Raw genomic sequence first — 57,268 nt, 5'->3', positions numbered from 1 at the left:
CTGCTCGCCACCGACGAGAAGGCATTGCGCCGCGTGCGCGGCAACAAGATCACTATGATCTTCCAGGAGCCGATGACCTCGCTCAACCCGTTGCACACGATCGAGCAGCAGATCGTCGAGGTGCTGACGCTGCACCAGGGGCTGGGCGACCGCCAAGCCAAGGCGCGCACGCTGGAACTGCTCAACGAGGTCGGCATCCGCGAGCCGGAGAAGCGGCTCGACGCCTATCCGCACCAGCTTTCCGGCGGCCAGCGCCAGCGCGTCATGATCGCCATGGCGCTGGCCAACGAACCGGAACTGCTGATCGCTGACGAGCCGACGACGGCACTCGACGTGACCGTGCAGGCGCAGATCCTCGAACTGCTTGCGGAGCTGAAGAGCCGCAAGGGCATGTCGATGCTGTTCATCACCCATGATCTCGGCATCGTCAGAAAGATTGCCGACCGGGTCTGCGTGATGACCAAGGGCAAGATCGTCGAGACCGGGCCGACGAAAGAGATCTTTGCCAACCCGCAGCACACCTATACGCGGCATCTTTTGGCCGCCGAGCCGAAGGGCAAGCCGCCCGCCGCCAACGCTGCCGCTAGGCCAGTGATGACCGGCCAGGACATAAAAGTCTGGTTTCCGATCAAGAAAGGCTTTTTCCGGCGCACCGTCGACAATGTGAAAGCCGTCGACGGCATCGACGTCACCGTGCGCGCCGGCCAGACGCTCGGCGTCGTCGGCGAATCCGGCTCTGGCAAGACGACGCTCGGCCTGGCGCTGGCCAGGATGATCTCGTCGACCGGGACCATTCAGTTCAACGGGCGTGACATCAACGAGCTGTCATTCAACGCCATGCGGCCGCTGCGGCGCGAGCTGCAGATCGTCTTCCAGGATCCGTTCGGGTCGTTGAGCCCGCGCATGTCGGTCTCCGAGATCATCGAGGAAGGGCTGAAGATCCACGAGCCGAAGCTGTCGCCCGATGAGCGCGACAAGCGCATCGTCGATGTGCTCGGGGAGGTCGGGCTCGATCCCGCCACGCGCAATCGCTATCCGCATGAGTTTTCCGGCGGCCAGCGCCAGCGTATCGCCATCGCCCGCGCCATGGTGCTCAACCCTCGCTTCGTCATGCTGGACGAGCCGACCTCCGCGCTCGACATGAGCGTGCAGGCCCAGGTGGTCGATCTTCTGCGCAGCCTGCAGGCGAAGCACGACCTCGCCTATCTGTTCATCAGCCACGATCTGAAGGTCATCCGCGCGCTTGCCAACGACGTCATCGTCATGCGCAATGGCAGGATCGTCGAGGCCGGCCCATCCGAACAGATTTTCGAACGGCCGCAGACCGACTATACCAAGGCGCTGATCTCGGCCGCATTCAGGATCGAAACCGCGCCGGTCGGCATCGTCAGCGAGTAGCCTGTACCGCATAAAGGAAATAGAATCCGCAATGGAAAAAGGCCGTGTCCTGCTTGCCCTTACCGGTATCCATCCAGGCCGTTGGCGCGAACTGTTGTCGGCCGAACGCGAAGTGGTGCTCGAGCCGGACGGCGCCAGCGATCCTTCAATCACCTATGCGGTGGTTTGGAAGCAACGGCCAAACCTTCTGTCGTCGCTGCCCAATCTGCGCGCTGTCTTTTCGATCGGCGCCGGCGTCGACCACATCTTCGCCGATCCCACTTTGCCCGACGTGCCGATCGTCAAGGTCGTTGCCGACAATCTGACCCAATACATGACCGAATATGTCGTCTGGCGGGTGCTCGATCACCATCGCCAGGGCATGCTCTACCGGTCGCAGCAGCAAAAGAAGATCTGGCACGAGCCGCCGCAGCGGCCGGCCGGCGACATCTCCGTCGGCATCATGGGGCTCGGCACGCTTGGCCGCGCGGCGGCGTCGGTGCTTTTGTCGCTCGGTTTTGCGGTCAATGGCTGGTCGCGCAGCGAGCGGCCGATGAACGGTGTTTCGGCCTATGCCGGCGAGGCCGGATTGATCCCGTTCCTCAACGCCACCGACATTCTGGTGGTGCTGTTGCCGCTCACGCCGCAGACGCAAGGCATCATCAATTACGGCGTGCTGAAGGAGCTGAGGAAACGCAACGGCCTCGGCGGCTCGGTGCTGATCAATGCCGGACGCGGCAAGTTGCAGAAAGACGCCGATGTTCTGCGTGCGCTGGAGGACGGCACGCTCAAGGAAGCGAGCCTCGACGTGTTCGAGGTCGAGCCGCTGCCGAAGACCAGCCGGCTATGGAACCACCCGAAAGTGTTCGTGACGCCGCACGCGGCGGCGACCTCCGACCCCGTGCATCTGGTGCCGATCATGCTGCGCCAGATGGCCGCCTTCGAGCGCGGCGGGAAGCTCCAGAATGTCGTGGATCGCAACGCGGGATATTAACCCGGCTTGCCACATTCGCGGCGGGCGATCGACCGGTTCATGGCGTCGATCCGGCCGCTTGCCTGTTCGATGTCGCGCTGGGCCTTGGAACGCACGTCCGGCGTGAACGGGCCAAGGCCCACCCCGGGATCGGAGAAGGACGGCTTGGCGTCCTGTGGAAGGCGGTATTGCTGCGCCAGCCGGTTGCGTTGCGCCAGCAATTGATTGCAGGGCACGCTGTCATATTGCAGCGAGGATTGGACGTTCGCGTCCTGTCGCTCGGCAATCGAGGTGCCGACGCAGCCGGCTATTGCCAGGCAAGATGCCAAGACCACCAAGTTCCAGCGCATGCAACGTCCTCCGTGTCGGTGTCCTGCCCGTTCGGGCATGCGTATCGGACTTGTTCGCAGCCGCCGCCACGCGTGGCGCAGGTGAACGAAAAGTGTCGCCGGACGAGACCTGATGCGGTTTTGTGATAAATATCCCGCCGGCAGTTGCCTGTATGCCGAGTCAGCAGTCACTTGCAACAGGCTTCCCGCGCCGGAATTAGCAACTATCTTGGAGCCATGCGCGCCAGCGACCTGCTTCACCCCCGGCCCGAGGGCCTCTATTGCCCACCCGGCGATTTCTTCATCGACCCGGTGCGGCCGGTCGACCGGGCGCTGATCACGCACGGCCATTCCGACCATGCCCGTTCCGGCCACCGCTCGGTGCTGGCCACACAACAGACGCTTGATATCATGGAGTTGCGCTACGGCGAGGGCTTTGCCGGGACGACGCAAGCGGCAGCACTTGGCGAGGCGATTGCGCTGAACGGCGTCACCGTAACCTTCCATCCGGCCGGTCATGTGCTTGGCTCGGTGCAGATCGAGGTCGTGCACCAGGGCTCATGCATCGTCGCTTCGGGCGATTACAAGCGCCAGCGGGACGCGACTTGCGAGCCGTTCGAACCCATCAAATGCGACGTGTTCATCACCGAGGCGACCTTCGGCCTGCCGGTGTTCCGTCATCCGTCCGATACCGAAGAGATCGCCCGCCTGCTGAAATCGACGGCGCAGTTTCCCGAACGCGCGCATCTGGTCGGCGCCTATGCGCTCGGCAAGGCGCAGCGCGTCATGCGGTTGCTGCGCGATGCCGGCTACGACAAGCCAATCTATATCCACGGCGCGCTGGCCAAGCTCAGCGGCTATTACCAGAGCCAGGGCATCGACCTCGGCACGCTGGAGCCGGCGACCGTCGAGAGCGGTGGCAGGGACGATTTCGCCGGGGCCATTGTCGTCGGCCCGCCCTCGGCCTTCGCCGACCGCTGGGCTCGGCGCTTTCCCGATCCGATCTCGTGCTTTGCGTCCGGCTGGATGCGCATCCGCCAACGTGCCAAGCAGGGCGGCGTCGAACTGCCGCTGATCATTTCCGACCACGCCGATTGGGACGAGCTGACCGCTACGATCAGGGAGACCGGCGCCGGGGAAATCTGGGTGACGCATGGCCGCGAGGAAGCCCTGGTGCGCTGGTGCGAGCTCGAAGGCATTGCCGCGCGGCCGCTGCATCTCGTCGGCTACGAGGACGAGGGCGATTGAGGATGGGACCAGCAACCGCCGGTGCAGCGCTCTACGGCGCCCCCCTCTGGCCTGCCGGCCATCTCCCCCACTTGGGGGGAGATCGGATGTCGCGCCGGCTTTCGCCAATCACTGACGTTGCAGGACGGGCGGCAAGAATGAAACTGCCAATCTCCCCCCTCGTGGGGGAGATGTCCGGCAGGACAGAGGGGGGCGCGAAGGATCACAAGCTTCCCCCATTGGCCGGGCTCATTTCACCATGAACCGCTTTGCCGAGCTCCTCGATCGCCTCGTTCTGACGCCGTCGCGCAACGGCAAGCTGACGCTGCTGAGCGATTATTTCCGCAGCGTCGAGGATCCGGATCGCGGCCTGGCGCTGGCTGCCATCACCGGCGACCTGACCATCGCGGCGGTCAAGCCTGCGATGCTGCGCATGCTGGTCATGGAACGCATGGACCCGGTGCTGTTCGGCTATTCCTACGACTATGTCGGCGACCTGGCCGAGACGGTGTCGCTGGTCTGGCCGCAATCGCCCGGGGATATCGCCAACCACGAGCCGACGCTCGCCGAGGTCGTCGCAAAGCTGCAGGCGGCGAGCCGTTCCGACGGGCCGAAGGTGCTGGCCAGACTGCTCGACAGCGCCAGCATCTCGGCGCGCTTCGCCATCATAAAGCTGGTCACCGGCGGTCTGCGCATCGGCGTCTCGGCGCGGCTGGCCAAGCAGGCGCTGGCCGATCTCGGCAAGGTCGACATCGCCGAGATCGAAGAGCTTTGGCATGGGCTGACGCCGCCCTATGCCGAGCTGTTCGCCTGGCTGGAAGGCAAGGCAGAAAAACCCAGAAGAACGGCGCTGGCGCTGTTCCGGCCGGTGATGCTGTCGAACCCGATCGGTGACGGCGATCTCGAAAAGCTCGACCCGGCCGACTACGCCGCCGAGTGGAAATGGGACGGTATCCGCGTCCAGGCCATATCGGAAGGCGGCATTCGCCGGCTCTATTCGCGCACCGGCGACGACGTCTCCGGGGCTTTTCCGGACCTCGCCGAGGCGATGGATTTTTCCGCCGCCCTCGACGGCGAGCTTCTGGTCGGCGATCCCCGGCAGGCGACCGGTACCTTCTCGGACCTGCAGCAACGGCTGAACCGCAAAAGCGTGACACCGAAGATACAGCAGCAATACCCGGCGTTCATGCGCTGCTACGACGTGCTTCAGATCGGCGACGAGGACTTGCGCGCGCGCTCTTTCCGCGAGCGGCGCGGCCGCCTCGAAGCCTTCGTGCAGACGCTCGATCCGAGCCGCTTCGACCTTTCGCCGCTGGTCGAATTCACCGACTGGCAGGCGCTGGAGGAATTGCGCCGCAAGCCGCTGCATCCGGTCATCGAAGGCGTGATGCTGAAGCGCTGGGATTCGCCCTATCTCACCGGCCGGCCGAAAGGCCCATGGTTCAAATGGAAGCGCGATCCGCACACTGTGGACGCCGTGCTGATGTATGCCCAGCGCGGCCACGGCAAGCGTTCGAGTTTTTATTCCGATTACACGTTCGGCGTCTGGTCCGGTCCGGAAGGATCGGAGGAACTGGTGCCGGTGGGGAAAGCCTATTTCGGCTTCACCGACGAGGAACTGAGGCAGATCGACAAATATGTCCGCGACAACACCATCGAGCGCTTTGGGCCGGTCCGCTCGGTACGGGCCGACCGCAGACAAGGTCTCGTGCTGGAGGTGGCGTTCGAAGGGCTCAACCGCTCGACACGGCACAAATCCGGCGTCGCCATGCGCTTTCCCCGGATTTCACGGCTGCGCTGGGACAAGCCGGCGGCCGAAGCCGACCGCATCGAGACGCTGCAGGCGCTGCTCGACAGTTAGACTTTTGTTTTGAGCATCGGATTTTCCCAAAAACCGGTTTCCACTCCCGGGTCAAGCCCGTGGGCATGCTTTTGGGTCCGATGCTCTACGGAATAATCGAGACGCGGATCTCGTAGATGTCGACCGACTTGCCCTGCTTGTCGAAGTCGGAATTGATGGCGATGGTGCCGGCAGCACCCGGACGTTTGTCGGGAAAGCGCACGTCGAACAGATATTCGTTGCGCTCGTGGCCGACCGCGTAGCGCTTGCGGCCGCAGTCGCCGAGTTCGCCGAAATTGCAGTCGACTGAAATCTGCGTCTCTTGGCCCTCCTCGGAGCGAGCGATGATGTCGAACGTGGCGTGCTTGCCGGCGAGTTTTTCCAGCACGCCTTGCCCGACGTCGAAGCTGATCGCCGAGCCGGAGGCGCCCGACCGGATGCGCAGGAAGGAACCGCTGTCGTCCTGCATGACTTCGGCCTTGGCATCCGAAGGCGCACTGACAAGCGTCGGGTCGCTCGGCGAAAACACATTGATCCAGTCGCGCTCCACATCGCCGGGAGCCAGCGGCGAGGCCGTGTCGCCTGGTGGCGTGAAATCATCGTCTTCCACCATCGGTGGCGTTTGCGGCGGGGCCGTGTCGAGTTCGTCCGCTGACTTGAAGACGCCGGTCTGCGCAGCGAAATAGAGGCCGATACCGACAGCTGCGAGCAGCGTCACGCCGAGGAAGATCGCGGTGAGAGGCAGGCGGGGGCCTCTCACCCGCCTGTCGTCGCGGTCGGGCATCACCTCTGCGTCGCCGTCTCCGGTTGATGGGGGGGACGACATGTCGATCTCCGGCACACCGGGAAAAACTGCGTCGGGCATGATATCGGGAACGACCGGCAAGACGCGCGAGCGCGGCGCGTCGGAAGCGGGGGGCACGTCGGAAGCGGGGGGCGCGTCGGAAGCAGGAGCCTTCGCCGGACCGTCGACAACGACGTCAGGCGGGGACGCGGATTCAGCATCTGCGGCGGCGTCCGGTTCGGCTTCGGCCTCGAGTTCGGCATCGGCTTCGGCTTCGGGTTCGCTATCAGCCGGCTGCTTCACCGCCGGTGCGTCGTCATCGATCGGCCGGCCGACGCCGGAAACCGCCGGCAGGAACTCGGATTCGATTTCGGTTATCTTGGCCTGCACCGCCTTGCGGCGCTTGATGGCGACTTCCACCGTCACGCCCGGGTTGGCCTCCAGGGCACGGTCAAGTGCGGCGAAGGCCGATCGGTAGACCCGCTCGCGAAACGCGCGGTCTTCGGCATTGCCTTTCTCGAAGGCATTCCGGATCGCTTTTTCGATCGCGTCCAAGCGGGACCCCTCTGCACGTACGGTCACATAGTCATGATCGTTAGCCGCAGGCGATCAATCAATCAACGGGCCAGCGGCCGCATTCTGCCTTCGTGACACATCCAAAGCTCATTTCGGCGGTTTTCGATAAAGGAATCAACATTTTTCGCCGACTTTGCGATGCCGCGCCAACGCGACCTCGCGCAACCTGCCGGTGCGGCATCGCGCAGCCGCATGGCGGGATCCGTGCTGTGGCCGCTTATAGGCCGGGCATGAGCCCGCACGAAATGCCAAGTCCCATCTTGAATTTGTGGCGGGTTGCGTCTATCACCCAACGCATCTTGGGAGCCTTGGTTTCCTGGGCCGCTTTAGCTCAGTTGGTAGAGCACATCATTCGTAATGATGGGGTCAGGTGTTCGAGTCACCTAAGCGGCACCAATATTTCTCAAGGCTTTGCGGGTTTCGAGGGTAGAGCGAAAAAACGCCTGGTAGCACGCTGGGTCTAGAGCGGTGACCGGAAAACGCGGCTGTCACTTTGAGCCAGGGGCGTGGCGCCGCCGCGCGGCATCACTGCGACGCTGCCGGCGACAGTCGCAATATCCTTCCCGCCGGCTCGTCGGTCAGCGCCATTACGGCGCCGTCGGGAGCCTGCACCACGTCTCGGATACGCCTGCCGAGAGCGAGGACTTCCTCGCCGGCGACCTGCTTTCCGTCGATCCTGACACGAACGATGCCTTCCGCCGATAGGCCGCCGATCAGGAGGTCGCCACGCCAATCGGCAAACATGTCGCCGGTGTAGAAGGTCATGCCGGAAGGCGAGATGACCGGCGTCCAGCTATGGATGGAGTCGGCAAACTCCGGACGAGTCGACGGATCTGGAATGCGTTCGCCCGAATAATGCCGGCCCCAGCTGACCGCGGGCCAGCCGTGATTCCTGCCTGCTTCCGGAATGTTCAGCTCATCGCCGCCGCGCGGTCCCATTTCCGCCGTCCAGAGCACGCGGGTTTCGGGATGGATCGCTGCGCTTTGCACATTGCGATGGCCGTAGGACCATATCTCGTCGGCGCCGTCCTTACCGACGAAAGGGTTGTCGTCAGGCACAGAACCATCGGGATTGATGCGGACGACCGTGCCGAGATGATTGTTCGCGTCCTGCGCCTGTTGCGCCTTGCCGCGATCGCCGAGCGTTACGAAGAGCTTGCCGTCCGGCGCGAATACCAGGCGGGAGCCGTAGTGGTGCCGGCTGGACACGGCTGGTTCCTGCCGGAAGATCACTTCGAAGTTCGAAAGCGCGCTGCCGTTCTTATCCAGACGTCCACGGCCGACGGAGGTGGCCGCGCCGCCGCCGCGTTCCTCCGAGTAGGAGAGATAAACCGTCCGGTTGTTGGCAAAGTCCGGATCGAGCGCCACATCCAGCAGGCCGCCTTGTCCGCTGGCGAGGACGTCCGGCACACCGTCGATCGGATCGGAAACGGCCCCCTCGGTCGAGACGAGCCGCAGGCGCCCCGGACGCTCGGTGACCAGCAACGCGCCGTCGGGCAGGTAGGTCGCGCCCCAGGGATGCTCGAGCCCTTCGGCAAAGGTCTCGACCGCGATGCGGCCGGTTTCGCTCTCGATGCTGCTGTCCTGCGCGAGCGTGGTCGAGGGCGCACCGAAGGCGAGAAGGAAAGACGAAGCAATGAATATCCGCAGCATGATTTCTCCATCCGAACCGGGGTATAGGGGAGGAGCCGTCGGCTCCCCGATATAATGACCGACTGCCGATGCGGTTCCAAGCCGGCGCGCGCGCCTAGATTTTCAACGATGACCATGTCCGGTGCCGACGGATGAGCCCGGCGCATGGGGCACCCTCAGCACGCCTCTACAGAAAAAGAAGCCAAATGAGCGCAAACTGAAAACCAATTGAGACACAACTGAAACACGCCTACGCGCAGGCGACATGCACGCGAAACGCTTTGGGGCGATGGTCACCCCAAGCCAGGAACGCAGGAGCGTCGCCGATGACACCCGACCAGATCAGACTTGTCCAGAACAGTTTTCGCCAGGTCGTCCCGATCCGCGTGGCCGCCGCCGCGCTGTTCTATGAACGCCTGTTCGCGATCGACACGGATCTTCGCGCGCTGTTTCCGGTGACGGACATGACCAAGCAAGGCGCCAAGCTGATGGCGAGCCTGGGCTTTGTTGTGCACGGATTGGACCGTGCCGACACCATCCTCCCGACGGTGCGCGTGCTCGCCAAGCGTCACGTGACCTACGGCGTCGAGGAGCGTCATTACCCGATCGTCGGGCAAGCGCTCATCGAGACGCTCGCGGCCGGCCTCGGCACGGCTTTTACGCCGCCGGTCCGCGAAGCTTGGGAGGCGGCCTACGGGTTGCTCGCGAGTGTGATGATCGTGGCTGCCCGCGAGGACCAGCTCGCAGCGTGACCTGATGGGATGCAGCCGAAGGCAAGCATCCACCCGAACAACAATTCTAATAATTCCAAATGGAGAGAAACATGATGTTCAGACACACAGTTCTTGCGGCGCTTTGCGTTGCGGCAAGTTCCGCTTCTGCCGGCGAACTCACGGCCCGTCAGGGAGGGAGCGTCGATCTCGGCAACTTCCACGGCGTCGTCTACTACACGGAGGCGGATGACGGCTACCGGGTGGTCACCACGATGGCGGCGGGCGAAGAAAACCTGCCAGTACGCTTCGTCGCGACCCTCACCGAGGGCCAGGCGTTCGTGATCTCGGTCCCGGGCGAGTCGGCAGGGGCCGGCCAGGCACTCGAAATCTCGCGCGCCCAAGGCAAGCTCGTTGTCGCCAAGGTGGAGTCCACCCAATAACGGGTGGAAAGTTGACGTTGCGACGCAACCGGGTAGTCTTGCGCTTGCTTTCCGCGCCCAACAACGCGAAGAGATAATCGGCACCGTCATTGGGATGGCTATCGTCCCAACCTCGGAGAACGAGATGCTCAAGGTGCAACGTGCAGTCATTCGATTTCGGCTTTTTGAGTGCGGACGATTTTTCCTTGTTCTGATAGGTGCTGGTGTACTTGCGTCGGCCGCTTTTGCCGATGTCGTCGAGCCCACGACCCTCGCCGTCGCGGATTTCGAGTTCAGGGATACTTCAGGCGAAGTCAGGGACCAGACCGCCGAACACGAAGCGCGACTGAAGGCGTTTGGCGTTGCATTGCGGGATGATCTTTCGGAGAAGATCGACCTCGTCGCATTACCCTGTCAGGCAGAACGGTGCACCATTAGGGATCCCGGCCTTGTCGATCTCTCGAAGCGGGCAAGAACAGCCAGCGCGAAATATCTCCTGATCGGCCAGATGCACAAGATGAGCACACTGGTTGGCTGGGTGAAGTTTGCAGTGCTGGATTTGAACGACAACAAACCTGTCTGCGATCGATACCTGACCTACCGGGGAGATACCGACGAAGCCTGGCGACGCGCAGCAGAGTTCACGGCGCGCGACATCGAGAAGTACTGCATTCCGTAGCTATCCACAGGACGCCCGGCGAGCCACGCAAGCGTCACGTGGATCTGCGGATCAGCTGGACGAAACGGCACCCCCGCCCAGCGACGCTACCGTCTTCAGCGCGCCGTCGAGCATGTCGCCCTTTTCGTCCTTAAACGCGGCTTCACGCAGGCGCCTGATCCAGTCGGCGGCGTCCGCGCGGCCCTTGAGCAGGTCGAGCGCCGACAGCACCCGATCGAATTTCGACTGGGCGCGGACGTGGGTGTCGCTGTAGCCCTTGATCAGCCGGCGGCAGTTGAGGATCTCGACGGCGAGCCCGTAGTCTTCCCTGACATGGCCGAGCGCCAGCGCGTACCAGCGCTCGAGATGCGCGGCCTCGACCTGGTGGCGCAGCAAGCGGCGGCGCCAGCGGCGCAGGCCGCCGATGAACCACAGCGCTGCAAAGCCGGCAAAGCTGTCGGTGCGGATGCGGCGGCCGCGATTGATGCGGCGGTCGAGGAAGGCGGCAAGCTTCGGCCGCGCCTCGATGTAGCCGCCCAGCCCCGCCGGCAGCGTGCCGCAGAATTCCTCGATGCGCGGATGGAAATATTCGGTCACCTGGAGGATCGAGCCGTCCTTGACGCTGACCTCGCGGCGCACCCGCTTGTCGCGCGTCGAGCGCGTCTTCAGGTCGGCGACGCGGATCATGTCGTCGTAGCACATGGCGTTGGCCAGATGCTTTGCCGCAGTGATCGACAGCGCGTAGTCGTGTCCGGCATCGTCCAGGACGACCGCCCGGTCTAGCCGGCCGAGATACTCGCCGCCATAGGAGATGTCCTGGTAGTCGACGACCTTTTTCAGACCGCGAAGCGCCATGTCGCGCACTGGGGCCGGTAGCGCATCGACGCGCGCTGCAAGGTCCTGCCAGCCCTGCAACAGGCCTTCCGGGCCGCTCACCTTTGCCGCCGCACCCGAGCCGGTTTCGGCAGCTTTCGGCTCCGCAGGTTTTTCGGCTGGGGATGGCGCACTCGCGATGCCGCGGGCGCGATCATAGGAAGCGCCGAAGGCGGCGAGACTGGCCTTCACACCGCGGCCGCCGGCACTGATCGCCTGCTCGTAGCTCTCGCGGGTGAACGGCAAGGCATCGGACCCCGCCAGCGCGCCGAGCAGGCTGGCCGAGATCATCGAGCCGTTATCGGCGGCGATCTTCTCCATGTCGAAGGCGATGAAGCGCTTGGCCGCGGCTTCGGCCGTGGCATGCACCTTTGAGGACGAGGCGCGGCCATCGCCAGGCTCGATCTTTTCCGAGACGGCGGCGATGCGGTGCGACGAGGCGATCAGCGTCGTGCGCTCGGGCGTGACGAAGCCGCGGATGATGGCGCGGCCGGCTTCCATCAGTTCGGCGGCGATCAGTATGTCGACGTCGCCCTGGGAGGGCGACAGCGCGAAGACCGGCAAGCGGCCGGTGTCGCGGCACATCTCGACGTAGTAGATGGTCGCGCCAGTGCGCTGGGCGACGCCGGCGACCGAGGTCGATTGCGCGACATAGCCATTGCGTTCGGCGACGTCGGTGATCCAGTCGGCGAGCACGCCGCCGCCCTGGCCGCCGACCGCCAGCACGGCAAGCTTGATGACACGCTCGTCTTCGGGAGCGTCGGCGTTCGAGCGCGATGAGGGGACGGCGTCAAGCATCGGCGAATGTCAGGCGCCGGCTTTCACGGCGCCGCTGCAGGAGGCCGATCGTGGCGCGACGCGCGGCTTCCAAGAGACGGTCCCAGCGGCTGGGATTATGCACCACGTCGGCGCGGTAGAAGGACGGGCACAGCACCGCCGCATCGGCGACCTCGCCGCAATTGCCGCAGCCGACACAGCTCTGGTCGATATGCGCCACCGGATCGTCGCGCAGCGGATCGTCCAGCGACTTCACCGACAGCGACGGGCAGCCGGACAGCCGCATGCAGGCGTGGTCGCCGGTGCAGATGTCCTCGTCGACGCCGAATTTAGGCTTGACGACGCGCTCACCGCCCCTGATCGCCCTGTCGACCAATGGCTTTTCGCGGCGCTGCCGGTTGAGCATGCATTCGGACGAGGCGACGATGACTTTCGGGCCCTTCTCGTCCGTCGTGAGCGCCTCGCGCAACGTGTCCTGCATCTTGGTGACGTCGTAGGTGCGATCGATGTGGCGCAGCCATTTGACGCCCATGCCCTTCACCGCCTCGGTGATCGGGTGCTTTGTCGATTTCGTCTTGTTGCCGGCGCGGGATGAAAGAATATCCTGCCCCCCCGTCGCCGCCGAATAGAAATTGTCGACGATGACAATGACGCCGTCGTTCTTGTTGAACACGGCATTGCCGATCGACGAGGTCAGGCCGTTGTGCCAGAAGCCACCGTCGCCGACGAAGGAGATCGACCGGCGCTTGGCATCGGGCGAATTGAATGCCGAGGCCGAGGCCGGCCCCAGCCCGTAGCCCATGGTGGTGGCGCCAAGTTCGAAAGGCGGCATGATCGAAAACAGATGACAGCCGATGTCGGAGGCGATGTGATGCTTGCCCAACTCCTGCTCGACCAGCTTGGTGGCGGCGAAAATCGGCCGTTCCGGACAGCCGACGCAGAAGCCAGGCGGGCGGCCCGGGACGACATTGATCAGGTCGGCGGTGTCGAGCCCGTCGCCGATCTTGTTCGGCGCGCGGACCTCGCTTGGCAGCAGATGCGGGATGGTGGCGCGAAGGAACGAGCCGATGCCGTCGAGCATCACCTGGCCGGTATATTCGCCGGCCATCGGCAGATGTTCCTTGCCGACGAGTTTCGTGCCGCGCCCGGCCTTGTGCAGCATCGCGGCAAAGGCCTGCTCGATATAATTGGGCTGGCCTTCCTCGACGACGAGGACGGCGTCCTTGCCCTCGCAGAAGGCCAGGAACTCGTCATCGACCAGCGGATAGACGGCGTTGAGCACATAGAGCGGCACGTCGGTGTCGCCATAGGTGTCGGCGAGGCCGAGGCGCTGAAGCGCGCGGATGACCGAATTGTACATGCCGCCCTGCATGACGATGCCGACCGAGCCGTGTTCCGGACCGAAGAACTCGTTGATCTTGTTTTTGCGGATGAAATCGATCGCCGCCGGCCAGCGTTTCTGCACCTTTTCCTTCTCATGCAGGAAGGAGGCGGGCGGCAAAACGATGCGGCCGGTGTCGCGGCGCGGCGCGTCGAGCGCATCGGCCACCGTCATCGCCGGCCGCTTGTTGTCCTTGGCGACGAAACGGCCATGGACGTGGCAGCAGCGGATGCGCACCTGCAGCATGACCGGCGTGTTGGAAGCCTCGGACAGTTCGAAGCCGTCCTCCACCGCCTTGACGATCGACGGCAGGTTCGGCCGCGGGTCGAGCAGCCAGACCTGGCTCTTCATGGCGAAGGCGTGGCTGCGCTCCTGCATGATCGAGGAGCCTTCGCCATAATCCTCGCCGACGATGATCAGCGCGCCGCCGGTAACGCCGCCCGAGGCGAGATTGGCGAGCGCGTCCGACGCGACATTGGTGCCGACGGTCGACTTGAAGATGGCAGCACCGCGGATCGGATAATGCACCGATGCCGCCAGCATGGCGGTGGCGGTCGCTTCCGAGGCGCTTGCCTCGAAATGCACACCGAGCTCGCCCAGAATATCCTGCGCGTCTGCCAGCACGTCCATCAGATGGCTGATCGGCGCGCCCTGATAGCCGCCGACATAGCCGACGCCGCATTGCAGCAGCGCCTTGGTGATGGCGAGGATGCCCTCGCCGGGAAATTCCTCGCCGGCGCCGAGCCTGAGCTTTTCGACTTCCTTGGCAAAAGACCGTTCGGCCATTTTGGGCTCCTTCCGTTACCGCCGGCGTCCGGCAGCGCGCAAGATCAAATGTCGTGCTTGCGAATGTTCTTCAGCATCTTCTGCAGCGTCGCGATCAGCGCCGCATATTCGGCATCGTCGATGTCGTCGAACATCGCCTCGAACGCATCATGCATGGCCGGCCACGCGCGCGCGAACTCGGCGCGGCCGTCGTCGGTCAGGAACACGTGGCGGATGCGGCTGTCGGTGACTCCCTGCTCCCGCCGCACAAACCCTTGCCCCTCCAGCGTGTCGAGCGTCCGGCTCAGCGTGGATTGTTCGATGACCGTATAGACCGAGAGATCGTTGACGGTGACGCCGTCGGCGACCGACAGCACGGCGAGTGTGCGCACCTGCGGAATGGTCAGGCCCTGCTTGCGAAAATCGTCGCGCAAGGTGGCGTTGTAGCGGCCCATGATGCGGTTCATCAGATAGGGCGCGAACTGCTGCAGTCCGATCTGGCCCAGTGTCGAGATGCGCTGGCGCTTTTCAACCTTCTGTTCCATCACAGCCTCCCCGCCAGCAGGAAGCCGGAACCACCGCCAAGCCCGGCGCCGGGATGGGTCGAGGCGCCGATATGGTAGAGGCCCTTGATCCCGGTGTCGTGATTGCGGCTCGTCTTGAACGGCCGCCACAGGAACGACTGATCGATGGTCAAGGACCCGCCATAGGGATCGCCGCCGACCAGATTGACGTTCATCGCTTCCAGATCGGCCGGCGAATAGGCGCGGCGTGCGATGACGCTGTCCTTGAACCCGTCGATATGGCTGGCGAGGATCGCTTCGGCACGGTCCGCGTAGGCCTCGCGCAGCGCGTCGGTCCAGCGGCCGTCGGCCGGTGTCTGCAGTTTGCCGGCGGCATCGCCCTTGATATGGCGTGGGGCCTCGGGCAGCTGCAGCCACAGGATCGCCTTGCCGTCCGGACAGCGCGAAGGATCGAGCGCATGCGGCTGGCCGACGCAGATGGTCGGCACCTCCGGCAGCATGCCGCGCGTCGCCTCGTTGCAGGCTTTCGACACGCCATCGAGCCCGGGCGTCAGGTGCAGCAGCGCGACCTTGTCCAGGCCCTCCCCGCGCCATGCGGGCGGCTTGTCCAAGGCGTAGTGGATCTGGAAATTGCCCTTGCCGTAGCGGTATTTTTGCGCGGCCTCGAGGTCGGCTTTCGGAGCCGCGTCGCCGAGCAGCCGCCCGTAGAGCTGCGTCGGCGTGACCGAGCAGATCACGCTCTTCTTCGCGGTGATCGTTTCGCCCGAAGCCAGCCGCACGCCGGTGGCTCGGCCTCCGCTCTGGATGATCGAGGCAACGTCCCCTTCAGTCCGGATCACGCCGCCGCGCTCCTTGATCAGCGCTTCGAACGCGGACAGCAGATTCCTGGCGCCACCCTTTACGATCGGCGCGCCGGCAGCTTCCAGCGCGAAGGCGATAACCCTGGCGATCTGGCCGGAAAATGCGTCTTCGGGCCCGAGACCGGCATGCAGCACCCAGGGCGCCCACAGCGCGCGGGTGGTTTCGGATTGATAGGTGCTTTCGAGCCAGCCGCGCGCCGGCACCAGCGCTTCGCCAAGAAAGGTGGCAAGCCCACGCGGCCCGCGCCGCCAGGCCTCGCCCGCCAGCAGCTTTGCCGTTGGGTAGGACCACAGGCTGCCGCCGAGCAGGCCGAACAGCAGGCCGGCATTGCGCTCGATCTCACCGACATCGCTGCCGTGCCGGTCGCCGTCGCCTGCGGCAAGTGTGTTGGCCGCCGTGACATTGGCGGGGCGGTCGGTGCGCAGGATGGCATGGCTGCCGTCTGGCCGCAGCACGCCGGTCGGCGTGCCGGTGTTGCAGAATTCCAACCCGTGCCGCGCCAGGTTCTTGCCCAGCGCCGCATAGGCCGGCGAGGTGATGAACAGGACGAAGGTCGTCGCCATCACGTCATGGATGAAGCCAGGCGCGGTGATCTCCTCGGTGCGCATGCAGCCGCCGATGCGGTCGTTGCGCTCGAGCACCAGCACCTTGGCCCCCTTGCCGCCAAGCATCGCCGCGCAGACCAGCGCGTTGATGCCGCTGCCGACGATGATGTGATCGGGGGCTGTCATCGGCGGTTGGGCTCCGCTGAAAGGAGATGGGGTTCAAGTGCGCAAGGTAGCGATCCTTCGCGCCCCCCTCTGTCCTGCCGGACATCTCCCCCACGAGGGGGGAGATCGGCCGTCACGCCGGCTTTCGCCAATCTCCAACGTCGCAAGAATGAGCGGAGCGCCGAAACCGCCAATCTCCCCCCAAGTGGGGGAGATGTCCGGCAGGACAGAGGGGGGCGCCGTAGAGCGCTAGCGCCACAAGACGGCCGCCTCGACCTCGTCATCACTCCATTGCCTACAATCATGATCTTCTCCCGAAGACCGCCACCTCGTCCTATTGTCTTGGCACCAACGCCAGGGCACGGATCGGGCTGCCGGTGCCGTGCTCGATCTTGAGCGGTGCGGCGATCAGGATCGCGCCTTTCGGCGGCAGCCGGTCGAGATTGCACAGGCTGGCGAGCCCATAGCGGTTGGCCTTGTGCATCAGGCTGTGCGCCGGGAATGGCGGCTCCATTCCCCCTGCTTTGCCAGCATCCGTGCCGATCGTCTCGCTGCCCCAGCCCTTGATGTCCTTGCTGATCAGGTACTGGATGGCCTCGGCCGTCGGTCCGGGCGTGTGCGGTCCAGTCTCGTCGGCGTTGAGGAATTCGGCTTCCGAGCCGTTGCGCTTATACCAGTCGGTGCGCATCACCACCCATTCGCCGGCGTTGATCGTGCCGTGCTCGGCTTCCCACGCTTTGATGTGGTCGACGGTGAGCAGGAAGTCGTGATCGGCGGCGGCTTCGCTGGAGCAGTCGATGACATTGACCGGGCCGACGAAGTTCTGCGCCGGAATGGTGTCGGTGGCGCCGTCCGGATAATCCTTGCCGGTAATCCAGTGCTGCGGCGCGTCGAAGTGCGTGCCCGAGTGTTCGCCGAGCTTTAGCCAGTTCCAGGCCCACCACGGACCGTTCTTGTCATAGTGGGAGATGGCGTGGATCTCGACCTTCGGCGTGTCGACGGCGAGTTCCGGCGGCAGCTTGATCAGCGGCGTGTTGGGCCCGAGCGGCGCCGTCAGGTCGACCACCTGGATGGCGCCTGAAAGAAGTTGGCCGGCGACCTCGCCGAGGAGTTGTTGCGTGTCCATGGTCTCTGTTCCCTCTTTCTCGATGATGAAAGGCTCTTCGCGGCCCTGAATATCCTACTAGACGAAAACATATGCATCTGCAATTATCTTTAAGCATAAAGGAATGGGTTGGGTGGGGTGTGAGCGAGTTTGACGCCATTTTCGTCGGGGCAGGCCACAACAGTCTGGCATGCGCCGCGCATCTGGCGTTGAAGGGTTGGAAAACCGCGATTTTCGAACGCAGCGCAACAATCGGCGGCGCCGTCCAGACCCGCGAATTCACGCTGCCCGGCTTTCGGCACGATTTCGGCGCGATGAATCTGAGCCTGTTCGCCGGCTCGGCCTTTCACAAAAAATATGCAAATGAATTGAAAGTCCACGGGCTGGAGTTTGCGCCGGTCGCCGATTGCTTTGCCAGCGCCTTTCCCGACGGACGGTGGTTCGGCGTCAGCAACGATCTGGAAAAGACCGCTGCACGGATGGCCGCCTTCTCGCAAGCCGATGCCGCAACATGGCGCCGGCTGGTTGCCGCGTTCCCGGCCGAGGCCGAGCATCTGTTCCGGCTGCTGGGAGCGCCGATGAGCGGCCGGGCGCTGGTCGGCACAGCATGGAACCTGTGGCGCAAGAAGGGCCTTGCCGGTGCGCTCGACACCGGCCGGCTGCTGCTTTCCTCACCCCGCGCGTGGCTCGATGAGAATTTCGAGTCGCCGCATGTCAGGGCGACGCTCGCCACCTGGGGCATGCATCTCGATTTCGCCCCCGATATCGCCGGCGGCGCGGTGTTCCCCTATTTGGAATCGATGGCCAACCAGTGCTTCGGCATGGTGCTCGGCAAGGGCGGCGCTGACACGATCATCCGCGCCCTGTCGGGCATGATCACCGCTGCCGGCGGCCAGATTATCACCGGGGCTGAGGTGGCCGAGATCACGGTTTCCGGCGGCAAGGCGACCGGCGTGCGGCTTGCCTCCGACGAGACCCATACCGCCACCAAGGCTGTCATCGCCGGCGTTGCACCCGGAGCGCTGACTGGAAAGCTTTTGCCTGATGGTTCCGGTGACGCCAGTTTCGACACGGCGATGAAAAGGTTCCGCCATGCGCCGGGCACGATGATGATCCATCTGGCGCTTGACGATCTGCCGGATTGGCGCGCCGGCGCCGAGCTTCGGCAATTCGCCTATATGCATCTGTCGCCGTCGCTCGACGCGATGTCGCGCACCTATCAGCAGGCGATGGCGGGCATGCTGCCGGACGAGCCGGTGCTGGTCGTCGGCCAGCCGACCGCGGTCGATCGGGCGCGGGCGCCGGAAGGCAAGCACGTTCTGTGGGTGCAGGTGCGCGTGCTGCCGGCCGAAATCCTTAGCGATGCGGCCGGCAAGATCGCTCCAGGTCATTGGGATCAGGTCAAGGAGCGCTATGCCGAGCGCGTTCTCGACATCATCGAGACTTATGCGCCTGGCCTTCGCCGGAAGATCCTCGGCCGCGCCGTGCTCTCGCCGCTCGACCTCGAACGCGAGAACCCCAACCTCGTCGGCGGCGACCAGATCTGCGGCAGCCATCATCTGACGCAGAACTTCCTGTTTCGCCCGGCGCGCGGTTATGCCGGCTGGAACACGCCGGTCACGAATTTGCATCTCACAGGTGCTGCAACATGGCCGGGCGCCGGCACCGGTGCTGCCTCGGGCTATATGCTCGCCCAACAGCTTGGCGGGAGGTAGAGTTCAAAAACATTTCCGGTGAAGGAGAGGCAATGCGCGGTTGCCCAAGGAGCCTGAACCCACTGAACGGATAACGACGCGCACAGAAAACCAACAGGGGAACGACCATGACAATGAACAGACGGGAATTGCTCGGATACGGCGCAGCGCTTGGCGTCACCGTCATCGGCCTGCCGCAAATGGCCAAGGCAGCCGGTGAACTGACCATCGCCTACAACGTCAACCTGCCATCCTGGGACCCGACCACCGGGCCCTCCGCGGTCAACCCGACGATCCAGGGTCTCTACCAGTCGGTGTTCGACCAGTTCATCCCGCAGAAGCCGGATCTTTCCTTCGCGCCGGGCCTGCTGACCGAATGGGGCTGGAACGACGACCGCACCAAGATCATGATGACGGTGCGCGAGGGCGTCACCTGGCATGACGGCTCGCCGTTCACCGCCGAGGACGTGGTCTGGTCGCTGCAGCGGGCGGGCGACGAAAAGACCGGCAATCCGATCCAGTTCGTCTGGAAAAACGTCAACAACTTCAAGATCGACGGCAACAAGATCACCGGAGACGTCGTGCAGTTCGACCCGGTATATTTCAAGTGGATGTCGTTCCTGACCGGCTACATCATGCCCAAGGCCTACTACGAAAAGGTCGGCGCCGAGGGCTTCGAGAAGGCGCCGATCGGCACCGGCCCTTACATGGTGGACAAATTCGAGCGCAACGCCTTCCTGCGGCTCAAGTCCAATCCGAACTATTGGGGCGGCAAGCCGGCGTTCGAAAACGTGACGATCAAGTTCGTCACCGACGCGGCGAGCCGCGTTGCCGAAATCGAGTCCGGCTCCTCGCAGGTGACGCTCGAAATCCCCTATGAGGAGTATGATCGCCTGATCGCCAAGGACGGGCTTGCCGGCTCGTGCAAGAACGTTTCCGACATCGGCATGATCTTCTTCAACGACATCGACGTGATGCTGGACAAGAACGTCCGCCAGGCCGCGGTCATGGCGGTCGACAAGAAGCTGCTCGTCGATCGGCTGCTGCGCGGCTACGGCCAGCCGATCGATACGCTGGAGACGCCGGAATACGCTGCCTACGATGCGTCGATCAAGGTCGAGCACAATCCCGAAAAAGCCAAGGAATTGCTGGCTGCATCGGGCTATTCGCCGGAGAAGCCGGTCAAGTTCACGATACAGACGACCAAGGGCTTCAAGCCCAAGGATTATGAGATGGTCCAGGCGATCGTCGGCATGTGGCGCAAGGTCGGCATCGAGGCGACGATCGAAGTCTACGAGATCGCCAAGCATTACGAGCTGCGCGCCGCCGACAAGCTGGCGCCGGCGGCCTTCTACAATTGGGGCAACGCCATCGGCGACCCGACCACCTCGACCGGCTTTGCCACCTATGGCCCGAGCCCGCATTCGGTGTGGGACAGCCAGGATCTGATCGACATGATCAACCCGCTCTGGGGTGAGAAGGACGAGGCCAAGCGCATCGCCGGCTGGAAGGCTGTCGACAAATACATCGCCGAACAGGCCTATGTGCTGCCGCTGATCCAGTATGCGCAGCCGATCGTGCATGCCAAGCGCGTCAACGTGGTGCCGCATGTTTCCGGGGCGCTGCTGCCGGCGCTGATGACCCCGGCCTGATATCGGCCAGGGATTGCCGCGCGCCGTCCGCGATGACGGCGCGCATTTTCCGCCAGGCATACGGGCCACCATGCTGCTGCAAAGATTCCTGATCCGTCTTTTGACGATGGCGATCACGCTGTTCGGCGTCGCCGTCGTGGTCTTTGTTGTCATCCGCGTCGCGCCCGGCGATCCGATCGCGATGATGCTGCCGCCCGGCGCAACCGATGCCGACATCGCCCGGTTGCGTGCGCTCTACGGGCTCGACAAGACCATCGTCGAGCAGTTCTTCATCTGGCTGTCCGGCGTCGTCAGGGGCGATTTCGGCACCTCGATCTCGCTAAGGCAAGACGTACTTGGGCTGGTCTTTAACCGGCTGCCGGCGACGCTGGAGCTGGCCATCACAGCGCTGCTGATGGCGCTGGCGATAGGCGGCACGACGGCGATCCTTGGCGCGCGCGAACGCGGCACCGCGGTCGAAGCCGGCATCGACATCGCCAGTGGCGCAGCGCTTTCCATTCCCGATTTTTTGTGGGGGCTGGTGCTGATCCTCTTGTTCGGCGTGCTGGTGCCGGTGTTCGACATTTCCGGCCGGGTGTCGCCGCAGCTCGACCTGCCCTTCGTCACCCAGTTCTACCTGTTCGAGAGCATGGTGCGGCTGCGCTTCGACCTGACCAAGGACCTGCTCGGGCACATGCTGATGCCGACCGTGGCACTGGCGCTGCCGCTCGCCGCGATCATTTCACAGCTCCTGAAGCAGTCGCTGAAGGAAGTGCTCGACCTCGATTATGTCGTGCTCGCGCGGGTGAAGGGCTTTTCGGAAACGCAGGTGATTTTGCGCGAAGCGCTGAAGAACGCCGCGCTGCCGACACTGACTTTGGTCGGCGTGCAGTTCACCTTCCTGATCGGCGGCACAGTCATCGTCGAACGGCTGTTTTCCTATGAAGGCCTCGGCAATATGGCGATCGACGCCGTCATCAACCGCGACCTGCCACTGATCCAGGGTATCGTGCTGGTCTTCGCGCTGCTGTTCGTGCTGATCAACCTCACTGTCGACATGATGTATGCGCTGCTCAATCCGAGGCTGCGCCATGGATGAGGCCCGCATCTCAAGACATGGCTCGGGTGCAAGGCTGTGGCTTGCCGGCGGCTGGCTGCTGCTGGCTTTGCTTGCCGCGATCTTCGCGCCGCTGATCGCACCGCAGGACCCGCTGGCGCAAGATCTGATGTTCGAACGCCTGCCGCCATTTTGGATGAGCGGCGCGGAGCCCGGCTTCTGGCTCGGCACCGACAGCCTCGGCCGCGATCTCCTGTCACGGCTGATCTTCGGCGCCCGCATCGCCTTCATCGTCGCCTTCGCGGCGGCCTTGGCCGCCTGCCTGGTCGGCTCGACGCTCGGGCTGATCGCAGGTTATTTCGGCGGCTGGGCCGATCGCATCATCTCGCGCATCGTCGACGTCTGGATGGCGTTTCCGCCGGTGCTGTTCGCCATCCTGCTGGTTGCCGTGCTCGGCACCGGTCTGAGCTCGGTCATCATCGCCATCGCGGTCATCGACTGGACGCGCTTCTGCCGGGTGATCCGCGCCGAGACCATGGGCCAGGCGCGCATGGACTATATCGAGAACGCCCGCATCGCCGGCTACGGCCGCATCGGCATCATGCTGCGCGAAGTGCTGCCCAACGTGGTGCCGTCGATCGTGGCGCTGCTGTCGCTCGAAATGGGCATCGCCGTCATCGTCGAAGCGATCCTGTCCTTCGTCAATCTGTCGATCTCGACCGACGATCCGACCTGGGGCGGCATCATCGCCGAGGGCCGTCTGTCGATCCATCAGGCGTGGTGGGTGCTGGTGTTCCCGTTGGTCACACTGATCCTGACCGTGCTGTCGTTCAGCCAGTTCGGCGAGGGTCTCAAGGCACGCTTCGATCCGGTGCTACGATGAGCGCTGCCTGCCTAAGTATTCGAGACCTCAGCGCCGTGCTGGCGAACGGGCAGCGCGTGCTGCGCTCGGTGTCGCTGTCCGTTCAGCCCGGCGAGGTCCGCGCGCTGGTCGGCGAGAGCGGCGCCGGCAAGACGATGATCGGCAAGGCGGTGCTCGGCGTTCTGCCGCCCAGCGTGCGCATCGTCGAAGGCGATATGCTGCTCGAAGGCGAGGACCTCGGCCTGCTCCAGCCAAAGGCAAGGCGTACCTTGATCGGCGCCCGCACCGCGCTGATCCCGCAGGATCCGCTGACCGCGCTCAACCCGTCGCGCCGGATCGGCCCGCAGATGACCGACAGGCTGATACGCATCCTCGGGTGGAGCGGGCAGAGAGCCGACGCCCGCATCCGCCAGTTGCTCGATGAGGTGCAGATCCGTGACCCGGGCCGCGTCCTCAAATGCTATCCGCACGAGCTTTCCGGCGGCATGCGCCAGCGCGTCCTGATCGCCGCCGCTTTCGCCGCCGAGCCAAGGCTGATCGTCGCCGACGAGCCGACCACGGCGCTGGATGTGACCGTGCAGAAGCAGATTTTACGGCTGATCGCGCAATTGCAGCGCGAGCACGGCACGGCGATCCTGTTCGTCACCCATGATCTCGGCGTCGTCGCCAAGATCAGCCAGAAAGTGTCGGTGCTCTATGCCGGCAAAGTGGTGGAGGAGGCCGAGACGGCAGCACTGTTCGCGGCTCCGCAGCACCCCTACACACGAGCGCTGATGGCGGCGACACCGCGCTACACCGATCCGTTCGCCTCGCTAAAACCGGTGGACGACGCGGTATTGGCCAGACTGGCTTCGGAGATCGCCGCTGCCGACCAGGCCTGGAGACGGCCACATGGCTGAGCCGCTGTTTTCCGTGCGCGGCCTGAAGGTCGCGCTGCCCGATATGACGCGCAAACCACTGATCGGCCGGGCGCCGATGGTGCAGATCCTGAAAGGGTTGGACTTCGACCTGCCCAGGGGATCGGTGACCGGCATCGTCGGCGAATCCGGATCGGGCAAATCGACGCTCGGCCGTGCCTTGGTGCGCCTTTTGGAGCCGAGCGCCGGCAGCATCAGTTTCGACGGCCGTGATATCACGCATTTGCCAGAGGCGGAGCTCAGGCCGCTGCGCCGCAACCTGCAGATGATCTTCCAGGATCCCATGTCGTCGCTCAATCCGCGCCGCACCATCTTCAGCATCATCGCCGCCCCCCTCAGGCAAAACGGGCTTGGCGACAATCTCAAGGCGCGTGTCGCGGAGGCTTTGCAGCGCGTCGGCCTGCCGCAAAGCTTCGCCAGCCGCTATCGTCACGAACTGTCGGGCGGCCAGCGCCAGCGGGTCGGCATTGCCCGGGCGCTGGCGCTGTCGCCGAAATTCGTGCTGGCCGACGAGATCGTCTCCGGCCTCGACGTGTCGACCCAGGCACAGATCCTGACGCTGCTGGAAAGGCTGGCCGCCGAAATGGGCCTGACCGTGGCTTTTATCAGCCACGACCTGTCGGTGATCCGGCGGTTGTGCCGGCAAGTGATCGTCATGCGCGAAGGCGCGATCGTCGAGGCAAGCGCCACCGACGCTTTGTTCGCGAACCCGCGGCAGGCCTACACGCGCGATCTTCTCGCAGCCATCCCGCTGCCCGAGGTCGATGGCGGCTGGTTGCTGCCTGCGGCGAAGGCGCCGGCATGACATCGGTCGCAACGATCACCTCATTCGCACGCCGAAGAGCGGGCCTCGGGCGTGCGCCCGGCAAGTCACCCATGTCCCGCGAGAGGATGACTGAGATGAAGAATGCGCTCCTAACTGCAACGCTTGCGGCCGCCGTCCTGGGCACTATCGGTGGAACCATCAGCACAGCCTCAGCCGGCTCCATTCCTGGCATGCGCGGACACGATCACACCGGGGTTACAGTGCCCGACATGAAGCAGGCCGTCGACTTCTTCACCGAGATCGTCGGCTGCAAGAAGGCGATGTCCTTCGGCCCGTTCGCCGACGACAAGGGCACGTTCATGCAGGATCTGCTGGGCGTCGATCCCAAGGCAGTGATCGAGGAGATCACCCTGGTCCGCTGCGGCTACGGGTCGAATATCGAGCTGTTCAAATACACCGCGCCGGACCAGAAAGACCTGCAGGCCCGCAACAGCGACATTGGCGGCTTCCACGTCGCCTTCTATGTCGAAGATATCGCTGCCGCGAAAGCCTATCTCGATGAAAAGGATGTCAAGACGCGGATGGGCCCGCTGCCGGTGACCGAAGGTCCGGCGGCCGGTCAGAGCATCCTTTATTTCCAGGCGCCCTGGGGCCTGCAGCTGGAAGCGATCAGCTATCCCAACGGCATGGCCTATGAAAAGGACGCGGAGACGGTGCTGTGGAGCCCGAAGACCCCGGACAAATGATCCGGCAAGCGCGTGCTTGCGGGTTCTGGACGCAGGCACGCCACGGCATCTGAACGAATCGCTTCAATTATGAAACTTCAAGCTTGAAATAATTTGTCTCAGGCGCGATACTGAAGGCAGGAAGCGAAGAGGAGATCGCACGAATGAAGGTTGCGGTTCTCGGCGGCGGACCAGCCGGCCTCTACTTTGCCATTTCGATGAAGCTCAGGGACGCCGCACACGAGGTGACGGTGTTCGAGCGCAACCGGGCCGACGACACTTTCGGCTGGGGTGTCGTGCTGTCGGCCGAAACGCTCGAAAACCTGACCAGGAACGATCCGGTCAGCGCTGTCTGGATCAGGAAGCATTTCGCTTATTGGGACGACATTGCCGTCATCCATGACGGTGTGCGCACGGTCTCGACCGGTCACGGCTTTTGCGGCATCGGCCGCAAGCGATTGCTCACCCTGCTGCAGCGGCGGGCGCGCGAGCTCGGCGTCAAGCTGGTCTTCGAGACCGATATCGCCGACCCTAAACCGTACATGGAGAGCCATGATCTGGTGGTCGCCGCCGACGGGTTGAACTCGAAGGCACGGGGCGCTTTCGTTGACGTGTTCAAGCCCGATATCGACACCCGCAAATGCAAGTTCGTCTGGCTCGGCACGCAACAGAAATTCGATGACGCCTTTACCTTCATCTTTGAGAAGACGGAGCATGGCTGGGTATGGGCGCATGCCTACCAGTTCGACAAAGACACCGCGACCTTCATCGTCGAATGCGGCGAGCAGACCTGGGAGCGCTTCGGCTTTGGTGCGATGTCGCAGCAGGAATCGATCGCCGTCTGCGAACGGATCTTCGCCAGGCATCTCGGCGGCCACGCGCTGATGACCAATGCCAACCATATCCGTGGTTCGGCCTGGATCAAATTTCCGCGCGTGCTGTGCGAGCGCTGGTCCTACAAAAACCTGGCGCTGATGGGCGACGCCGCGGCAAGCGCGCATTTCTCGATCGGTTCCGGCACCAAGCTGGCGCTGGAAAGTGCGGTGGCGCTGGCCGACTATGTCGATTCCGAACCTGACCTCGAAGCCGCGTTCCGCAAATATGAAGACGCCCGCCGCACCGAAGTGCTGAAGCTGCAGTCGGCGGCGCGCAACTCGCTGGAATGGTTCGAGGAGGTCGAGCGCTATCTCGGCCTCGATCCGGTGCAGTTCAATTATTCGCTTTTGACGCGCTCGCAGCGCATCAGCCACGAAAATTTGCGGCTGCGCGATGCCGAGTGGCTGGCCGGCGCCGAGGAATGGTTCCAGCGCCAGGCGGGCGCCGGCGGCAACAGCCTGCGACGAGCGCCGATGTTCGCGCCGTTCCGGCTGCGCGACATGGCGCTGCAGAACCGCATCGTCGTCTCGCCGATGGCGCAGTACAAGGCCGTCGACGGCTGCCCGACCGACTGGCATTTCGCCCACTATGCCGAACGGGCCAAGGGCGGCGCCGGCCTGCTCTACATCGAGATGACCTGCGTCAGCCCCGAAGGCCGCATCACGCCGGGCTGTCCCGGCTTTTACGCGCCCGAACATGAGGTCGCCTGGAAACGGCTGGTCGATTTCGTCCATACCGAGACTGAGGCGAAGATCTGCGCGCAGATCGGCCATTCCGGCGCCAAGGGTTCGACCCGGCTCGGCTGGCAGGGAACCGACGTGCCGCTGACGTCTGGCAACTGGCCTGTGATGGCGGCGTCGGCAGTGGCATGGTCGCTGCAAAACCAGGTGCCGAAGGCGATGGATCGCGCCGACATGGATCTGGTGCGCGACCAGTTCGTCGCCTCGGCCGAGATGGCGGCGCGCTGCGGCTTCGACATGCTCGAGATCCACGCCGCGCACGGCTATCTCCTGTCCTCCTTCATCACGCCGCTGACCAACCGGCGGGCGGATGCCTATGGCGGCTCGCTCGAAAACCGCATGCGTTATCCCTTGGAAATCTTCCACGCCGTGCGCGCCGCCTGGCCTGATGAAAAGCCTGTTTCAATGCGTATCTCCGCCAATGACTGGGTCGGCCTTGAAGGGGTGACACCGGCCGATGCGGTCGAGATAGCCCGGCTGCTGCATGAAGCCGGCGTCGACATCTGCGACGTGTCGGCCGGCCAGACTTCTGCCGAGGCAAAACCGGTGTATGGCCGCATGTTCCAGACGCCGTTTTCCGACCGCATCCGCAACGAGGTCGGCATGGCGACCATAGCGGTCGGCAACATCTACGAACCGGACCATGTCAATTCGATCCTGATGGCCGGCCGCGCCGATCTCGTCGCGATGGCAAGGCCGCATCTCGCCGATCCCTATTGGACACTGCATGCCGCCGTCAGGCTGGGCGACCGCGGCGTCAAATGGCCAGATCCCTACCTGCCGGGCCGCGACCAGGTCTACCGGCTGGCCGAGCGCGAAGCAGCAGCGGGGCTGAAAGTATGAGAGCCGCGACGAAGACGGAACGGCACGCGCTGGTGACCGGCGGCGGCTCCGGCGTCGGCCGCGCCATCGCGCTGGCGCTGGCCGGCGCCGGCATCGACGTGACCATTTGCGGCCGGCGCGAGGCGGCGCTGGCCGAGGTCGCCAGGGGAAATGAGCGTGTCTTCGGCATCGCTGCCGACGTCACCAATGAGGCAGCGATGGCGTCGCTCTACAGTCAGGCGGAAGCGGAGCGCGGGCCGATCGATATCGTCGTCCCCAATGCCGGCATGTCCGGCAGCGCCCCGGCACAGCGGACCTCGCTCGCGGACTGGCAGCGCACGCTCGACGTCAACCTGACCGGCGCTTTCCTGACGGTGAAACCGGCGCTGGCCGGCATGATCACGCGAAAGACAGGTCGTATCATATTCGTCGCGTCGACGGCTGGACTGAAGGGCTATCCTTATGTCGCCGCTTACGTGGCGGCCAAGCATGGCGTCGTCGGCCTGATGCGAGCGCTGGCGGTCGAGACCGTCAAATCCGGGGTGACGGTCAACGCCGTCTGCCCGGGCTTCGTCGAAACCGAGATGCTCGAGGAATCCATCCAGCGCATCGTCGAAAAGACCGGTCGCACGGTCGAAGAAGCAAGGACGAGCCTTGCCTCGACAAACCCGCAAGGTCGCTTCATCCAGCCGGAAGAGGTTGCAGCCGCGGTGCTGTGGCTGTGCAGCGATGCGGCCCAATCGATCACCGGGCAGACGATCTCGATCTCGGGAGGCGAGACATGGTAGCCGGTCCCCTGCCCGCGCCGTCCGGATCCGGCAAGGACCGCCTGCGGCTGTGGGTTCGGCTGCTGCGCGCCTCGCGCAGCATCGAGGCCGAGCTGCGCGAGCGCCTGCGGCAGGAATTCAATACGACGCTGCCGCGCTTCGACGTGATGGCCGCACTCTACCGCGTGCCGGAAGGCATGCTGATGAGCGACCTGTCGCGCTTCCTGCTGGTGTCCAACGGCAATGTGACTGGGATCATCGACCGGCTGGTTTCGGAAGGGCTGGTTACCCGCGCCCGGCGCAATGGCGACCGCCGCACCTCGATGGTGCGGCTGACGGAGGAAGGTTCGAAGGCTTTCGCCGTCATCGCCGCCGCGCATGAGAGCTGGATCGGCGAGCTGCTGGGCAATGTGAGCGAGGACGAGGCGCGCCGGCTGACCGGCATGCTAGACTCCTTCCGCAGCAATTGGGAGGGACGGGAATGACAAAAATGGCCGGCCGCAAGCCGAAGCATTTCCTCTGGCAGGTCGAAGGCAAGGTCGCAACAATCCGGCTCGACCGGCCGGAGCGCAAGAACCCGCTGACCTTCGAAAGCTATGCCGAGCTGCGCGATATTTTTCGTGACCTCGTCTATGCCGAAGATGTCGATGCGGTGGTGTTCCTGCCCAATGGCGGGAATTTCTGCTCAGGCGGCGATGTCCACGACATCATCGGCCCACTGGTGAAGATGGACATGAAGGAGTTGCTCGCCTTCACCCGTATGACCGGCGATTTCGTCAAGGCGATGCTGAATTGCGGCAAACCGATCATTGCGGCGGTCGACGGCGTGGCGGTGGGCGCCGGCGCCATTATTGCCATGGCATCCGATATCCGCATCGCCACCCCCGAGGCCAAGACCGCCTTCCTGTTCACCCGCGTCGGCCTAGCCGGCTGCGACATGGGCGCCTGCGCGATCCTGCCGCGCATTATTGGTCAGGGCCGCGCCGCCGAGCTACTCTATACCGGTCGCACGATGAGTGCTGAGGAAGGCGAGCGCTGGGGGTTTTACAACCGGCTGGTCGATGCCGCAGACCTTGAGGTCGACGCGCTCGACCTGGCCGCGCGCATCGTTTCCGGCCCGACCTTCGCCCACGGTATCACCAAGACGCAGCTGAACCAGGAATGGTCGATGGGCCTCGACCAGGCGATCGAGGCGGAAGCGCAGGCGCAGGCGATCTGCATGCAAACCGGTGATTTCAAGCGGGCCTACGAGGCTTTTGTCGCCAAGGAAAAACCGGTGTTCGAGGGCAATTGATGATGGTTTCTTCGATAAAGACCGACAGGTTGGCGGGACAGCGCCCCCCTCTGTCCTGCCGGACATCTCCCCCTCTAGGGGGGAGATCGGACGTCACCTGGGCTTTCGCCAATGGCCCGCGTCGCAGGGAAGGCGCTGCTGGCAGAGCTGCCAATCTCCCCCCAAGAGGGGGAGATGTCCGGCAGGACAGAGGGGGGCGCCGTGGAGTGCAACGCCGGAAGTACAGCGGAGGCAGAAATGCCTGACCGGTCCTTCCTCAACTGGCCGTTCTTCGAGGATCGCCATCGCGCACTCGCCGAGCGGCTGGACGCATGGTGCGCGAAAAACCTGCCGGTCGCGCATGACGATGTCGATGCCGCCTGCCGCGAGCTGGTGGCGAAGCTCGGCCAAGACGGCTGGCTGAAGCCAACGGCGCTCGACACCGACAATCCCGGACCGCTCGACGTTCGCACGCTGTGCATCACGCGCGAGACGCTGGCCCGGCATGACGGGCTGGCCGATTTCGCCTTCGCCATGCAAGGGTTAGGCACCGGCGCGCTCAGCCTGTTCGGCACGCCGGAGCAGCAACGCTGGCTGGCCAAGACCCGCGCCGGCAAGGCGACTTCCGCGTTCGCGCTGTCGGAGCCACGCTCCGGATCTGACGTCGCCAATATGGAGATGACGGCCGCGCGCGACGGCGACGACTATGTTCTGTCAGGCGAAAAGACCTGGATTTCCAATGGCGGCATTGCCGATCTCTACGTCGTTTTCGCCCGCACTGGCGAGGCGCCCGGCGCCAAGGGGCTTTCCACCTTCATCGTGCCTGCAGACACCGAGGGCCTCACGATCGCCGAGCGGCTGGAGGTGATCGCGCCGCATCCCTTGGCACGCCTGTCCTTCGACAATGTCCGCGTTCCGGCCTCGGCATTGATCGGCAAGCCGGGCGACGGTTTCCGTATCGCCATGTCGGTGCTCGACTTGTTCCGCTCGACCGTCGGTGCGGCGGCGCTCGGCTTTGCCCGGCGCGCGCTGGACGAAAGCATCAAAAGAGTGGCCGAACGCCAACTGTTCGGTGCTGCGATGGCCGAGTTGCAGATGGTGCAGGGCCACATCGCCGACATGGCGCTGGATATCGATGCCGCCGCCCTGCTGGTCTATCGCGCCGCCTGGACCAAAGACATGGGGGCCGCCCGTATCACGCGCGAAGCGGCAATGGCCAAGCTGTTCGCCACCGACAAGGCGCAAGAGGTGATCGACAGAGCCGTGCAGCTGCATGGCGGCGACGGCGTCCGCAAGGGCCACATCATCGAGAGCCTGTATCGCGAGATCCGTGCGCTGCGCATCTACGAAGGCGCGTCCGACGTGCAGAAGGTGGTCATCGCGCGGCAAGTGATGGGAGCAGCCTGAGGCCGAGCTTGCGACGGGAAATTGCGGATTGGACTGGCTCGATTTTTGAACATTACGCACCGGATTTGAGTATCGGGAGGCTTGATATGCACACCATCCTGCAGCCGGAAGGCTGGGCGAAACCAATCGGCTACGCCAATGGCGTCGCTGCGCGCGGGCAACTGATCTTCATCGGCGGCCAGGTCGGCTGGACCGGGCAAGGCCAATTCGAAACCGATGATTTTGTCGGCCAGGTGCGCCAGACGCTTGCCAACATCGTCGCCGTGCTCGCCGAGGCCGGCGCCAAGCCTGAGCATATCACCTCAATGACCTGGTATTTTACCGACAAGGCCGAGTATCTGGCCAACCTCAAGGGGATAGGCGAGGCCTATCGCGAGCTCATCGGGCGGCATTTTCCGGCCATGGCCGCCGTGCAGGTGATGGCGCTGGTCGAGGATCGCGCCAAGGTGGAGATTCAGGCGACCGCGGTGATCCCGGACTGAGGTCAGCAAGGCACGTCCACGAAGCGCATCGAGGCTGATGAGCGTTGACGGCCTGACGCTTGGCTGTAAACGGTTTTTGTGATCAGATGATCATGCCTGCTTCGGCTGTGTGATCAGCCTGCCGTTCGCACATAGCGTCTGTCGAAACCCAAGGAAACCAAAAACCGTGGCTCTGGGATTTGAATCTGTATCGGCACGTGTGACCGTCCAGGATGGCGTCTACCAGCAGCTTCGGCATGCCTTGATGGTCGGCAGCTTCGATCCGGCCCAGGTGCTTACCATTGCCTCGCTGGCCGAAGCCTTCGGTACCTCGAACATGCCGGTGCGCGAGGCCTTGCGGCGGCTCGCCGCCGAGAACGCGCTGGAGATATCGCAGAACGGCTCCGCCTGCGTACCGGTCGTCACCCGCGCGCGGCTCGACGACCTCTGCCGGGCGCGCGTCGCCGTCGAAGGGCTGGCGGCCGAACTCGGGGCGCCGCGCCTGACAGCTTCCGACATAGCCACATTGCAGCAGATCACCGCCGACCAGCAGGCGATCGGGCGCAATGGCAGCATTTACGAGCTGATCGCCAAGAACCAGCAGTTTCACTTCACCATCTACCGCGCCTCCGGCTCCGACGTGCTGTTCCAGCTGATCGAGACGCTGTGGCTGCGCTTCGGCCCCTATATGCGGCTGCTGTCCAACCATGTCGCGCCTTTGATGCACGCCGGCACGATGGAGCCGTCCGGGCGGCACACGGCGATCATCGCGGCACTGAAGGATCGCGATTTTGCCCGCGCCCGCGAAGAGGTGGTTGCCGACATCCAGACGACGCAGGAGACACTGCGCGCGATCTGTCCCGACGTGCCGGAACCCAGGCCGGTCGAGTTCGCCGGATTCGGCAAGGTCTCCTGAAGCTCCGTTGCGGGTCGAACGCCAAATCGATGCCGGAATGTGCCGATCTCCGACCGCTCGCGGTCCGAAAGATCGCCCCGATTTTCCTGATTGAATCGCATTTCTTCGCGGGCAGCGATTGATCGGTATCCCCTTTTGTGATCACATGATCACATGGAGCAAAAGCTAGTGTCTGGTTATTTTCTCTACCATTCGATCGGCACGTTTCCCGGCAAGGCGGAGCACATGGCTTCTGCCCTGTCGGAATTCTCGGGTGTCTGGTCGGCGGAAGACGATGGCCAATGGCCGGCCGCTCTTGCCGCGCGCCAGCGCTTCATCGATGCCTGGGGCACGCTGATCGATGCCCCGCAAGGCACGCTGACCACCGCCGAGAACGTCACGTCGGCGCTCTACAGCCTGATCGGCGCTTTGCCGTCCGTGCGCCTGGCAGGAAAGCGCCTGCTGGTCGCGGCCGACTGTTTTCCGAGCCTGCACTTCCTGCTAGCCGGTCTGGCCGAGCGCTTCGACTTCGTGCTCGATACAGTGCCGCTGCGGCCGGGCGAGAGCTGGGTGCGCGACGAGGATTTCATCGCCCGCTGGCAGGACGATGTCGGTCTGGCTTTGCTGACCTTCGTCACCTCGACGGCCTCGCACCGCTGCGATGTGGCGCGACTTGCCGCGCATGGTCGGGAGATGGGCAGCATCGTCGGTGTCGATATCACGCAAGGGGTCGGCGTTACGCCTTTCTCGATTGCGAAGACGCCGGTCGATTTTGTCGTCTCGACCTCTCTGAAATGGCTGTGCGGCACTTCGGGCGCCGGCATCCTGCAGGTGGCGCCCGATCTGCTGTCGGCCTGCCGGCCCGAGCTTCGCGGCTGGTTCAGTCAGCCGAACCCCTTCTCCTGGGATCTCGACAATTTCACTTATGCGGACGATGCGCGCCGTTTCGACCATGGCACGCCGGCCATCCTGGCCAGTGTTGCATCGCTGCCCGGCCTTGAATGGATCGCCGACACAGGCGTCGACGCGATCCGCACGCAGAACGGCAGTATAACCGAGCGCATCATAGCCTGCGCGCTGGACAATGGCTGGGCGGTCCGTACGCCGCTCGATCCAGACCAGCGCGGCGGCAGCGTGATGCTGGCTTTACCGCAAGGAGTCGACCCGGTGAAAACAGTGTCGACGCTGCGCAGTGAGCAACTTTACTGCGACGCGCGCGGCGCGACGCTCAGGCTATCACCCGGCATGGTCACCACAGACGACGCGGTCGATGTATTGCTGGAGCGTCTGCAGCAGTTGATCGGCTCGCGGCAACGCCGCGCGTCCTGACTTCAGGCGCCGCCTCGCCTGCAGTGCCCGAAATACGGCGCTGAAAAGGGACGGAAGTGAAAAGCGCCACAGGGAGTGGCCGAACCAGAGGGAACGAAAATGAGCTTCACTCGCCGTAATCTGCTTCTGCTCGCTGCCGCCATCGGCATCGCCGCCGGCCCAGTCGCCGCCTATGCCCAGGAGACGTTGAATGTCGGCGCCTATCCGACCAATCCGCCTTTCGAATACAAGAACGAAAGCGGCACTTTCGAGGGTTTTGAAGTCGACATCGTCAACGAGGCTGCCAAGCGTCTCGGCATGACCACGGAAATCGCCGACCTCGGATTTCAGGCGCTGTTCGCCGCCACGACCTCGAAGCGCATCGATGTCGCCATCTCATCGATAACCATCACCCCTGAGCGCTTGAAGTCGCAGTCGTTCACGCAGCCCTATTATGATTCCGACATGGGCATCGCCGCCAAGGCTGACAGCCCGATCAAGTCCGCCGCCGACCTCAAGGGCAAGATCATCGGCGTGCTGTCCGGCTCGACCGGCGAAGCCTGGACCAAGCAGCACCAGGAGGCGGTCGGGTTTAGCGAGGTGAAGGGTTACGACACTCAGCAGAACCTGCTGCTCGATCTCAGCGCCGGTCGCGTCGACGCCGCGGTCAGCGACATTCCGGGCCTGGAATACTCCTTCACCCGGATGAAGGACCTCGCCGTAAAAGAGCGTATCAAGACCGGCGAGCAGTACGGCCTGATGATGGCCAAGGACCACCCGCTGCTCGGCAAGCTGAACGATGCGCTGACCGCGATGAAGAAGGACGGCACGCTGGCCTCGATCCACAAGAAGTGGTTCGGCAGCGACGCACCCGCCGATTCTTCGACCGTCAAGGAAATGCCTATCCCGAAGGCCTGAGCGGCAGTAGCTGAAATCGTGCCGGCTTTCCACACCGGCACGATTCATGGGACAGCGTTGCGCGCCCTCCTGGACGTACACGGACGCCGTAGCCATTCGACTTTCACGCATGATCCGCTCCGACGACCGATTTCGGGGTTTCGGCAGCATGCTTTAGCGTCGCGGGACGCCAAACCTTTCGGGAATGCTCCCCATGTCGCTGATCGAGACCTTCTTCAACGCCGATGTCATGATCTCCAGCCTGCCGGCGCTGATGCGCGGCTTCCTGAACACGCTGCTGCTCGGGCTCCTGAGCATCGGTATCGGTATCCCCGTCGGCCTGGCGATCAGCCTGATACGGCTCTATGCGCCAAAGCCGCTGCGGCTGCTGGCGGTTGGCTATATCGATATTTTCCGGGCGATGCCGGTGCTGGTCGTGCTGATCCTGATCTACTACGCGCTGCCGTTCCTCGGCATACGCCTGTCGTCCTGGACCTCCGCGGTGACGGCATTCGCGATCATCATGGCAGCTTACTCAGCCGAGGTGTTCCGCTCCGGCATAGAAAGCATTCCGCGCGGTCAGTTCGAGGCGGCGCAGGCACTCGGCCTGCCGTTTTTACTGACCTTGCGCAAGGTTGTGCTGCCGCAGGCGATTCGCGTGGTCATTCCGCCGATGACCAGCAACTGCGTTTCGATGTTCAAGGACACCTCGCTCGCCTCCACCGTGGCCCTGCCCGAACTGCTGAAGGAAGCGACCAACGCGCAGTCGCTCTACGCTAACCCCTCGCCGCTGATCGGCGCGGCGCTGGTCTATCTCATCTTTCTCTGGCCGATGGTCCGTCTCGTCAGCCTGCTCGAACGTCGCTTCAAAACCGAAAAGACCCGCTGACGTCGCCAGTTTCTCCATCTGCCAAATTTTCGCTTCCCTATCTGTCAGGCACTTCGCAGGAGACCATCTTGAACAAGCATCAGACCCCTAATGCGGGCGACGTCTCCGCAGCCTTCCCGGTCGAAACGATCCGCGCCATGTTTCCAGCTCTGCAGCAGGCCGGCGACTTCATCTTCATGGACAATGCCGCCGGTGCGCAGATTCCGCAAAGCGTGCTCGATGCCGTGACCAACCATCTGGTCGCGCATAATGTGCAGCGCGGCGGTCGGTATGGCCGCAGCGTCGCCGTCGACCAAGCGATCGCCGACGCGCGCGAAAGCGTGGCGCTGCTGATCAATGCCTATAGTCCTGCGGAAATCTGCTTCGGCATGAACGCCACCTCGTTCATCCGCCTCGTCAGCCTCGGCATCGGCCAGATGCTTGGAGAACGCGACGAGATCGTCATCACCGACATGGACCATGACGCCAACATCGCCACCTGGCTGGCACTGGCGCCCGCCGGTGCGAAATTCAAATGGTGGCGGATGCGCGACGACGGCAATCTCCATGTCGACGACCTTCGCCCGCTGGTCTCCGACCGCACCCGCCTTGTCGCCTGCACGGTAACGGCGCATTCGATCGGCTCGATCGTCGACGTTGCTTCAGTGGCTGACATCGCGCATGCGGCCGGCGCCGAAGTGTTCCTCGACTGCGTGCATTACGGGCCGCACGGGCTGATCGACGTGCAGGCCTGGAACTGCGACTATCTGGTCTGCTCCGGGTACAAAAATTTCTCGCCGCATATGGGCTTCCTGTGGGGCCGCTTCGAGACGCTGAAGCGGCTGCCGACCTTCCGCGAGGATTTCATTCCCGACGAGCCGCCCTACAAGGTCGAGGCCGGCACCTTCATCTACGAGAACGTCTCCGGCATGGATGCCGCGGTGCGCTATCTCGAGTCGATCGGCCGCAACTTCCTGGCCGAGAACAACCGGTCGCGGCGCGACAACCTCGTCGCCGGCATGAACGCAATCCGCGACTATGAGCTGGTGCTGGCGCGAGAGATGCTCGCCGTGCTCAAGGCGTGCGGCGCGACGATCTATGGCGTCGCCGACGAGGCCCGCCTCAACGAGCGCGTGCCGACCTTCTGCTTCAACATCGGCACGCTGTCGCCGCAAATGATCGTCGAGGCAATGGCCGAGATGCAGATTGGCATCCGCGACGGCCATATGTACGCGCCGCGGCTGATGAAGCGCCTCAACCTCAGCATGGACAGCGGCGCCATTCGCGCCTCGCTGGTGCACTACAACACCATCGACGAAGTCCGGCGCTTCGGCGAGGCGCTGCGCGCCATCGTCGCCCGGCTGTCCTGATCGGCGTCGAAATACCCTTGCCGGGGTGCCGCGATTGCGGCCTCAGGCGGCCTTCTTCTTCGCCAGCCTCGCCTTGATGCTGGCGACGTCGGCGCGCGGCGTCGCCGCAAACAGCGTCTTGGTGTAGCTGTGCTTGGGATCGGCAAAGACCTCGTCGCGCGAGCCGTATTCGACGGCCTCACCGTAATACATGACCATCACGTCGTCGGCGATGTAGCGCACCACCGAAAGGTCGTGGCTGATGAAGACATAGGTAAGCTTGAACTCGTCCTGGAGGTCGGCGAGCAGGTTGAGCACCTGCGCCTGCACCGACAGATCAAGGGCCGAGACCGGTTCGTCAAGCACCAACAGGCTCGGATTGAGCATCAGTGCGCGGGCAATGGCGATGCGCTGGCGCTGGCCGCCCGAGAACATGTGCGGATAGCGGTTGTAATGCTCGGGTCCGAGGCCGACCTTCTTCAGCATCTTCATGGCGAGATCGCGCCGTTCGTCGGCCGGTGTGTCGGTGTTGATGAGCAGCGGCTCGCCCAGCACGTCGCCGATCTTCTGGCGCGGATTGAGCGAACCATAGGGGTTCTGGAAGACGATCTGCACCTTGCGGCGCATCTCCTTCGTCAAGCCATTCTTGGCGATATCGACCTTGTTGCCGTCGATGAAGAGCTCGCCTGCCGTCGCGGGATCGATCAGCGTGATGATGCGGGCGAGCGTTGACTTGCCGCAGCCGCTTTCGCCGACGATGGCCAGCGTCTTGCCCTTGTCGACGCGGAACGAAACGCCCTTGACCGCATGCACCGTGCGAGAGGGACGAAACAGGCCGCCGCCGACATGATAGTCGCGCACGATGTTCTTGCCTTCGAGGACCGCCACGCTCATGGCGCGGCTCCCGTCGCCGGCTGAGTTGCCGCGGCAGGCCCGGTTCCCGCAGCAGAGGGGGCCGGTTCGAACAGCATGTCGGAAATGGTCGGCAGCCGATCGCCGACAGCGTTTTCCGGCAGCGCCGACAGCAGCGCGCGGGTGTAGTTGCTCTTCGGCTGCTCGAACAGCGACAGAACGTCGGCCTCTTCCATCTTGCGGCCCTTGTACTGGACGATGACGCGGTCGGCGGTCTCAGCCACGACGCCCATATTGTGGGTGATCATGATCAGGCCCATGCCGTATTTGGCCTGCAGGCCGACCAAAAGATCGAGGATCTGCTTCTGGATGGTGACGTCGAGCGCGGTGGTCGGCTCGTCGGCGATCAGCAGCTTCGGATTGCAGGCAATGGCGATGGCAATCATGACGCGCTGGCACTGGCCACCCGACATCTGATGCGGAAACGAGTTCAGCCGCTCTTCCGGCTCGGCAATGCCGACGAGCTTCATCAGTTCGATGGCTCGGGCCCGGCGCTGGGCGCGGTCCATGCCCAAATGGAAACGCAGTACCTCTTCGATCTGGAAGCCGGCGGTGAAGCATGGATTGAGGCTCGCGATCGGCTCCTGGAAGATCATCGAGATGTCCTTGCCGACGATCTTGCGGCGCTCGGACGGACTGAGCTCAAGCAGGTCGATGCCGTCGAAAGCCATACGGTCGGCCTTCACCGTCGCCGTGTTCGGCAATAGCCCCATCACCGCCAGCATCGCCACAGATTTGCCGGAGCCGGATTCGCCGACGATCGCCAGCACCTCGCGCGGCTCGATCGACAGGTCGATGCCTTGTACGGCCATGAACGGTCCGGCGGCGGTATCGAAGGACACGGTGAGATTCTTGATCTCGAGAAGAGGCATGGTCACGACCTCTTCAGCTTGGGGTCGAAGGCATCGCGCAGGCCATCGCCGATGAGGTTGATGGCAAGCACCGTGATTAGGATGGCGAGGCCGGGGAAGGTCACCACCCATGGCGCGCGCAGGATGAACTCGCGTGCCGTGGCCAGCATCGTGCCCCATTCCGGCGTTGGCGGCTGCGCGCCGACACCAAGGAAGCCGAGAGCCGCGGCCTCGAGAATGGCGTTGGAGAAGGACAGCGTCGCCTGCACGATCAGCGGCGCCATGCAGTTCGGCAAGATCGTCTTCACCATCAGCCTCAGATGACTGGCACCGGCCACCTTGGCGGAGATCACATATTCGCGGTTCTTTTCCGCCATCACCGCCGCGCGCGTGAGCCGCGCGAAATGCGGCTGCAGCACCAGCGCTATCGCCAGCATGGCGTTGAACAGGCCGGGCCCGAGGATCGCCACCAGAACCAGGGCAAGGAGCAGCGACGGGAAGGCCAGAATGATGTCCATGATGCGCATGATCAGCGTATCGACCCAGCCGCGGAAATAGCCGGCGAGAACGCCGAGGACGATGCCGCTGGTCAGCGAGAAAACGACGACGACCAGACCGATAAACAGCGAGAACCGCGCCCCAAAAATCAGCCGCGAAAGCATGTCGCGGCCGACCGCGTCGGTGCCGAGCAGGAACATCGATCTGCCGCCCTCCTGCCAGGCCGGCGGGGTCAGCAGCGCATCGCGAAACTGTTCGTCAGGCGAATGCGGCGCGACCAGCGGCGCGAAAATCGCCACCAGCACCAGGGCCGAGAACACGACCAGGCCGATGACAGCGCCGGTGTTCATCGAGTAGTAATGCCAGAACTCGGTGAAGGCGCGTTGCCGGCCGCCGGGCGGAACGGAGGCGGCGGTGGCTTCTGCCGTGGTTTGGTCGGTCATCTCACTGCACCCGGATACGTGGGTTGATGACGGCGTAGAGCACGTCGACGATCAGGTTCACCGCCATGACGATTAGCGCGATGATCAGCAAGCCGCTCTGGACGACGACATAGTCGCGCTTAGCGATCGCGTCGATCATCCACTTGCCGATACCGGGCCAGGAAAAGATCGTTTCGGTCAGAATGGCGCCCGCCATCAGCGTACCGACCTGCAGGCCGATGGTGGTGACGACAGGGATCAGCGCATTGCGAAAAGCGTGGAGCCCGATGACGCGACGCGGCGCCAGGCCCTTGGCGCGGGCGGTGCGGACGTAGTCCTCGCCCAGCACCTCCAGCATCGCCGACCGCGTCTGGCGCGCTATGACGGCGAGTGGAATCGTCGCCAGCACGATCGCCGGCAGGACCAGATGACTGGCGGCGGACCTGAAAGCGCCGCTCTTGCCGGAGATCAGGCTGTCGATCAGCATGAACCCCGTCGTCGGCTTGAAGAAATACTGAAGGCCGATGCGGCCGGAAACCGGCGTCCAGCCGAGATAGCCGGAGAAGAAGATGATGAGCAGCAGCCCCCACCAGAAGATCGGCATCGAATAGCCGGTCAGCGCCACACCCATCGTCGCCTGGTCGAACCATGATCCGCGCTTGATCGCGGCGAAAATGCCGGCGGGAATGCCGACGAGCACGGCGATGATCAGAGCGATCGTCGCCAGTTCCAGCGTGGCCGGAAACAGCGCCTGGAATTCACCGAGCACAGGCCGCTTGGTGGCGATCGATATGCCGAAGTCGCCGGTCAGGACCCTGCCGATATACTCCAGATACTGGACGACATAAGGCCGGTTGTAGCCAAACCGCTCGACAAGCTCCGCGTAGCGTTCGGGGCTGACGCCGCGCTCGCCGGCCAGGGCCATGATCGGGTCGCCCGGCAGAAGCCGGACGAAAGCGAACGCCGCCAGCGATATGCCGAACACGGTCGGGATGATCAAGGCGAGCTTGTGGAGGAGATAGCGGAGCATCTTACTTCATAGAACGGCGGCGCCGGAAGTCCAGCGCCGCCGTCCAATTTCTCAGGAGTTATTCGGTGACGTCGACGCCGTCAAACCGATGAATGCCGAGCGGATCCATGACGAAGCCCGAAACCTTCTTGTTCATCGGCATGAAGACCTTGGAATGGGCGATGGTCAGCCACGGGGCCTCACGCTTGAACACGACCTGAGCTTCCTCGTAGATCTTGGTGCGCTCGGCGACGTCCGTGGTTGCCTTGCCCTTCTGCAGCAGAGCCTCGAACTCCTGATTGCACCAGATCGCATAGTTGGACTGGCCGATGGCATCGCAGCCGAGCAGGAACAGGAAGTTGTCCGGATCGCCATTGTCGCCGGTCCAGCCGAGCTGGAAGGCGCCGTCACGATCCTTCTGCTTGCCGCGTTCGCGATACTCGGTCCATTCGTAGCTGACGATCTCGGCCTTCACGCCGATCTTGGCATAGTCGGCCTGGATCAGTTCCGCGACTCTTTTGGCGTTCGGATTGTACGGGCGGCTGACCGGCATTGCCCAGATCTTCATCGAGAGATCCGTGACGCCGGCATCAGTCAGCATCTTTTTGGCCGCGTCGGGATCGTACGGATCGTCCTTGATGTCCTTGTTATAGGACCACATCGTCGGCGGGATCGGGTTTATGGCCGCCTGGCCAGCGCCTTGATAGACCGCATCGAGAATGGCCTGCTTGTTGACGGCCATGTTGAGGGCCTTGCGGACCTCCACTTTGTCGAACGGCGGCTGCGTCGTGTTGTAGGCCATGTAGCCGATGTTCAGGCCTTCCTGCTCGTCGACCTTGAGGTTTGGGTCAGCCTGCAGGCCGGCGATGTCGGCCGGCGCCGGGTACGACATGATATCGCACTCGCCTGCCTTCAGCTTCTGCGCCCGCACGGCCGGATCGGTCGTGATGGCGAAGATCAGATCGTCGATCTTCTGGCGACCGCCATAGTAGCCGTCCCATGCCGCATAGCGGATGACGGCATCGACCTGGTAGTCGACGAACTGGAACGGACCAGTGCCGATCGGCTTCTGGGTGAATTGCTGCCTGGTGCCGGCTTTGTCGAGCTGGTCGGCATATTCCTTGGAGACGATCGAAGCGAAATCCATGCCGAGGTCCGGCAGGAAAGCGACTTCAGGCTTGTTCAGCACAAATTTCACCGTCAGGTCGTCGACCTTGACGATTTCCTTGAGAAGATCCGGGAAGCCCATGCCGGCAAAATATTCCCAGCCGGTGCCTGCCAGATAGTCGAACCACGGATTTTCCTTCTTCCACTGGCGTTCGAAGGAGAAGATCACGTCGTCGGCGTTGAGATCGCGCGTCGGCGTGAAATAGTCGGTGGTCTGGAACTTCACGCCCGGCCGAAGCTTGAACGTGTATTCGAGACCATCGTCGGAAACCGTCCAGCTCTCGGCGAGGCCGGGTGTGATGGTGGTCTTGCCGTGTTCGAACTCGACCAGGCGCGAATAGATGGTGCGCGACGACGCGTCGAAGTCGTTGCCACCGCTCCACGGCGACGGGTCGAAGCCGGCCGGCGACGCCTCCGAGCAGTAGACCAGCTGTTTCGCATTGGCCATGCCGCCGAGGACGCTTGCGGCCAGCAACGCGGCCGCAAAAGTCAGTTTCTTTTTCATGGAGGACTCCCTGATGTTCTTCCAAGCCCCTCTATCAGGCTCGCGAAGCGCGCATATAAGCACCGTTTTTCCGGCTTTGGAACACCCCGTTTGCCTACCCCACGGGAAGCAGAATTTAATTCTTCATGTCCGCAAAAAAAGAGAAGGAAATGTTAATTTCTGCCGATCACGGTATTATTGCCGACTGCATTTTTTTTATTGATCTTCAACCCGGCGTTGGTGAGGAACCACGACCATCGGCTTGTCATTGGCACGGAAGATTTCTTTCCCGTCTTGCGGCAGGGTCAGACTTGCACGGCTGCCGATAGTCGCAATACATAGATGGCAGGCTGGATTTCCTGGATGCCGGCAGCAGCGGAGGACGTCTCTTTTCATTCGGAGGCAACGCGGCAGGCAAGCACAATAAGAACAACCGAGGGAGGGACAGGTGGCAAAAGCACCAAGGACAACGGCCCCAGCGAAAGCGAAGGCCAAAACTGCCGCAAAACCGGCCAGCTCCGACAAGCCAAAGGCGCCTACGGCCAAAGCCGTTGCCAAGCCGAAAGCGGCACCGACATCGGCTACATCGGCGTCGAAGCCGGGTCCGGCCAAGAGATTGCCGAAAGCGGTTGGCGCCGGATCGCCTGAAAAGCCTTGGCTCAAGAGCTATCCGAAGGTCGTTCCTGCCGAGATCGGCGCCCTGCCCTGCGGCTCCATCGGCGATCTGCTCGCCGACGTCTGCAAGCAGTATGCCAGTCGGCCCGCCTTCACCTGCATGGGCAAGACCATCACCTATGCGGACGTCGAGCGGCAATCGGCCGCCTTCGGCGCCTATCTGCAGTCGACGGGATTGCCCAAGGGCGCACGCGTGGCGCTAATGATGCCGAACGTGCTGCAATATCCAGTGGCGATGATGGCAGTGCTGCGTGCCGGCTATGTCGTGGTCAATGTCAACCCGCTCTACACGCCGCGCGAGCTGGAACATCAGCTCAAGGATTCCGGCGCGCAAGCCATCGTCATTCTCGAGAATTTCGCCAACACCCTGCAGGCGGTGATCGCCAAAACGGCGGTCAAGCATGTCGTGGTCGCGGCGATGGGCGACATGCTTGGCGGCCTGAAAGGGACGATCGTCAATCTCGTCGTGCGCCGCGTGAAGAAGATGGTGCCGGCCTGGTCGCTGCCGGGCCATGTCAAGTTCAACGCCGCGCTGAAAGCAGGCGCCGGCATGAATTTCAAGCCGGTGAAGGTCGCTGCCGACGATGTCGCATTCCTGCAATATACCGGCGGCACCACCGGCATCTCGAAGGGCGCGGTGCTGCTGCACAGCAACGTGCTGGCCAATGTCGCGCAGAACGCGCTGTGGATCGAGGATGCCTTCACGGTCAAGCCGAAACCGGCGCATCTCAACTTCATCTGCGCGCTGCCGCTCTATCATATCTTCGCGCTGACGGTGAACGCACTGATGGGCATGCAGCTCGGCGGCCAGAACATACTCATTCCCAATCCGCGCGACATTCCCGGCTTCGTCAAGCAACTCGGCAAATACCCAATCCACATCTTTCCAGGCCTCAACACGCTGTTCAACGCGCTGCTCAACAATGAGGATTTCCGCAAGCTGGACTTCAAGCCGCTGATCCTGACGCTGGGTGGCGGCATGGCGGTGCAGAAGGGTGTCGCCGAACGCTGGAAGGCGTTGACCGGCTGCCCGGTCACCGAGGGCTACGGGCTTTCGGAAACCTCGCCGGTGGCCACCGCCAACACATTCAGCAATGGCACCTTCACCGGCACGATCGGCCTGCCGCTGCCCTCGACCGAGATCGCCATCCGCGACGACGACGGCAACGATTTGCCGCTCGGCGAAGTCGGCGAGGTCTGCATACGCGGACCGCAAGTGATGGCCGGTTACTGGAACCGGCCGGACGAGACCGCCAAGGTGATGACCAAGGATGGTTTCTTCAAGTCGGGCGACATGGGCTTCATGGACGAGCGCGGCTACACCAAGATCGTCGACCGCAAGAAGGACATGATCCTTGTGTCCGGCTTCAACGTCTATCCGAACGAACTCGAGGAAGTCGTGGCCCTGCATCCAGGCGTGCTCGAAGTGGCGGCGATCGGTGTGCCGGACGAGCATTCAGGCGAAGTGCCGAAGCTGTTCGTCGTCAAGAAGGATCCGTTGCTGACCGTTGAGGTGCTGACCGTCTATTGCCGCGAGAACCTGACCGGCTACAAGCGGCCAAAATACATCGAGTTTCGGACCGAACTGCCGAAGACGCCGGTGGGCAAGATCCTGCGGCGGGCGTTACGGGGATAGGTATAATTTGGGCGATTGCCTTACTGTCGATGACACGGCGGACACGCTTTCCCGTCCCGATCCGCTGACATTCATCAAGGCGAACATGCGTATCGCCCCTGTTTCGGCACTTCCCGAAATCCGGCTTTATGCAGCCCATCCCGCGAGCGGTCTGTGGCGGCTCACACATCCACAAGGACGAGCAGCCGAGCCGGAAGAAGAAGGAACCGAAGCTGACGAGGACGGGCCTGAGCCGCAGCCACCTTACTGGGCCTATGCCTGGGCCGGCGGCGCGGTGCTTGCCCGCTACATTCTCGATTGGCCGGCGACCGTGGCCGGGCTTCGCGTGCTCGACCTCGGCGCCGGGTCGGGCCTCGTCGGCATCGCCGCGGCAAAGGCCGGAGCGCGCGAAGTGATCGCGTCCGAGATCGACCTCAACGGCGTCGCCGCGCTCGGTCTCAATGCGGCGGCGAACGGCGTCGCAATCACGGTCGTCGGCGAGGACATCACCGCTGGTCCGCCGCCGCCGGTGGATGTCGTGGTGGCCGGCGACTTGTTTTACGGGCAAGATCTCGCCGACCGGGTCATCCCGTTCCTCGACCGCTGCCTTGCCGCCGGCATCAATGTGCTGATCGGCGACCCGGGCCGGGCCTACCTGCCCCGCTCGCGGCTCCGCCTGCTGGCCGAGTACCGCGTGCCGGATGTCGGCGAAGTCTGGGACGCCGCAATGAAGCCGAGCGGTGTCTTCTCGTTCGAGCCGGAGTAGCCCTGCGAGTTCAGGTCGTCTCCTTGACTCTTGCCGAAAGAAAGTCGGGCAGGTCGGCTACGGAATCCAAAATGACGTCGGCGATCTGCGACAGCGATTCCCGCGTGCCGGTGCCGGAGAGTACGCCGATCGCCAAACCGCAGCCGCCGGCCCGCGCCATCTCCAGATCGTGGCGATTGTCACCGACCACGGCGATCGCGGCCGGCCTCAGGCCGGTCAGGTCCGAGAAGGCGAGGATCGTATCCGGCGCCGGTTTCGGATTGGCCACCGCATCGTAACCATAGGCGGCGTCGAACAGCTGCGCGACGCCCAGCGTCAGCAATGTCTTTTCCGCGCCAGTGGTCGAATCGTTGGTGGCGACGCCGAGCCGGTAGGATTTCCTGTGAAGAACGCCAAGCGTCTCGACGATGCCCGGCAGCGCCACCGCCATCGCCGAGCCCTGCATGGAGGTGATCTCGTTGAAGCGGGCGACGGCGAGCATCTGGTCTTCGTCCGACAGGCGCGGAAACCAAAGCTCGACGACATCCATGTTGGTGCCGGAGGCAAAGATGGAGTCGGGCTTGAAGCGTTTGGTGGCGAAATCGTAGCCCGCCGCGGCAAGCAGCCTGTCGGCCTTCCAGCGGTCGCCCTCCGATGCATCCATCGCCATGAAATCGGCAACGCCGAGCCAGGTTGCGTTGAAGTCGACAAGCGTGCCGTCCTTGTCGAACAATATTCCTTTGATCTCGGCCAAGCCGCTTACTCCGATCCGCGCAGTCGGTGGATGTGTCCCACCAGTCCGGCGGTCGAAGCGTCCCGCTTTGCGGCATTCTCCTTGCCTTCCACGACAGGCAGCAGCCCGGTCGCCAGTTCCTTGCCGAGTTCGACGCCCCATTGGTCGAAGGAATTGATGTTGAAGAGCGTGCCTTCGACGAAGACGCGGTGCTCATAGAGCGCGATCAGCCGTCCGAACGTATGCGGATCGAGTTGTCTGTAGAGGATCGTCACCGAGGGCCGGTTGCCGGAGAAGACGCGGTGCGGGGCGATCCTGTCGACTTCGGCGGGCGCCATGCCCTTTGCCAGCATCTGCGCGCGCGCTTCCTCCAGCGTGCGGCCCTTCATGAAGGCCTCCGACTGCGCCAGGCAGTTGGCGAGCAGCAGATCGTGGTGATGCTTGAGATCCGGCTCATGGCCGATGGCCGCTGCGAGGAATTCGACCGGGATGAAATCGGTGCCCTGGTGCAGCAGCTGGAAGAAGGCATGCTGGCCGTTGGTGCCGGGCTCGCCCCAGACCAGTGGGCCGGTCGGCGTGGTCACGGCGCCGCCGTCGAGGGTGACGCTCTTGCCGTTCGATTCCATATCGAGCTGCTGCAGATAGGCCGGCAGCCTGGACAGACGCTGGTCGTAGGGAATGACGGCGCGGGCGGGGTATTGGCAGATCACCCGATGCCACCAGCCGATCAATCCCATCAGCGCCGGCAGGTTCCTGGCCAGCGGCGCCGTCTGGAAATGTTCGTCCATCGCGTGCGCACCATCGAGAAAGGCGCGAAAATTCTTCGGGCCGACCGCGATCATCACCGGCAGGCCGATCGCGCCCCAGACCGAATAGCGTCCGCCGACCCAGTCCCAGAAGCCGAAGACGCGGTCTGGCGCGATGCCGAATTTGGCCACCAGGTCGAGCGCTGTCGAGACAGCGGCGAAATGCTTGCCGACCGCTTCCTTGCCGAGCGCCTTCTGCACCCATTCGCGCGCCGTCTCGGCATTGGTCATCGTCTCGATCGTGGTGAAGGTCTTCGAAGCGACGATGAACAGCGTGGTTTCGGCGGAGAGGCCCTTCAGCGTGTCGTGGATATGGGCGCCGTCGATGTTGGACACGTAATGCGTGCGCGGCCCGTCGTGATAGGGCGCCAGCGCCAGCGTCGCCATGGCCGGGCCAAGGTCGGACCCTCCGATGCCGATGTTGACGATGTCGGTGATCTTCTTGCCGGTGGCGCCGGCCGCCTTGCCGGAGCGCACGGCATCGGCAAAGGCGCCCATCGCGTCGAGCACGGCGACAACCTCCGCCTTTACGTCCTGCCCGTCGAGGATGATGCCCTTGCCGTTCAGGTTGCGCAGCGCAGTGTGCAGCACGGCGCGGCCTTCGGTGACGTTGATCTTCTTGCCCGAAAACATCGCGGCGCGCCGGCCTTCGAGATCGGCGGCTTCCGCCAGCTTCTCCAGCAGATCCATCGTCTGCGCATCGACCGCGCATTTCGACCAATCGAGCAGCAGGTCGCCGTCGGTGGCGGAGAATTTTTCGAAGCGCTGCGGATCGGCGGCGAAAGCCTCGCGCATGCTGCCCGATTTGGCCGTACGGTGATCGCGCAGGGCGTCGAGCTGTTTTTGAAAGGACGATTGATCCACTGCCTCACTCCGAGCCTTGAGATGCCAGCATAACAGACCGGATGTTTCCGGCGCGTGTCGTCGCGTCCAAACTATCTAGTTGAACTCCGCCGGTTTCAATGCGCAGCGATGACGCACTGCGTCACGCCGGCAATGGCGCGTTACGTCACGCCGCGATGACGCGATGCGTCACGCGGGGGAAGGATCACTGGCGTAAATCGCAGTGATCAGAAAAATTGATTGGCGCAACAGCTTGTGCCACCGGTACATTCGACTGGTCCAGCCAAGTGAAAAAAGCTGGCCATCGAGGAACATCTCCCATGCCACAGCGAAACGACACGGCCATATGGTCCGGCCTGTTCCGGATTTCGGCGGAATCCGGCCAAACTCTGCAGGCGCAGATCCGTCAAGCGATCGTCGCCGCCATCCTCGACCGGCAAATCGCCGCCTCGATGCCGCTTCCGTCCTGCCGGATCCTGGCCGAGAAACTCGGCGTGGCGCGCGGCACCGTGGTGCTGGCCTTCCAGCAACTCGTCGACCAGGGTTTCCTGGTGGCGCGCGAACGGCGCGGCCATTTCGTCAATCCGGACGTGCTGGCGACGCCGGCCAAACCGCACCAGAAGGCGCCCGACCAGGCCAATGAGATCGACTGGAAGGCGCGCCGTCAAATCGCCGCCAGCGACATGCCGCCGCCGGCCAAGCACGACAACTGGATCAAGTCGTCCTACCCCTTCGTCTATGGCCAGTTCGATCCGGCACTGTTCCCGACCGCCGAATGGCGCGAGTGCAACCGCATGGCGCTCGCCGTGCTCGAGATCCGCAACTGGGCATCCGACATGGTCGACCGCGACGACCCGCTCTTGATCGAGCAGATCCAGGCGCGGCTGTTGCCGCGGCGCGGCATCTTCGCCAACCCGGACGAGATCATCGTCACGCTCGGCGCGCAGAACGCACTCTATATGCTGGCGACGCTGCTGATGACCAAGGGCTCCAAGGTGGCCATGGAAGACCCCGGCTATCCCGACGCACGCTCGATCTTCCGGCTGGCGGGCGCCGACGTCACACCGGTCCCGGTCGACCATTCCGGCATCGTAACCGCTTCTATTCCCAACGATTCCGGCTTCGTCTTCGTGACGCCCAGCCACCATTGCCCGACCATGGTGCCGCTGTCGGCGGAGCGCCGGCAGGATCTTTTGGCGCGCGCCAACCGCCACAACCAGATCATCATCGAGGATGGCTATGACAGCCAGCTTCTGGACGAAGCGCCGCAGCAGGCGCTGAAGAGCCTCGACCGTTCCGGCCGCGTCATCTATGTCGGCTCGATGTCGAAGACGCTGGCTCCGGGCCTGCGGCTCGGCTACATCGTCGCCTCGGCCGGGCTAATCTCCGAGCTTCGCGCGCTGCGCCGGTTCATGCTGCGTCATCCGCCGGCCAACAACCAGCGCGCGGTCGCGCTGTTCCTGTCGCTTGGCCATCACGAGGCGCTGGTGCGGCGGCTGTCGAGCGCCTTCGACGAGCGGCGTAAGCGTCTGATCCATGCGATTTCCGCCTTCCTGCCGGAGTGGCGCTCGACCGATTCCGCCGGCGGCGCGTCGCTCTGGCTCGAGGGGCCGCGCGGCACCGATTCGCGTGGGCTGGCCGAGGCCGCCGCTTCGCGCAGCGTCATCATCGAGCCGGGCGACCGTTTCTTCGACCGCACCGAAAAACCGTCGCGCTTCATGCGGCTCGGCATCTCCTCGATTGCGCTGCAGCACATCGAGCCCGGCATCCGCGAACTGGCGACGGCGGCCGGACGCAGGCCGGCCGCGGCTTGAGGCCTCGCTCGGGCCGTGACAGAGACCGGACGCCATTCTTTAGCGCTCTGGTATATGTGACGGGACCGTCTGGCTCATAGGCTGTGCCAATGCCGGCGGCATAGTTCGCGGCATAAGGGGACGAAGCAGGCCGATGGTGGACCAACCACCGCCGCCCGCTTCGCAACTAAAGTGGAGTGCCTCCCATGTCAGTGGCTGTTGAGAAGCCGGATACGCCCTCGGACCAACGTTCGCGGCGTTCCGGCGGGCGCGAGGCGCGCCGCGCCATGCGGGCGGCGCCACTTGCCGACGATATCAAGCCGGTGCGCGCCGGCCTCGAGGGCGGAAGCTACGGGCCGCTCGGCGAAAACGACCGCGAGCGCATCCACGAAGCGGTGCTGACGCTGCTTGAAACGGTCGGCTTCGCCAATGCCATCCCATCCTGCATCGAGGCGCTGACCAAGGCTGGCGCCACCCTCGGCGAGGACGGCCGCATTCGCTTTCCCCGCGCGCTCGTCCTCGACACCATCAAGAAGGCCGCCCGCCACTTCACCCTGCATGGCCAGGATCCCAAGCACGACATGCTGATCCAGGGTAAGCGCGTGCATTACGGCACGGCGGGCGCCGCAGTGCATCTGGTCGACGTCGAGAAGCGCTGTTATCGCGAGTCGCTGCTGCAGGACATCTATGATGCCGCCCGCATCGTCGAAGGGCTCGACAACATCCATTTCTTCCAGCGGCCGATGGTGCCGCGGGATATTCCCGATCCGCTCGACATGGATTTCAACACGCTCTACGCCTGCGTGATGGGCACGTCGAAGCATGTCGGCACGTCCTTCACGGTGCGTGAGAACGTCAGGCCAGCGCTCGACATGCTCTATGCGATTGCCGGCGGCGAAGAGAATTTTCGCGCGCGGCCTTTCGTCTCCAATTCGAACTGTTTTGTCGTACCGCCGATGAAATTCGCCGAGGATGCCTGCGGCGTGCTCGAGGCCTGCGTCGAAGGCGGCATCCCGATCCTATTGCTGTCGGCCGGCCAGGCGGGCGCCACAGCGCCGGCGGCGATTGCCGGAGCGGTGGTGCAAGCCGTGGCCGAGGTGCTCGCCGGCCTTGTCTACGTCAACGCCATCAAACCCGGGCATCCGGCGATCTTCGGCACCTGGCCGTTCGTCTCGGACCTCAGGACCGGCGCCATGTCGGGCGGCTCGGCCGAGCAAGCGGTGCTGACCGCTGCCTGCGCTCAGATGGCGCAATTCTACGACCTGCCGGGCGGTTCGGCCGCCGGCATGACGGATTCGAAACTGCCGGATATCCAGTCCGGTTACGAAAAGGGCATCACCGATGTGATGGCCGGCCTTGCCGGCCTCAACCTTGTCTACGAATCGGCCGGCATGCACGCCTCGCTGCTCGGTTTCTGCCTGGAAAGCCTGATCATCGACAACGACATGCTCGGCCATTGCCTGCGCTGCGTGCGCGGCATTGAGGTGACCGATGAGTCGCTGTCGATAGACACCATCGCCGAGGTCTGCCTGAAGGGGCCGGGTCACTATCTGGGCAATGAGCAGACGCTGCGGCTGATGCAGACGGAATATTTCTATCCGGCGGTCGGCGACCGCTTTTCGCCGAAGGAGTGGAACGAGAAAGGCAGGCCCGACATCTTGCAGCGGGCGATCATCGAGAAGAAACGCATCCTCGCCGAGCGCTTCCCGCGCCACGTGCCGAAGCCGGTCGACGACAAGCTGCGCGCCCGCTTCGGCAATCTTATCCATCTGCCGCGCAGCGGCATGGGCGGCTGACAACGCTTCTCGTCAAAGCGGTCAGTCCGCCCTCAACCCGTAGCGCTCGACGACCTCGCCATTGATCAGCTTGGCATGCAGCGTCATCAGTATGATTTGCGCATCGAAGCTGTCGCCGACCTCAAGTGCCGCCTCGATCCGGCGCTCCGCATCCAGCCTCTGTTGAAGGCCGTTGGATTGCTCGAATGCTTCCGGCCCGGCAACACAATAGCCAAGCAGCTGCGCCACCGGTGGATAGGCTTGTGGTGGCGGCTCGTCGGGCCAGTGATCCTTCATCAGATTGATGATGGTGAGCTTTGCTCCTTCCGGCACAAGGGCGGGATGAAGGTCGAAGCCGCGTAACGCGGCGTCGAGTTGTCTGAGGTCACCTGAGCGGCCGAACATTCCGAGGAAGCCTAGGGAGGAGCGCCGTTTCGCCATGATGTTCCTATCCGAATGCCCAAAACCGCAGCGAAGCGCCGCCGCACGCAGCCACCTAAAGCGCGTCGCGTTTGACCGGCCGCATGCGAAGCGCTCTAGGTGGTTGTTTTATGCATGTCGTTTATCGCAAAACCGCTGCACACTTTTGCGCGACATGCATTAACCGCTCGCTGCCAGCAACAAAACGCCAGCGATGGCCGATCCCGCAAGCGTCGGCAGCATGCCGATCTTCAGCTTCAGAATGGCGATCATGGCAGCACAGGACAGCAGCGCCGCACCCCAGTCGATGGATGAAAACACCGGCACGTCCATGCCAAACCCGATGTTGCGCACTTCGCCGAAGATGACGTGCAAGCCGAACCACAGAGCGAGATTCATGATGACGCCGACGACGGCGGCAGTGATCGCGGTCAGCGCCGCCGACAGCGCCTTGTTGCCACGCAGGGCTTCGATGTAGGGCGCACCGAGGAATATCCAGAAGAAGCAAGGGGTGAACGTGGCCCACAGCGTGAGCATCGCCCCAAGCGATCCGGCAAGCAGCGGGCTCAACGATCCGGATTGGCGGAACGCGGCAAGAAAGCCGACGAACTGCAGGACCAGAATGAGCGGACCGGGCGTGGTTTCGGCAAGTCCGAGGCCATCGACCATTTCACCGGGTGCGAGCCAGCCGAAGGACTCGACCGCTGCCTGTGCGACATAGGCAAGGACCGCATAAGCGCCGCCGAAGGTGACGACCGCCATGACGCTGAAGAACCCACCGATCTCAGTCCACACACTGGTAGATCCTGTCAACGCCCAGATCAGCAGCACAGGCCCGAGCCAGATCGGCAGCCAGATCGCAATGATGCGCGGCGCATGCCATCGCGTCGGCCTGGTGTGGGCCAGCTCGCCGCGCTCGAACATCAGGTCGACCGCGCCCTTGATGTCGGGAACCGCGTCTTTGCTGTGCGCCGAGCCGGAAAAAAGGGCGGGCGCAATACGGTTTCCAATCCATCCTGCCAGGCCGGCAAGCAGGATGATGAGCGGAAACGGCAGGTTCAATGCATAGATGGCGATGAAGGCGGCGAGCGCGATCAACACCATGACCCGGTTCTTCAGGGCCCGTCGTCCGATCCGGACCATCGCCTCGATCACGATCGCAAGCACGGCCGCTTTCACCCCGAAAAACAGCGCCTCGACCAGGGGGGTGTCGCCATACAGCGCATAGAGGATGCTCAAGGCGAGCATCACAAGCGCGCCCGGCGCGACGAAGAGGATGCCGGCGACCAGGCCGCCGATCGTCCGGTGCAGGAGCCAGCCGATATAGATGGCGAGTTGCTGGGCTTCGGGGCCGGGCAGCAGCATGCAGTAGTTCAACGCATGCAGGAAACGTTGCTCGCCGATCCAACGCCGTTCCTCGACCAATTCCTTGTGCATGAGCGCGATCTGCCCGGCCGGCCCGCCGAAGCTGAGCAGGCCGATTTTCGCCCAGAGTTTTACGCCTTCGCGGAAGGTTGGCGCAGTCGGCGCTTCGACGATCTCGGCCATTTTTCCCGAAGCCCCCGTTTCGCTCATGATGGCTTGCTCGCGCTCGGCCAGTTGTGCGTCTCCTCGGTGGCGTCGCGGCACCATCGGTAAAACGCATCGTAGAGCAGCATGCCTGCCTCCAGCTGTTCCAGATCATCGCGAAACATCCGCGACAGGCCAAGCGACGCGGCCAGGAATCCGGCTGCCTGGGGAACCAGATCGAGGCGTGCGGTATCGGCCGCGCGCACAATCGTGGCCAAGCGATCGAGCGCCTCGGATTCAAGCCCGAACTCTTCGATCATCGTGTCGAAGGTGCAGCGCTCGCCCCGGTGAGTCCAGAAGACATTGTCGATGTCGAAAGGCACGGCCTGAAAGCGATCCGCAACGTCCGACACTTCGGCCGCCTCGACAAAGAGGAAGACGGCGCTCGGGTCGATGAAGCGCCGGATCAGCCAGGGGCAGGCGATGCGATCGACCTTCGGGCGGGTCCGCGTCACCCATACGGTGCGGCCCTTTCCATCGCGGGGCGGCATCTTGTCGGCGTAAACCAGAAGCCCCTTGGCATCGCGCCAGGCTTCGAACCCGCCTTCGAGGGATTCGGCGCTGATGCCCTCATGCCGCAGCCATGCGGCCACGCCTTGCGAGAGCTTGTGTCCTCTTTGGCAGACGACCGCCACTCGGCTGCCGGCGAATTCAGGTGCCCAGGTCGAGACGGTTTTGAAATCACGCCGGCTTGAGGCCGGCAGCAGGCGCGGATCGGCGCTGTAGTCCTCGTCGATGCGAACATCGATGATCGCGGGCGCGCCCGGCAGACCAATCAGACGGGATAGTTGCGGTACAGTGATAGCGGTTGTCGACGGCATGGCGTCCACCTCCTTGAGAGAGAAGCTTGGACGCGAACGTTGGGCTGACGCCTCACGGGGTCGTCGCGATGCACCCCTTGCCACGATCGTGGATTTGTCGCGCCCGCTTGTCAAGCGTCATGCTTGGGGCAAAGGATGCTCCGGCTCCGGCAGCCGGTCTGGCGGAGCCAGAACACGTCTGGGAGGAAACGATGAAAAAGACCTATCACGGCAGTTGCCATTGCGGCGCGGTGCGTTTCGAAGCCGATATCGACCTCGCCGAGGGCATCCGCAAATGCAATTGCAGCTTCTGCTGGAAGCTCGGCTACCGGAAATCCTTCGCGGCCTATGAGGCCGTGCGGGTGACGGATGGCCGCGACCGGATGCGGGAATACAAGGCGACGCCGTCGAACTGGCCGGAAGGCGACATCAACCACTATATGTGCCCGAACTGCGGCGCGAATTTTCTCTCGCGCGGCTATCTCGACTTCATGGGCGGGAATTTCTGGGCGGTGAACGTCGCCTGCCTCGACGACGTCACCGAAGAGGAGCTTGCCGCAGCACCGATCGTCTACGAGGATGGCAAGCGCGACAGGCAGGACCGAGCGCCCGAGATCACCAGCTATTTGTAGAGCATGGACGTGTCCGCGGCGGCTTGGTCCGGATCAAGCCGCCGCTTGTGAGAGCTTCCGCGCTCCGGCGTTCAGTGATTGTCCCGCGGCACGCCGCTGGTGTGCGCCACATCCTGGTATTTCACCGCCGGCTTCAGCACCATTCCTTCGGAAAACTGGTCGACCATGCCGCGCTGGATCTCCTGCCATGGCGTCTGGTGTTGGGGGTATTGATAGCCGCCATTGTTCTGCAGCTCGGCGCGGCGGCGCGTGATCTCGTCGTCGGTGACGAGAATGTCGGCGGTGCCCTTGCGCAGGTCGATGCGGACGCGGTCGCCGGTCTTCAGCAGCGCCAGCCCGCCGCCTATGGCGGCCTCGGGCGAGGCATTGAGGATCGACGGCGAGCCCGACGTGCCCGACTGGCGGCCGTCGCCGATGCAGGCCAGCGCATGGATGCCCTTCTTGATGAGATGCGCCGGCGGCTGCATGTTGACGACCTCGGCGCCACCCGGATAACCGATCGGGCCGGCGCCGCGCATGAACAAGATCGTGTGCTCGTCGATGCCTTGCGCCGGATCGTCGATGCGGGCGTGGTAGTCCTCTGGCCCGTCGAAGACCATGGCGTTGCCTTCGAAGGCCTCGGGGTCCTTCGGGTTCGACAGATAGCGCTCGCGGAATTCCGGCGAGATGCCGCTGGTCTTCATGATCGCCGAATCGAACAGATTACCCCTAAGATTGATGAAGCCGGCATTGGCTTTCAGGGGCTCGGCGACGGTTCGGATGACGTCGAGATTCTCGTTGACGGCCCCATTGCAATTGTCGCCGATCGTCTTGCCGTTGACGGTCATCGCGTCGGGATGAGGCAACAGCCCGGCCTTCATCAGTTCGGCCACCACTGCGGGCACGCCACCGGCATGATGATAATCCTCGCCGAGATATTCGCCCGACGGCTGCAGGTTGACGATGAGCGGTATCTCGAGGCCGACCTTCTGCCAGTCGTCATTGTCGAGCGGTACGCCGAGATGGCGGGCGATGGCGTTGAGATGGATCGGCGCGTTGGTCGAGCCGCCGATGGCCGAGTTGACGACGATAGCGTTTTCGAAGGCCTGCCGGGTCATGACGTCGGAGGGCTTCAGGTCCTCATGCACCATGTCGACGATGCGTTTTCCCGTCTCATAGGCGATCTGGCCGCGCTCGCGATAGGGAGCGGGAATCGCGGCCGAGCCAGGCAGCTGCATGCCGAGCGCCTCGGCCAGGGAATTCATGGTGGTGGCGGTGCCCATGGTGTTGCAATAGCCGGTGGACGGCGCCGAGGAGGCGACGATGTCCATGAACTCGTCATAGCCGATTTCGCCGGCCGACAGGCGCTGGCGCGATTCCCAAACGATGGTGCCGGAGCCGGTGCGCTTGCCCTTGTGCCAGCCGTTGAGCATCGGGCCGACCGACAGCGCGATAGCCGGAATGTTGACGGTGGCCGCTGCCATCAGCAGGGCCGGCGTCGTCTTGTCGCAGCCGATGGTGAGCACGACGCCGTCGAGCGGGTAGCCGTAGAGCACCTCGACCAGGCCGAGATAGGCAAGGTTGCGGTCGAGCGCCGCGGTCGGGCGTTTGCCGGTCTCCTGGATCGGGTGGCACGGGAACTCGAAAGGGATGCCGCCCATCGAGACGATGCCCTCGCGCACGCGCTTGGCCAACTCGATATGATGGCGGTTGCAGGGCGACAGATCCGAGCCGGTCTGGGCGATACCGATCAGCGGCTTGCCCGACATCAGCTCGGCACGCGTCAGCCCGTAATTCAGGTAGCGCTCAAGGTAAAGCGCCGTCATTCCCGGATTGTCGGGATTGTCGAACCACTCCTGCGAGCGAAATTTCTTTTTTTGCGTGGGGGCGCCGGCCATCATGGTCTCCGTATTTGTATGACAAATCGATATGACAACGCGCGAGAGCAGGCAAGAGGCACGCGCCATCCGATTCCGGACTTTGGTGCGATAGACATAGATCGGGCCCCACGCTAGACGGGATCGGGGTTTGTCAATTTTGTATCCGGGAGATTTTGATGGCTTTGGTGATCGAAGGCGAGGAACGCATCGCCGCACCCCTGCAAAAGGTGTGGGAAGCGCTGAACGACCCCGACGTTCTGAGGCAGACCATTCCGGGCTGCCAGAGCCTCGAAAAGAAGTCGGACACTGAGATGGGGGCGACCGTGGTGGTCAAGATCGGCCCGATCAAGGCGACGTTCAACGGCGAGGTGACGCTCAGGAATCTCAACCCGCCGCATTCCTACACCATCCAGGGCGAGGGCAAGGGCGGCATCGCCGGCTTCGCCAAAGGCGGCGCCGATGTGACGCTGACCGCCGATGGGCCGGAGGCGACGATCCTCAGATATGCGGCCAAGGCTGATGTCGGCGGAAAGATTGCCCAGCTCGGCAGCCGGCTGATCGAATCGACATCGAAGAAACTGGCCGGACAGTTCTTTTCGAGTTTTGGCGAGAAGGTCGGCGAGTGATCCCTCCCCCTTGAGGGGAGGGTGGCCCGTAGGGCCGGGTGGGGTCGGTGGCAACGCGCTCCGACATTTCTTTCGTAAGAGGTTGAGGCAGCTGAGGCGGGGGGGCCCCCGCGGGGGGGGGGGGGGGGGGGCCGCCCCCCCCGGGGGGGGGGGGGGGGGGAGAAAAAAAAAAAAAAAAAAAACCCCAAACACGCG

50 protein-coding genes and 1 tRNA gene (1 of these 51 cut by a window edge) are annotated in these 57,268 nt (G+C 63.7%); 32 read left to right on the top strand and 19 right to left on the bottom strand.

Annotated features, from left to right (window positions below; genetic code table 11):
• Together AC0L25_RS01910 and AC0L25_RS01905 are read left to right on the top strand one after the other, a co-directional pair.
• Window positions 1-1,398, top strand: the 3' portion of a protein-coding gene (locus tag AC0L25_RS01910; protein WP_473593961.1) for an ABC transporter ATP-binding protein. 234 nt of this gene lie to the left of the window's left edge; only the last 1,398 of its 1,632 coding nucleotides appear in the window; the start codon falls outside the window, past its left edge; the stop codon is at window positions 1,396-1,398.
• A gap of 31 nt (window positions 1,399-1,429) precedes the next feature.
• Window positions 1,430-2,371 carry a 2-hydroxyacid dehydrogenase gene (locus tag AC0L25_RS01905; protein WP_473593960.1) on the top strand — a complete coding sequence of 314 codons (942 nt, stop codon included), beginning with the start codon at window positions 1,430-1,432 and terminating at the stop codon, window positions 2,369-2,371.
• Here the strand turns inward: AC0L25_RS01905 and AC0L25_RS01900 are convergent.
• Window positions 2,368-2,700, bottom strand: coding sequence for a hypothetical protein (locus AC0L25_RS01900; RefSeq protein ID WP_473593959.1), 333 nt, complete (start codon window positions 2,698-2,700; stop codon window positions 2,368-2,370). The genes AC0L25_RS01905 and AC0L25_RS01900 overlap by 4 nt on opposite strands.
• Window positions 2,701-2,916: 216 nt before the next feature.
• On the opposite strand from AC0L25_RS01900, the gene AC0L25_RS01895 reads away from it, so the two are divergent.
• Entirely contained in the window at window positions 2,917-3,927 is a 1,011-nt protein-coding gene (locus tag AC0L25_RS01895) for a ligase-associated DNA damage response exonuclease (protein WP_473593958.1), read from the top strand.
• Between the two features lie 238 nt (window positions 3,928-4,165).
• Window positions 4,166-5,767 (top strand): cisplatin damage response ATP-dependent DNA ligase, encoded by a 1,602-nt coding sequence (locus tag AC0L25_RS01890; protein WP_473593957.1) that lies wholly within the window; start codon window positions 4,166-4,168, stop codon window positions 5,765-5,767.
• Window positions 5,768-5,852: 85 nt separating this feature from the next.
• Here AC0L25_RS01890 and AC0L25_RS01885 read toward each other — a convergent pair whose 3' ends face one another.
• Window positions 5,853-7,085 carry a hypothetical protein gene (locus AC0L25_RS01885; RefSeq protein WP_473593956.1) on the bottom strand — a complete coding sequence of 411 codons (1,233 nt, stop codon included), beginning with the start codon at window positions 7,083-7,085 and terminating at the stop codon, window positions 5,853-5,855.
• Window positions 7,086-7,426: 341 nt separating this feature from the next.
• On the opposite strand from AC0L25_RS01885, the gene AC0L25_RS01880 reads away from it, so the two are divergent.
• Window positions 7,427-7,502 (top strand) — tRNA-Thr (locus tag AC0L25_RS01880).
• Window positions 7,503-7,631: 129 nt separating this feature from the next.
• Here AC0L25_RS01880 and AC0L25_RS01875 read toward each other — a convergent pair.
• Window positions 7,632-8,759 (bottom strand): PQQ-dependent sugar dehydrogenase, encoded by a 1,128-nt coding sequence (locus AC0L25_RS01875; protein WP_473593955.1) that lies wholly within the window; start codon window positions 8,757-8,759, stop codon window positions 7,632-7,634.
• 305 nt (window positions 8,760-9,064) lie between these two features.
• On the opposite strand from AC0L25_RS01875, the gene AC0L25_RS01870 reads away from it, so the two are divergent.
• The 3 genes from AC0L25_RS01870 (at window position 9,065) to AC0L25_RS01860 (ending at window position 10,549) form a co-directional block, all read left to right on the top strand.
• On the top strand, window positions 9,065-9,490 hold the full coding sequence (locus tag AC0L25_RS01870) for a globin family protein (protein WP_473593954.1): 426 nt from the start codon (window positions 9,065-9,067) through the stop codon (window positions 9,488-9,490).
• A gap of 71 nt (window positions 9,491-9,561) precedes the next feature.
• Entirely contained in the window at window positions 9,562-9,891 is a 330-nt protein-coding gene (locus AC0L25_RS01865) for a hypothetical protein (RefSeq protein WP_473593953.1), read from the top strand.
• A 124-nt stretch (window positions 9,892-10,015) separates the two neighbouring features.
• On the top strand, window positions 10,016-10,549 hold the full coding sequence (locus tag AC0L25_RS01860; protein WP_473593952.1) for a DUF2380 domain-containing protein: 534 nt from the start codon (window positions 10,016-10,018) through the stop codon (window positions 10,547-10,549).
• 51 nt (window positions 10,550-10,600) lie between these two features.
• Here AC0L25_RS01860 and AC0L25_RS01855 read toward each other — a convergent pair whose 3' ends face one another.
• From AC0L25_RS01855 to AC0L25_RS01835, 5 genes are all read right to left on the bottom strand, one after another.
• Window positions 10,601-12,199 (bottom strand): indolepyruvate oxidoreductase subunit beta family protein, encoded by a 1,599-nt coding sequence (locus tag AC0L25_RS01855; RefSeq protein ID WP_473593951.1) that lies wholly within the window; start codon window positions 12,197-12,199, stop codon window positions 10,601-10,603.
• Window positions 12,192-14,345 (bottom strand): thiamine pyrophosphate-dependent enzyme, encoded by a 2,154-nt coding sequence (locus tag AC0L25_RS01850; protein ID WP_473593950.1) that lies wholly within the window; start codon window positions 14,343-14,345, stop codon window positions 12,192-12,194. The genes AC0L25_RS01855 and AC0L25_RS01850 overlap by 8 nt, the downstream gene beginning before the upstream one ends.
• A 44-nt stretch (window positions 14,346-14,389) precedes the next feature.
• A complete protein-coding gene (locus AC0L25_RS01845; protein WP_473593949.1) occupies window positions 14,390-14,869 on the bottom strand; it encodes a MarR family winged helix-turn-helix transcriptional regulator in 480 nt (159 codons plus the stop codon).
• On the bottom strand, window positions 14,869-16,440 hold the full coding sequence (locus tag AC0L25_RS01840; protein WP_473593948.1) for a phytoene desaturase family protein: 1,572 nt from the start codon (window positions 16,438-16,440) through the stop codon (window positions 14,869-14,871). The genes AC0L25_RS01845 and AC0L25_RS01840 overlap by 1 nt, the downstream gene beginning before the upstream one ends.
• A gap of 313 nt (window positions 16,441-16,753) precedes the next feature.
• Window positions 16,754-17,545 carry a cyclase family protein gene (locus AC0L25_RS01835; RefSeq protein WP_473593947.1) on the bottom strand — a complete coding sequence of 264 codons (792 nt, stop codon included), beginning with the start codon at window positions 17,543-17,545 and terminating at the stop codon, window positions 16,754-16,756.
• A gap of 119 nt (window positions 17,546-17,664) precedes the next feature.
• Between AC0L25_RS01835 and AC0L25_RS01830 the strand changes: the two genes are divergently transcribed.
• From AC0L25_RS01830 to AC0L25_RS01745, 18 genes are all read left to right on the top strand, one after another.
• The gene (locus tag AC0L25_RS01830) at window positions 17,665-19,239 is read left to right on the top strand and encodes a phytoene desaturase family protein (RefSeq protein ID WP_473593946.1); all 1,575 of its coding nucleotides are present in this window, start codon (window positions 17,665-17,667) and stop codon (window positions 19,237-19,239) included.
• A 107-nt stretch (window positions 19,240-19,346) separates the two neighbouring features.
• Window positions 19,347-20,870, top strand: coding sequence for an ABC transporter substrate-binding protein (locus AC0L25_RS01825; protein ID WP_473593945.1), 1,524 nt, complete (start codon window positions 19,347-19,349; stop codon window positions 20,868-20,870).
• 70 nt (window positions 20,871-20,940) lie between these two features.
• Complete coding sequence (locus AC0L25_RS01820; RefSeq protein ID WP_473593944.1) at window positions 20,941-21,948, top strand: ABC transporter permease; 1,008 nt, start codon at window positions 20,941-20,943, stop codon at window positions 21,946-21,948.
• A complete protein-coding gene (locus AC0L25_RS01815; RefSeq protein WP_473593943.1) occupies window positions 21,941-22,789 on the top strand; it encodes an ABC transporter permease in 849 nt (282 codons plus the stop codon). Before AC0L25_RS01820 ends, AC0L25_RS01815 begins: the two co-directional genes overlap by 8 nt.
• Window positions 22,786-23,667, top strand: a complete 882-nt coding sequence (locus AC0L25_RS01810; RefSeq protein WP_473593942.1) for an ABC transporter ATP-binding protein — start codon at window positions 22,786-22,788, stop codon at window positions 23,665-23,667. The genes AC0L25_RS01815 and AC0L25_RS01810 overlap by 4 nt, the downstream gene beginning before the upstream one ends.
• Window positions 23,660-24,490 carry an ATP-binding cassette domain-containing protein gene (locus AC0L25_RS01805; RefSeq protein ID WP_473593941.1) on the top strand — a complete coding sequence of 277 codons (831 nt, stop codon included), beginning with the start codon at window positions 23,660-23,662 and terminating at the stop codon, window positions 24,488-24,490. The genes AC0L25_RS01810 and AC0L25_RS01805 overlap by 8 nt, the downstream gene beginning before the upstream one ends.
• An 86-nt stretch (window positions 24,491-24,576) precedes the next feature.
• Window positions 24,577-25,197, top strand: a complete 621-nt coding sequence (locus tag AC0L25_RS01800) for a VOC family protein (protein WP_473593940.1) — start codon at window positions 24,577-24,579, stop codon at window positions 25,195-25,197.
• A gap of 143 nt (window positions 25,198-25,340) precedes the next feature.
• Entirely contained in the window at window positions 25,341-27,635 is a 2,295-nt protein-coding gene (locus AC0L25_RS01795; RefSeq protein ID WP_473593939.1) for a bifunctional salicylyl-CoA 5-hydroxylase/oxidoreductase, read from the top strand.
• Window positions 27,632-28,402: an SDR family NAD(P)-dependent oxidoreductase gene (locus tag AC0L25_RS01790; protein ID WP_473593938.1), complete on the top strand. Its 771-nt coding sequence runs from the start codon at window positions 27,632-27,634 to the stop codon at window positions 28,400-28,402. The genes AC0L25_RS01795 and AC0L25_RS01790 overlap by 4 nt, the downstream gene beginning before the upstream one ends.
• On the top strand, window positions 28,396-28,866 hold the full coding sequence (locus AC0L25_RS01785; protein ID WP_473593937.1) for a MarR family winged helix-turn-helix transcriptional regulator: 471 nt from the start codon (window positions 28,396-28,398) through the stop codon (window positions 28,864-28,866). Before AC0L25_RS01790 ends, AC0L25_RS01785 begins: the two co-directional genes overlap by 7 nt.
• A complete protein-coding gene (locus AC0L25_RS01780; protein ID WP_473593936.1) occupies window positions 28,863-29,675 on the top strand; it encodes an enoyl-CoA hydratase family protein in 813 nt (270 codons plus the stop codon). The genes AC0L25_RS01785 and AC0L25_RS01780 overlap by 4 nt, the downstream gene beginning before the upstream one ends.
• Window positions 29,676-29,912: 237 nt before the next feature.
• Complete coding sequence (locus AC0L25_RS01775; RefSeq protein WP_473593935.1) at window positions 29,913-31,061, top strand: acyl-CoA dehydrogenase family protein; 1,149 nt, start codon at window positions 29,913-29,915, stop codon at window positions 31,059-31,061.
• An 86-nt stretch (window positions 31,062-31,147) separates the two neighbouring features.
• Entirely contained in the window at window positions 31,148-31,543 is a 396-nt protein-coding gene (locus AC0L25_RS01770; protein ID WP_473593934.1) for a RidA family protein, read from the top strand.
• Window positions 31,544-31,709: 166 nt separating this feature from the next.
• Entirely contained in the window at window positions 31,710-32,438 is a 729-nt protein-coding gene (locus tag AC0L25_RS01765; protein WP_473593933.1) for a GntR family transcriptional regulator, read from the top strand.
• A gap of 168 nt (window positions 32,439-32,606) precedes the next feature.
• The gene (locus AC0L25_RS01760; protein ID WP_473593932.1) at window positions 32,607-33,746 is read left to right on the top strand and encodes an aminotransferase class V-fold PLP-dependent enzyme; all 1,140 of its coding nucleotides are present in this window, start codon (window positions 32,607-32,609) and stop codon (window positions 33,744-33,746) included.
• A gap of 99 nt (window positions 33,747-33,845) precedes the next feature.
• Window positions 33,846-34,643, top strand: coding sequence for an ABC transporter substrate-binding protein (locus AC0L25_RS01755; RefSeq protein ID WP_473593931.1), 798 nt, complete (start codon window positions 33,846-33,848; stop codon window positions 34,641-34,643).
• A gap of 193 nt (window positions 34,644-34,836) precedes the next feature.
• Window positions 34,837-35,511 carry an amino acid ABC transporter permease gene (locus tag AC0L25_RS01750; protein ID WP_473593930.1) on the top strand — a complete coding sequence of 225 codons (675 nt, stop codon included), beginning with the start codon at window positions 34,837-34,839 and terminating at the stop codon, window positions 35,509-35,511.
• Between the two features lie 68 nt (window positions 35,512-35,579).
• Entirely contained in the window at window positions 35,580-36,860 is a 1,281-nt protein-coding gene (locus tag AC0L25_RS01745; protein WP_473593929.1) for a cysteine desulfurase-like protein, read from the top strand.
• A 42-nt stretch (window positions 36,861-36,902) separates the two neighbouring features.
• Here the strand turns inward: AC0L25_RS01745 and AC0L25_RS01740 are convergent, their stop codons facing one another.
• Genes AC0L25_RS01740 through AC0L25_RS01720 form a run of 5 tightly spaced genes read right to left on the bottom strand, consistent with a single transcriptional unit; the run spans window position 36,903 to window position 42,203 of the window.
• On the bottom strand, window positions 36,903-37,733 hold the full coding sequence (locus AC0L25_RS01740) for a dipeptide ABC transporter ATP-binding protein (RefSeq protein WP_473593928.1): 831 nt from the start codon (window positions 37,731-37,733) through the stop codon (window positions 36,903-36,905).
• Window positions 37,730-38,623 (bottom strand): ABC transporter ATP-binding protein, encoded by an 894-nt coding sequence (locus tag AC0L25_RS01735; RefSeq protein ID WP_473593977.1) that lies wholly within the window; start codon window positions 38,621-38,623, stop codon window positions 37,730-37,732. Before AC0L25_RS01735 ends, AC0L25_RS01740 begins: the two co-directional genes overlap by 4 nt.
• Window positions 38,624-38,625: 2 nt before the next feature.
• Entirely contained in the window at window positions 38,626-39,543 is a 918-nt protein-coding gene (locus AC0L25_RS01730) for an ABC transporter permease subunit (protein WP_473593927.1), read from the bottom strand.
• Between the two features lies 1 nt (window position 39,544).
• Window positions 39,545-40,552 carry an ABC transporter permease subunit gene (locus tag AC0L25_RS01725; protein ID WP_473593926.1) on the bottom strand — a complete coding sequence of 336 codons (1,008 nt, stop codon included), beginning with the start codon at window positions 40,550-40,552 and terminating at the stop codon, window positions 39,545-39,547.
• A 58-nt stretch (window positions 40,553-40,610) separates the two neighbouring features.
• Window positions 40,611-42,203, bottom strand: a complete 1,593-nt coding sequence (locus AC0L25_RS01720) for an ABC transporter substrate-binding protein (protein WP_287087514.1) — start codon at window positions 42,201-42,203, stop codon at window positions 40,611-40,613.
• A gap of 427 nt (window positions 42,204-42,630) precedes the next feature.
• On the opposite strand from AC0L25_RS01720, the gene AC0L25_RS01715 reads away from it, so the two are divergent.
• Both AC0L25_RS01715 and AC0L25_RS01710 read left to right on the top strand, forming a co-directional pair.
• Window positions 42,631-44,493: a long-chain-fatty-acid--CoA ligase gene (locus AC0L25_RS01715; protein WP_473593925.1), complete on the top strand. Its 1,863-nt coding sequence runs from the start codon at window positions 42,631-42,633 to the stop codon at window positions 44,491-44,493.
• 7 nt (window positions 44,494-44,500) lie between these two features.
• Window positions 44,501-45,238, top strand: a complete 738-nt coding sequence (locus tag AC0L25_RS01710; protein WP_473593924.1) for a class I SAM-dependent methyltransferase — start codon at window positions 44,501-44,503, stop codon at window positions 45,236-45,238.
• Window positions 45,239-45,248: 10 nt separating this feature from the next.
• Here the strand turns inward: AC0L25_RS01710 and AC0L25_RS01705 are convergent, their stop codons facing one another.
• Window positions 45,249-45,971 carry an HAD family hydrolase gene (locus AC0L25_RS01705; protein ID WP_473593923.1) on the bottom strand — a complete coding sequence of 241 codons (723 nt, stop codon included), beginning with the start codon at window positions 45,969-45,971 and terminating at the stop codon, window positions 45,249-45,251.
• A gap of 5 nt (window positions 45,972-45,976) precedes the next feature.
• Complete coding sequence (gene pgi / locus AC0L25_RS01700; RefSeq protein WP_473593922.1) at window positions 45,977-47,620, bottom strand: glucose-6-phosphate isomerase; 1,644 nt, start codon at window positions 47,618-47,620, stop codon at window positions 45,977-45,979.
• Between the two features lie 299 nt (window positions 47,621-47,919).
• On the opposite strand from pgi, the gene pdxR reads away from it, so the two are divergent.
• Complete coding sequence (gene pdxR, locus AC0L25_RS01695; RefSeq protein WP_352958566.1) at window positions 47,920-49,413, top strand: MocR-like pyridoxine biosynthesis transcription factor PdxR; 1,494 nt, start codon at window positions 47,920-47,922, stop codon at window positions 49,411-49,413.
• 185 nt (window positions 49,414-49,598) lie between these two features.
• Window positions 49,599-51,188: a trimethylamine methyltransferase family protein gene (locus AC0L25_RS01690; protein ID WP_473593921.1), complete on the top strand. Its 1,590-nt coding sequence runs from the start codon at window positions 49,599-49,601 to the stop codon at window positions 51,186-51,188.
• 21 nt (window positions 51,189-51,209) lie between these two features.
• Here AC0L25_RS01690 and AC0L25_RS01685 read toward each other — a convergent pair whose 3' ends face one another.
• The 3 genes from AC0L25_RS01685 to AC0L25_RS01675 form a co-directional block, all read right to left on the bottom strand.
• Window positions 51,210-51,608, bottom strand: a complete 399-nt coding sequence (locus AC0L25_RS01685) for a hypothetical protein (protein WP_473593920.1) — start codon at window positions 51,606-51,608, stop codon at window positions 51,210-51,212.
• 159 nt (window positions 51,609-51,767) lie between these two features.
• A complete protein-coding gene (gene chrA / locus AC0L25_RS01680; protein WP_473593919.1) occupies window positions 51,768-53,162 on the bottom strand; it encodes a chromate efflux transporter in 1,395 nt (464 codons plus the stop codon).
• Window positions 53,159-53,977, bottom strand: coding sequence for a chromate resistance protein ChrB domain-containing protein (locus tag AC0L25_RS01675; RefSeq protein ID WP_473593976.1), 819 nt, complete (start codon window positions 53,975-53,977; stop codon window positions 53,159-53,161). Before AC0L25_RS01675 ends, chrA begins: the two co-directional genes overlap by 4 nt.
• A gap of 191 nt (window positions 53,978-54,168) precedes the next feature.
• Between AC0L25_RS01675 and AC0L25_RS01670 the strand changes: the two genes are divergently transcribed.
• Window positions 54,169-54,588, top strand: coding sequence for a GFA family protein (locus AC0L25_RS01670; RefSeq protein WP_473593918.1), 420 nt, complete (start codon window positions 54,169-54,171; stop codon window positions 54,586-54,588).
• 71 nt (window positions 54,589-54,659) lie between these two features.
• Here the strand turns inward: AC0L25_RS01670 and AC0L25_RS01665 are convergent, their stop codons facing one another.
• The gene (locus AC0L25_RS01665; RefSeq protein ID WP_473593917.1) at window positions 54,660-56,465 is read right to left on the bottom strand and encodes an IlvD/Edd family dehydratase; all 1,806 of its coding nucleotides are present in this window, start codon (window positions 56,463-56,465) and stop codon (window positions 54,660-54,662) included.
• 158 nt (window positions 56,466-56,623) lie between these two features.
• Here AC0L25_RS01665 and AC0L25_RS01660 point away from each other — a divergent pair, with 158 nt between their 5' ends.
• Complete coding sequence (locus AC0L25_RS01660) at window positions 56,624-57,073, top strand: SRPBCC family protein (RefSeq protein ID WP_473593916.1); 450 nt, start codon at window positions 56,624-56,626, stop codon at window positions 57,071-57,073.
• The last annotated feature ends 195 nt before the right edge of the window (window positions 57,074-57,268 follow it).

The sequence above is a fragment of the Mesorhizobium sp. WSM4813 genome (assembly GCF_055811555.1).
Note: the sequence above shows the minus strand (reverse complement) of the source record. Positions and strands in the feature narration are given on the sequence as shown.

Excerpts from the sequence above, each read along its gene's own strand:
- AC0L25_RS01825 (WP_473593945.1), top strand. The coding sequence starts at position 19,347 with ATGACAATGAACAGACGGGAATTGCTCGGATACGGCGCAGCGCTTGGC.
- AC0L25_RS01835 (WP_473593947.1), bottom strand. The coding sequence starts at position 17,545 with ATGGACACGCAACAACTCCTCGGCGAGGTCGCCGGCCAACTTCTTTCA.
- AC0L25_RS01740 (WP_473593928.1), bottom strand. The coding sequence starts at position 37,733 with ATGAGCGTGGCGGTCCTCGAAGGCAAGAACATCGTGCGCGACTATCAT.
- AC0L25_RS01730 (WP_473593927.1), bottom strand. The coding sequence starts at position 39,543 with ATGACCGACCAAACCACGGCAGAAGCCACCGCCGCCTCCGTTCCGCCC.
- AC0L25_RS01850 (WP_473593950.1), bottom strand. The coding sequence starts at position 14,345 with ATGGCCGAACGGTCTTTTGCCAAGGAAGTCGAAAAGCTCAGGCTCGGC.
- AC0L25_RS01720 (WP_287087514.1), bottom strand. The coding sequence starts at position 42,203 with ATGAAAAAGAAACTGACTTTTGCGGCCGCGTTGCTGGCCGCAAGCGTC.
- AC0L25_RS01750 (WP_473593930.1), top strand. The coding sequence starts at position 34,837 with ATGTCGCTGATCGAGACCTTCTTCAACGCCGATGTCATGATCTCCAGC.
- AC0L25_RS01905 (WP_473593960.1), top strand. The coding sequence starts at position 1,430 with ATGGAAAAAGGCCGTGTCCTGCTTGCCCTTACCGGTATCCATCCAGGC.
- AC0L25_RS01675 (WP_473593976.1), bottom strand. The coding sequence starts at position 53,977 with ATGCCGTCGACAACCGCTATCACTGTACCGCAACTATCCCGTCTGATT.
- AC0L25_RS01780 (WP_473593936.1), top strand. The coding sequence starts at position 28,863 with ATGACAAAAATGGCCGGCCGCAAGCCGAAGCATTTCCTCTGGCAGGTC.
- AC0L25_RS01790 (WP_473593938.1), top strand. The coding sequence starts at position 27,632 with ATGAGAGCCGCGACGAAGACGGAACGGCACGCGCTGGTGACCGGCGGC.
- AC0L25_RS01875 (WP_473593955.1), bottom strand. The coding sequence starts at position 8,759 with ATGCTGCGGATATTCATTGCTTCGTCTTTCCTTCTCGCCTTCGGTGCG.
- AC0L25_RS01840 (WP_473593948.1), bottom strand. The coding sequence starts at position 16,440 with ATGACAGCCCCCGATCACATCATCGTCGGCAGCGGCATCAACGCGCTG.
- AC0L25_RS01665 (WP_473593917.1), bottom strand. The coding sequence starts at position 56,465 with ATGGCCGGCGCCCCCACGCAAAAAAAGAAATTTCGCTCGCAGGAGTGG.
- AC0L25_RS01800 (WP_473593940.1), top strand. The coding sequence starts at position 24,577 with ATGACTGAGATGAAGAATGCGCTCCTAACTGCAACGCTTGCGGCCGCC.
- AC0L25_RS01690 (WP_473593921.1), top strand. The coding sequence starts at position 49,599 with ATGTCAGTGGCTGTTGAGAAGCCGGATACGCCCTCGGACCAACGTTCG.
- AC0L25_RS01735 (WP_473593977.1), bottom strand. The coding sequence starts at position 38,623 with ATGCCTCTTCTCGAGATCAAGAATCTCACCGTGTCCTTCGATACCGCC.
- AC0L25_RS01725 (WP_473593926.1), bottom strand. The coding sequence starts at position 40,552 with ATGCTCCGCTATCTCCTCCACAAGCTCGCCTTGATCATCCCGACCGTG.
- AC0L25_RS01785 (WP_473593937.1), top strand. The coding sequence starts at position 28,396 with ATGGTAGCCGGTCCCCTGCCCGCGCCGTCCGGATCCGGCAAGGACCGC.
- AC0L25_RS01865 (WP_473593953.1), top strand. The coding sequence starts at position 9,562 with ATGATGTTCAGACACACAGTTCTTGCGGCGCTTTGCGTTGCGGCAAGT.
- AC0L25_RS01820 (WP_473593944.1), top strand. The coding sequence starts at position 20,941 with ATGCTGCTGCAAAGATTCCTGATCCGTCTTTTGACGATGGCGATCACG.
- AC0L25_RS01770 (WP_473593934.1), top strand. The coding sequence starts at position 31,148 with ATGCACACCATCCTGCAGCCGGAAGGCTGGGCGAAACCAATCGGCTAC.
- AC0L25_RS01670 (WP_473593918.1), top strand. The coding sequence starts at position 54,169 with ATGAAAAAGACCTATCACGGCAGTTGCCATTGCGGCGCGGTGCGTTTC.
- pdxR (WP_352958566.1), top strand. The coding sequence starts at position 47,920 with ATGCCACAGCGAAACGACACGGCCATATGGTCCGGCCTGTTCCGGATT.
- AC0L25_RS01870 (WP_473593954.1), top strand. The coding sequence starts at position 9,065 with ATGACACCCGACCAGATCAGACTTGTCCAGAACAGTTTTCGCCAGGTC.
- AC0L25_RS01860 (WP_473593952.1), top strand. The coding sequence starts at position 10,016 with ATGCTCAAGGTGCAACGTGCAGTCATTCGATTTCGGCTTTTTGAGTGC.
- AC0L25_RS01795 (WP_473593939.1), top strand. The coding sequence starts at position 25,341 with ATGAAGGTTGCGGTTCTCGGCGGCGGACCAGCCGGCCTCTACTTTGCC.
- AC0L25_RS01890 (WP_473593957.1), top strand. The coding sequence starts at position 4,166 with ATGAACCGCTTTGCCGAGCTCCTCGATCGCCTCGTTCTGACGCCGTCG.
- AC0L25_RS01815 (WP_473593943.1), top strand. The coding sequence starts at position 21,941 with ATGGATGAGGCCCGCATCTCAAGACATGGCTCGGGTGCAAGGCTGTGG.
- AC0L25_RS01660 (WP_473593916.1), top strand. The coding sequence starts at position 56,624 with ATGGCTTTGGTGATCGAAGGCGAGGAACGCATCGCCGCACCCCTGCAA.
- AC0L25_RS01755 (WP_473593931.1), top strand. The coding sequence starts at position 33,846 with ATGAGCTTCACTCGCCGTAATCTGCTTCTGCTCGCTGCCGCCATCGGC.
- AC0L25_RS01895 (WP_473593958.1), top strand. The coding sequence starts at position 2,917 with ATGCGCGCCAGCGACCTGCTTCACCCCCGGCCCGAGGGCCTCTATTGC.
- AC0L25_RS01845 (WP_473593949.1), bottom strand. The coding sequence starts at position 14,869 with ATGGAACAGAAGGTTGAAAAGCGCCAGCGCATCTCGACACTGGGCCAG.
- AC0L25_RS01775 (WP_473593935.1), top strand. The coding sequence starts at position 29,913 with ATGCCTGACCGGTCCTTCCTCAACTGGCCGTTCTTCGAGGATCGCCAT.
- chrA (WP_473593919.1), bottom strand. The coding sequence starts at position 53,162 with ATGAGCGAAACGGGGGCTTCGGGAAAAATGGCCGAGATCGTCGAAGCG.
- AC0L25_RS01805 (WP_473593941.1), top strand. The coding sequence starts at position 23,660 with ATGGCTGAGCCGCTGTTTTCCGTGCGCGGCCTGAAGGTCGCGCTGCCC.
- AC0L25_RS01810 (WP_473593942.1), top strand. The coding sequence starts at position 22,786 with ATGAGCGCTGCCTGCCTAAGTATTCGAGACCTCAGCGCCGTGCTGGCG.
- AC0L25_RS01900 (WP_473593959.1), bottom strand. The coding sequence starts at position 2,700 with ATGCGCTGGAACTTGGTGGTCTTGGCATCTTGCCTGGCAATAGCCGGC.
- AC0L25_RS01855 (WP_473593951.1), bottom strand. The coding sequence starts at position 12,199 with ATGCTTGACGCCGTCCCCTCATCGCGCTCGAACGCCGACGCTCCCGAA.
- AC0L25_RS01685 (WP_473593920.1), bottom strand. The coding sequence starts at position 51,608 with ATGGCGAAACGGCGCTCCTCCCTAGGCTTCCTCGGAATGTTCGGCCGC.